The sequence below is a fragment of the Streptococcus plurextorum DSM 22810 genome, from assembly GCF_000423745.1.
In the GTDB taxonomy this organism is placed as follows: Bacteria; Bacillota; Bacilli; order Lactobacillales; family Streptococcaceae; genus Streptococcus; species Streptococcus plurextorum.
Window position 1 is genome coordinate 1 of sequence record NZ_AUIO01000010.1, and the last position, 55,669, is coordinate 55,669.

The window sequence follows — 55,669 nt, forward strand, 5'->3', positions numbered from 1 at the left end:
CTCAGCGTTCTACTTGCATGTATTAGGCACGCCGCCAGCGTTCGTCCTGAGCCAGGATCAAACTCTCATTAATATAAGTGTTTGTCCGGCTAAGCACTCTGGCTTATCCGTTTTTCTTTATTCTTGACAGGTTATTTGCATAACCCGCACTTGGTTCGTCTTGTTCAGTTTTCAATGGTCTTCTCCTAAGAGACAACTCCTATATTCTAGCAAATCTTTTGACTACTGTCAACTACTTTACTCGAACTTTTTTTCGTCCCTTTCTCAAAAGACAACTTACTCATCTTATCAAACTTCTTTACTACTGTCAACTACTTTTTGCGACTTTGGCGAAAAAATTATTCGAGAAGGTGGAAATCTTCTCCATTCTATCTATATTTTCATGGTTTAGCAAGCTATTGCCTATATTTTAAGTTTGAGAAGCTTATTTTTTAGGTATGTTAAGTAGATTTATATTTATTCACTACGCTACATAGCATTAGCGGAAGCGTTATCTTTGCATTTTGAAAATCAATCTTAAAGTGCACCTTTAAGAATTCCAGCTCTATATCTTCCACATTTTCATACGCGATTCCTCTTCCAGTTTCAAGAAAAACGGGCAACTGAATGCTTTGAACTCATTGAAGACCATTTGAAGCTAGTAAATCAGCCATTTTTGACCGTCTTCAAGACCTTTCTCAAATACAAAGCTTACATCACAAATGCTCTTAACCTACCTTATTTTAACGCTAAACTGGAGGCAACCAACAAGCTTATCAAGGACATCAAACGCAAAGCTTTTGGCTTTCGAAACTTCAAAAACTTTAAAACTAAAATGCTTATCGCTTTGAACATGCAAAGAGAGAGAACCAATCTAATTCTCTCTCGTGCTTAGTTACAAGTCACCCACTGCAGTTGACAAAGAGCCGAAATAAGATACAGAATTCTTTTATGTTCGATAAAAACGCCTGCTTATGAATTATCACCATGTAACTTTGGAAATAATTCATAAACAAGCGTTAACTCATTTATATATGATGAGTGTTCCCGCTGGGCTTAACCCAGCGGTAGACCAGAGCTAGACTAAGAATCTCTTGGGATTCCATCATCATAACACTCAACAAAATTGATGATTTTATACTAATTCAATGATTGCCATTGGAGCAGCGTCACCACGACGTGGTTCGGTTTTAAGAATACGAGTGTATCCACCATTACGTTCTGCATAACGCGGAGCAATTTCAGCGAAAAGTTTTTGAAGAGCTGTTGTTGATGTATACTTATCAGTTGCTTCATCATAACTTTCTGTTGCAATTTCATTACGAACAAACGCTGCTGCTTGACGACGAGCGTGTAAATCACCACGTTTACCAAGAGTAATCATTTTTTCAACGGTTTTACGAATTTCTTTAGCACGAGCTTCAGTTGTTACGATTGATTCATTAATCAAAAGATCAGTTGTCAAATCGCGCAACATTGCTTTACGCTGTGAGCTAGTGCGTCCAAGTTTACGGTAAGCCATGTGTTCCTCCTCTATTATTTATCATTTTTGAGTCCAAGGCCAAGGTCATATAATTTGATCTTAACTTCTTCAAGACTCTTGCGTCCAAGGTTACGGACTTTCATCATTTCAGGCTCAGTTTTTTCTGTTAAATCCAGGACAGTATTAATTCCTGCACGTTTTAAGCAGTTATAAGAGCGCACAGACAAATCAAGTTCTTCAATGGTACGATCAAGTACTTTGTCATCAGACACTTTCTCTGTTTCCTTCATCACATCAGTCGCTTTTGCCACTTCTGTTAAATCCGTAAATAGGTTTAAGTGTTCGATTAAGACACGTGCTGAAAGTCCCAAGGCATCCTCAGGGATGATTGTACCGTTTGTCATAATTTCAATCGTCAATTTATCAAAACCATCATTGCTACCTACGCGAGCAGGTTCTACCTGATAATTGACTTTCTTCACTGGTGTATAAATTGAATCTACAGCCAATGTTCCAACCGGTAAATCTTCACGTTTATTTGCTTCAGCTGGAACGTAACCACGATTTTTAGCAACTGTCATAGTTGCCTTCATGCTAGCTCCCTCAGCAATAGTAAAGAGATAATGGTCAGGATTCACAATTTCAATGTCGCTATCCGTTAAAATATCTCCCGCTGTAACTTCAGCTGGACCTACTACATCAAGTTCAATTGTTTTTTCGTCTTCGACGTGTGATTTTACAGCAAGCCCTTTAATGTTAAGGATAATTTGCATAACATCTTCACGCACACCTTTAATCGTATCAAACTCATGGAGAACACCATCAATTTTGATTGACGTTACTGCTGCACCAGGCAAAGAGGACAGGAGTATGCGACGCAAAGAGTTACCCAAAGTTGTTCCATAACCACGTTCAAGTGGCTCGATAACAAACTTGCCGTAATGTTTATTTTCATCAATTTTTGTTATTATTGGTTTTTCAAACTCAATCATTTAGTTACTCCCTCGAAACGAATCTTGTGTAGGTTAATGAATATGATTACACACGACGACGTTTTGGAGGACGAGCACCATTGTGTGGCACAGGAGTCACATCGCGGATTGCAGTTACTTCAAGACCTGCAGCAGCAAGGGCACGAATAGCAGACTCACGACCTGAACCTGGACCCTTTACAGTAACTTCCACTGTTTTAAGACCGTGTTCTTGTGCAGATTTAGCAGCTGCTTCAGAAGCCATTTGAGCTGCAAATGGAGTAGATTTACGAGAACCTTTGAATCCAAGAGCACCAGCTGATGACCAAGCAAGAGCGTTACCATGCACATCTGTAATCATAACAATAGTGTTATTAAATGTAGCGTGAATATGAGCAATACCTGATTCGATATTCTTTTTCACACGACGTTTACGTGTTGGTTTAGCCAAGATTTTTACCTCCTATTTTATTTTGTATTATTTTTTCTTACCAGCAATCGCGACAGCTTTACCTTTACGAGTGCGAGCGTTGTTTTTAGTGTTTTGTCCACGGACAGGAAGTCCACGACGGTGACGGATACCACGGTATGAACCGATTTCCATCAAACGTTTAATATTCAAGTTAACTTCGCGACGAAGGTCACCTTCAACTTTGATTGAATCCACTTCACGACGGATAGCGTCTTCTTGATCTGATGTCAAATCTTTCACGCGGATATCTTCTGAAATTCCAGCAGCTGCCAAGATTTTCTTAGATGTCGCAAGACCGATACCATAGACATAAGTCAATGAAATCACTACACGTTTGTCGTTTGGAATATCAACTCCAGCAATACGAGCCATGTTTTCTCCTTTCTATAATTATCCTTGACGTTGCTTGTGTTTTGGATTTGTTGGACAAATCACCATAACACGACCGTTACGACGAATAACTTTACAGTATTCGCAAATTGGTTTAACCGATGGTCTTACCTTCATGTTTAATCCCTCCAATTATTTCGATTATTTAAAGCGGTATGTGATGCGTCCACGACTAAGGTCGTACGGGCTAAGTTCCACTGTCACACGGTCACCGACTAAAATACGAATGTAGTTTTTACGGATTTTTCCAGATACAGTTGCAAGAACTTGATGGCCGTTTTCGAGTTCAACCGTAAACATTGCATTTGGCATAGTCTCAACAACTTTGCCTTCAATTTCAATCACATCTTCTTTTGCCACGCAAAAGCACCCCCTAAATTTCGATTTGATGCCCTCTGAACACAGAGGTAACAATTATAAGTCAGACTAAGCTATTCTACCATGTTTGTCAATAAATTGCAAGCTAAATTCCTTGGTTTATTGCATTTTTGATAAAATCGCATCAATCGCTGCAAAGACCAACTCTATATCTTGGTCTCCCTCAATATCATGCACCAAACCTTTGGCACGATAGTGTTCAATAATTGGCTGACCTTGTGCAATATTGACCTCCAAACGGCGTTGAACAGATTCTGGCTTATCATCTTCACGTTGGTAAAACTCTTCTTCCTTATAGCCTGGTGCTGGTGGATTGAAGACCTTATGGAAGGTTTCACCTGTTTCTTTATGGATAATCCGGCCGCTCAGACGCTCTACCAATTTTGATGGATCAATCTCAATATTGATAACCCCTTGCAACTCAATTCCTAAGTCAGACAAGTTGGCATCCAAGGCATGAGCTTGTTCAATAGTACGAGGATAGCCATCTAACAAGAAACCTTTTTGCTTGATATCATCCTGCACCAAACGCTCTTTGACAATGCCATTGGTCACTTCGTCAGGAACCAGGTCACCCTTATCGATATAGGACTTAGCCAAAACGCCCATTTCTGTCTGGTTAGCCATCGCTGCACGGAACATATCGCCCGTTGAGATATGGGCAACATTAAACTTTTCAACAATCTTTGCAGCTTGCGTACCCTTGCCGGCACCTGGTAAACCCATGATCAAAAGATTCATGTTTATCTCCTTTTATATGGCTGAGTATAACTCAGTATTTTATTTTGTTTTCACATAAATTTGCCACAATTGACAAACTTATCCAAAAACAAAATAGAAGAATAGGGAAATCCCTATCCTCAATTTTGTTTACAAATCTTAGCTTTCAGTATTCATAAAGCCAACATATTTTCTCTTCAAGAGATAGCCTTCTAGTTGCTTCATTCCTTCAATAGCTGTCGAAATAAGAATCAAGAGACTAGTTCCTCCTAGTGCCAGTCCTGCTGACAGTCCAAATACTTGCTGTGCAAGAATCGGTGTCAAGGCAACAAAGGCAAGGAAGATTGCTCCTAATGTTGCTAATTTCTTAAGTAAACTTGTCAAGAAAGCTTCTGTTTCACGTCCAGGTCTTACCTTTGGAATGTAAGAAGCATTTTTCTGTAAGTTTTCCGCTGTTTTTTCCGGATTTACTTGTACAAACGTATAGAAAAACGAGAACACAACGATAAGCAGCGCATAAACAACCATTCCCACTGGAGTGCGATAATCCATAGAGTGTTGTAATGTTTCCAACCAAGACCAATTCAGGCCATAACTCTGCACAAACGGAATAACTGTACTTGGTAGAGCTGTAATTGAACTCGCAAAAATAACTGGAATAACTCCTGCTGGATTGACCTTCAATGGTAGGTATGAGCTTGTCGAAGCGCCTTTAGTCAGCTTTGTGTATTGAATCGGAATTTTATACTCTGCTTGTTGGACAAATATGGTGAAGAAGACCACAACCAATGTCGCAAGAATTAAGGCCCCTATGAAGATATAAGAACTTTGTATGTCGCTTGAACGAACATTGACAAAGTAATCCTCATAAATGGTCGAAATGGTACCTGGCAATGCAGAGATGATACCTGCAAAGATTATCATCGAAACACCATTACCAAATCCTCTATCCGTAATCTGTTCTCCAAGCCAAGTCACCACGACACTTCCTGTAGTCAATATAGCACCAATCAGAATGTATGTCTGTGGGTTAGGTGTTGGTACAAGAGCTACGCTAGATAGCGCATTAAATCCATAAGTAATACCAACAGATTGGAAAAAAGCCAAGAATAGAGAAATATAACGCGTCGCCTGATTGAGCTTACGCCGTCCCACCTCTCCTTGCTTACCCCACTCAACAAATTTTGGTAGAATATCCATTTGTAACAACTGCACTACAATCGATGCTGTAATATAGGGACTAACACCTAGTGAAAACACCGAAAAGTTGGTCATGGCATTTCCGGATACCAAATTGAGCATGTTTAAAAAGGGTAAATCACTTAGTTGATCAAGGCTCTTAACATTGACTCCAGGAACAGTAATATGTGTCCCTAATCGAAAGACAAAGAGAATGAAAATCGTAAATAGAATTTTTTTTCTAACGTTTTTCAGTTTTAGGGCATCTTTTAATAGTTTAAAGAACATCTGAGTTACCCCTCTTAGATGACTTCGATTGAACCACCTTTAGCAGTGATTGCTGCTTCAGCAGATTTTGAGAATTTAGCTGCCTTAACAGTCAATTTTTTAGTCAATTCACCATTACCAAGAATTTTAACACCTGATTTTTCAGCACGAACAATCCCAGCTTCTTTCAAAACAACTGGTGTTACTTCTGTACCATCTTCAAAGACGTTCAATTGATCAAGATTCACCAAAGCATACTCTTTAGCGTTAATGTTGGTAAATCCACGTTTTGGAAGACGACGGAACAATGGTGTTTGTCCACCTTCAAAACCTGGACGTACGCCACCACCGCTACGTGCTTTTTGACCTTTTTGACCACGACCAGACGTTTTACCGTTACCTGATGATGTACCACGACCTACACGGTTGCGGGTTTTACGTGAACCTTCTGCAGGTTTCAATTCATGAAGTTTCATTAATAGTTCTCCTTTATTTTGCAAAATGCTAGCGCCTCTGCCAGAGTGAAAAGGACGCTCTGGCAAGACTCGCCTATGCATGTGTTCTATTCAAGTTAAAGCCGTAGAAATATCTACGACTTAATCTATTTTTTATGCTTCTTCAACAGTTACCAAGTGAGAGATAGCGTTAACCATTCCAAGAACAGCTGGGTTATCTTCTTTAATAACTGAAGAGTTCAATTTACCAAGTCCAAGGGCAACAACTGTTTTACGTTGTTCTGGTTTGCGACCGATTGGAGACTTAGTCAAAGTAATTTTAATTTGAGCCATGAGTATCTCCTTTCTTATGCTAAATCAGAAACTGAAACACCACGAAGTGCAGCCACTTCTTCAGCACGTTTCAATTGTTTCAAACCTTCAACAGTTGCACGAACGATGTTGATTGGAGTGTTTGAGCCAAGTGACTTAGACGTGATATCATGGATACCAGCCAATTCAACTACGGCACGAACAGCACCAGCAGCAGCAACCCCAGCACCCTCTACAGCAGGTTTCAACAATACCTTTGCTCCACCAAATTCTGAACGAACTTCGTGAGGAATTGTTGTACCAACCATAGGTACTTCGATAAGGTTCTTCTTAGCGTCCTCAACAGCTTTACGGATTGCTTCTGGAACTTCTTGAGCTTTACCAGTACCAAATCCAACACGGCCGTTACGGTCACCAACAACTACAAGAGCAGCAAAGCGAAGACGACGTCCACCTTTTACAGTTTTTGATACGCGGTTGATACCAACCAAGCGCTCTTCAAGTTCTACTGCATTATCTTTAAATGCCATTATTAAGTGTCCTCCCTATTAGAATTTCAATCCGTTTTCACGAGCTGAGTCAGCCAAAGCTTTAACACGTCCGTGATAGAGATATCCACCGCGGTCGAACACGACTTCAGTGATGCCTTTAGCAGCAGCGCGTTCTGCAACAAGTTTACCGACAACAACGGCTTGTTCTGTTTTTGTTCCCTTAGAAACTTCTTTATCAAGAGTTGATGCACTTGCGAGCGTTACACCCGCTACGTCATCAATCACTTGAGCGTAGATGCCTGTATTAGAACGGAAAACGTTCAAACGTGGGCGTTCTGCAGTTCCAGAGAGTTTTCCGCGTACACGACGATGGCGTTTTTGGCGGAGTTTGTTTTTATCTGGTTTCGAAATCACAATTTTCACCTCTTAAATGTTAGTTTGTCATTATCTGACAGTTATCAAATACTAGCATATGGTTGATGGCGTAAGACAATCTTCGCCCTAGCAACCATAAACTATTATTTACCTGTTTTACCTTCTTTACGGCGAACAAATTCACCAACGTAGCGGATACCTTTACCTTTATATGGTTCTGGTGAACGAAGGCTACGGATATAAGCAGCTGTTTGACCAACAACTTCTTTGTTGATTCCTTCAACAACGATAGAAGTTGGGTTAGCTACTGTGAAAGTGATTCCTTCTGGAGCTTCCACTTCATCCTGGTGAGATTTACCAACTGAAAGTACAAGTGTTGTCCCTTGAAGTTGGGCACGGTAACCAACCCCGCGCATTTCAAGTTCTTTTTTGAACCCTTCAGAAACACCAACAACCATGTTGTTCAAGTTTGCACGTGACGTTCCGTGGATTGTTTTCATTTCTTTAGAGTCGTTTGGACGGTGAAGAGTTACTTCTGTACCTTCAACACGAATTTCGATATTTGTGTTGAATTCACGAGTCAATTCCCCTTTAGGTCCTTTAACTGTTACCACGCCGTTGTTTTGAATGATTTCAACACCAGCTGGCAAGTTGATAATTTTATTACCAATACGTGACATGTTTTTATTTCTCCTGTTAGATTGTCAAGCCGCTGAGCGACTAGTTTTCACGGGATTTGTTAAAAGGCAAAGCCTTAAATCAAATTACCAAACGTAAGCAATAACTTCTCCACCAACGTTCTTTTGACGTGCTTCTTTATCTGTCAAAAGGCCTTCTGATGTTGAAATAATTGCGATACCAAGTCCGTTAAGAACTTTTGGCATATCTTCACGTTTTGTGTAAACACGAAGACCTGGTTTAGAAACACGTTTCAAGTTTGTGATAACGCGCTCACCATTCTGTCCGTATTTCAAGAATACACGGATGATGCCTTGTTTATCATCTTCGATGATTTCAATGTTTTTAACAAAACCTTCGCGTTTAAGGATTTCAGCAATCCCTTTTTTGATGTTTGATGCAGGTACTTCAAGAACTTCGTGACGTGCTTGGTTAGCATTACGAATACGTGTCAAAAAGTCTGCAATTGGGTCAGTCATAACCATTTTATAGTTTCTCCTCTTACTAGTAGTTTGCAAGTTGCACTTGCTAGTTAATTCATGATACAAAGGACGCTAAAAGCCAACGAGAAAATAGAAAACTTAACGAAGAAACCTTCGTTTCTAGGGAAGCTTTTCTTTTTTCACACAGGGTTTCGCCAGTGTTCAAATTGACACGCAAACTTTGTATCGGTTTTATTTAGACAATTGAGTTCGAGCTATAACCTTAGCAAAGAAGATAGATTTCCCCAGAAGTAAACTTCTTCGTTAAATCTCCTATCTTTGCCTTGGTCGCTCAACGCTCTCACATCTTATTTTTACCAAGATGCTTTAGTAACACCTGGAATTTGACCTTTGTATGCTAACTCACGGAAGCAAACACGGCAAAGTTTGAATTTGCGGTAAACTGAGTGTGGACGACCACATTTTTCGCAACGTGTATAAGCTTGCGTAGAGAACTTCGCTGGGCGTTTGTTCTTAGCAATCATAGATTTTTTAGCCATTAGATTTACCTCCTATATTATTTAGCAAAAGGCATTCCAAGGCCTTTAAGAAGTTCGCGTCCTTCTTCGTCTGTGTTAGCAGTTGTAACGATTACGATATCAAGACCGCGTACTTTATCAACATCATCAAAGTTGATTTCAGGGAAGATCAATTGCTCTTTCACACCAAGCGTGTAGTTTCCGCGTCCATCAAATGATTTTGTTGGAACACCGTGGAAGTCACGAACACGTGGAAGTGAAACAGTAACCAATTTGTCCAAGAATTCGTACATACGCTCACCACGAAGGGTAACTTTTGCACCGATCGCAACACCTTCACGAAGACGGAAGCCGGCGATTGATTTCTTAGCTTTAGTGATAAGTGGTTTTTGACCTGAGATAAGTGCCAATTCAGCGGCAGCTTTTTCCAAAGTCTTAGCGTTTGATACAGCTTCACCAACACCCATGTTAAGAACGATCTTCTCAACTTTTGGCACAGCCATAACTGATGAGTAGTTGAATTTTTCTGTCAACGCAGGAACAACTTCTTTAGAATATTTTTCTTTTAAGCGATTTGCCATGTTACTTCTCCTTTCCTTCGTGATTAATCAAGCACTTCGCCTGATTTTTTGTTGTAACGAACTTTTTTGCCGTCAACAAACTTGTAACCAACACGACCAGCTACACCATTTTTATCAAGAACTTGAACGTTTGATACGTGGATTGCTGCTTCTTTTTCAACGATAGCACCTTGAGGGTGTTCGCTGTTTGGTTTTTGGTGTTTCTTAACAAGAGCTACACCTTCTACAACAACTTTGTTAACTTTTGGAAGTGCTTTAAGAACAACTGCTTCAGTGCCTTTGTCCTTACCTGCAATAACGCGAACTTTGTCGCCTTTTTTTACAAACATGATTTTCTCCTGTATATTTCTTACGCCCCTAAGGGCACCCTAGAATAATCTAGGGGACTCGTTTGTTTTTGATTAAAGAACTTCTGGTGCAAGTGACACGATCTTCATGAAACCACCGTCACGCAATTCACGTGCAACAGGGCCGAAGATACGTGTTCCGCGAGGGTTTTTATCTTCACGGATGATAACTGCAGCATTATCGTCAAATTTGATGTATGAACCGTCTGGACGGCGCGCACCAGTTTTTGTACGTACGACAACAGCTTTTACAACGTCACCTTTTTTAACTGCTCCACCAGGAGTAGCTTGTTTGACAGAAGCAACGATGATGTCACCGATGTTAGCGAATTTACGTCCTGAACCACCAAGTACTTTGATAGTAAGGATTTCACGGGCACCGCTATTATCAGCAACTTTCAAGCGAGTTTCTTGTTGAATCATTCCAATATTCTCCTTTTAGTGTGATTAGATAATAACAGCTTCTTCCACAACTTCTACAAGACGGAAACGTTTTGTAGCTGAAAGTGGACGAGTTTCCATGATACGAACGATATCGCCTTCTTTAGCAACGTTGTTTTCATCATGTGCTTTGTATTTTTTAGAATAGTTGATACGTTTACCATAGACTGGGTGGTTACGCTTTGTCTCAACTATAACAGTGATTGTTTTATCCATCTTGTCAGATACTACGCGTCCAACAAGTGTTTTACGTTGATTACGTTCCATATTTGAATTTCTCCTTTCCCAATCTATTATTTAAGTTCAGATTGCACTGTTTTAACACGTGCAATTTGTTTTTTCACTTCGTTCAAACGAGCTGTTTGGTCAAGTTGACCTGCAGCAGCTTGGAAACGAAGTTCAAAGAGTTCTTTTTTAAGTTCGTTTTCTTTTTTCGCAAGCTCTTCTTGAGACAAGCCACGAAGCTCTTCAACAAACTTTTTGATTTCTTCAAGTTTCATGTCTTCTCCTTATTCTGCTTCACGTTTTACGAATTTAACTTTAACTGGTAATTTGTGGCCAGCAAGGCGGAAAGCTTCACGTGCAATTTCTTCAGAAACGCCAGCAACTTCAAACATTACTTTACCACGTTTTACTGGTGCAACCCAACCTTCAGGTGCCCCTTTACCAGAACCCATACGTACCCCGATAGCTTTAGCGGTGTATGATTTGTGTGGGAAGATTTTAATCCAAACTTTACCACCACGTTTCATATAACGCGTCATAGCGATACGGGCAGCTTCGATTTGGCGGTTAGTGATCCATGAGCTAGTTGTCGCTTGAAGACCGTATTCACCGAAGTCTACTTGTTTTCCACCTTTTGCTTCACCGCGCATTTTTCCACGGAATTCACGACGGTGTTTTACACGTTTAGGTACTAACATGTGTTATTTACCTCCCTTAGTGTTTTTACGAGCTGGAAGAACTTCACCACGGTAAATCCAAACTTTAACACCGAGTTTACCATATGTAGTGTCTGCTTCTTCCCAAGCATAATCGATATCTGCACGAAGTGTGTGAAGTGGAACAGTTCCTTCTGAGTAGCCTTCTGCACGAGCGATATCTGCACCGTTCAAACGACCAGATACTTGAGTTTTGATTCCTTTAGCACCTGCACGCATTGTACGTTGGATAGCTTGTTTTTGAGCACGACGGAAAGCCACACGTGCTTCAAGTTGTTTAGCAATTGATTGACCAACAAGATGTGCATCAAGATCTGGTTGTTTGATTTCGATGATGTTGATGTGTACTTGCTTACCAGTCAATTTATTCAATTTAGCGCGCAATACGTCAACGTTAGCTCCACCTTTACCGATAACCATACCTGGTTTTGCAGTGTGAAGAGAAACGATTACTTTGTTTACTGCACGTTCGATTTCAATAGTTGAAACTGAAGCTTCAGCCAACTCTGTATTGATGAATTTGCGGATTGCAAGATCTTCATGAAGGTAATCCGCGTATTCTTTTTCAGCATACCATTTTGCATCCCAATCACGAATGATTCCGACGCGCATACCAATTGGATGTACTTTTTGACCCACGATTTTACCTCCTTATTTTTCTGACACAACCACTGTGATGTGTGTTGTGCGTTTGTTAATTGGCGAAGCTGAACCTTTCGCACGTGGACGGAAACGTTTCATCGTTGGTCCTTCGTTTGCGAATGTTTCAGATACTACCAAGTTTGCTTTTTCCAAACCAAAGTTATTTTCTGCGTTAGCGATTGCTGAGTTAAGAACTTTCTCAACTTCGCCAGCAGCTTTGTTTGGCATGAATTTCAATGTTGCGATTGCGTCAGCAACTTTCTTACCACGGATAAGATCAAGAACAAGACGTGTTTTACGAGGTGAAACACGCACTGTACGAGCCATTGCTTTAGCTGAAGTAATTTCTGCCATTGTGTTTTCCTCCTAAATTATTTACGACGAGTTTTCTTGTCGTCTGCTGCGTGACCTTTGTAAGTACGAGTTGGCGCAAATTCACCAAGCTTGTGACCTACCATGTCTTCTTGGATGTAAACAGGTACGTGTTTACGTCCATCATAAACTGCGATTGTGTAACCGATGAAACTTGGGAAAATCGTTGAACGACGTGACCAAGTTTTAATAACTTTTTTCTTTTCGTCGTTAGCTTGAGCTTCAACTTTTTTCATCAAATGCTCATCGACGAAAGGTCCTTTTTTAAGACTACGTCCCATTAGTAGTTTTTCTCCTTTAAAATGTTGTACCACAACGGCTTGCCAGCGAAGCTGGCTACCGAGTTGGCGGAATATTAAGCAGCTAAATTATTTTTGATTACGACGACGAACGATGAGTTTGTCTGATTTAGCTTTTTTATTGCGTGTTTTAAGACCAAGCGCAGGTTTACCCCATGGAGTAGATGGCGCTTTACGACCAACTGGTGCTTTACCTTCACCACCACCGTGCGGGTGATCGTTAGGGTTCATTACAGAACCGCGAACTGTTGGACGGATACCCTTCCAACGGCTACGACCTGCTTTACCAATGTTGACAAGAGATTGTTGTTCGTTACCAACTGTACCAACAGTTGCACGGCAAGTCCCAAGAATCATACGAACCTCGCCTGATTGAAGACGAACAAGAACATATTTACCTTCTTGGCCAAGAACCTGTGCAGATGCACCAGCAGCACGAACCAACTCACCACCGCGACCTGGTTTCAACTCAATGTTGTGAACCACAGTACCGACTGGAATGTTAGCAAGCGGAAGCGCGTTACCAACTTTGATATCAGCATCTGGACCTGAAACGATGCGTTGACCAACTTCAAGACCTTTTGGTGCGATGATGTACGCTTTAACACCGTCAGTGTAGTGTACAAGAGCAATGTTTGCTGTACGGTTTGGATCGTACTCAATCGTTTTAACAACCGCTTCAACACCGTCTTTGTTACGTTTGAAATCAATCAAACGATAGAAACGTTTGTGTCCACCACCATGATGACGAACAGTAATGCGACCATTGTTGTTACGACCAGCTTTTTTCTTCAAAGAAACAAGCAATGATTTCTCAGGCGTGCTTGTTGTTAGCTCTTCGAAATCCAAAGAAGTCATGTTACGACGGCCATTTGTCGTTGGTTTATAAACTTTAATACCCACGTTATTTCTCCTTTGTCTTATTCAGCTTCAGTTGCAAACAACTCGATTGCTTTAGAATCAGCTGTAAGAGTGATGATAGCTTTTTTAGTTTTTGAAGTGTAGCCCACATAACGACCAACACGTTTTTGTTTTGGTTTAGCTGTTACAGTGTTTACGCTTGCAACTTTAACGCCTTCAAACGCAGCTTCTACAGCTTGTTTGATAAGGAGTTTGTGCGCACGTGTGTCAACTTCAAAAGTGTATTTACCTGCTTCAAGAGCAACCATTGATTTCTCAGTGATAACAGGTTTTTTGATTACGTCGTACAAATTCATTATGCAAGAACCTCCTCGATTGTAGAGATTGCTTCTTTAGTAACAAGAAGTTTGTCTGCGTTTACGATATCAAGAACACTTGCAGTTGCTGCAGTTGCAACAGTTACGTTTGGAAGGTTACGTGCAGAAAGTGCTGCAAATTCGTTTCCTTCTTCAACAAGAACAAGTACTTTTGTATCGATGCTAAGTGCTGCAAGAACTTTTGCAAATTCAGCAGTTTTTGGTGCTGCAAATGAAAGAGCGTCAACAGCTACAAATTTATCCTCAGCAACTTTTGCTGAATAAACTGATTTCAAAGCAAGGCGACGAACTTTTTGTGGAAGTTTGTAGCCATATGAACGTGGAGTTGGCCCAAAGACAACACCACCACCACGCCATTGTGGTGAGCGGATAGAACCTTGACGAGCACGTCCAGTTCCTTTTTGGCGCCATGGTTTGCGACCACCACCTGATACCGCTGAACGGTTTTTAACCGCATGAGTACCTTGGCGAAGGCTAGCGCGTTGGCTGATGATCACATCAAAGACAACTGATTCGTTTGGTTCGATACCGAAGATAGCATCGTTCAACTCAACAGAGCTAACTTCTTTACCAGTTTGGTCAAATAGTTTTACGTTTGCCATGTTAACTGATTTCCCCTTTCCTTATTATTTAGCAGCTTTTACTGCTGATTTGATAGTGATAAGAGATTTCTTAGCACCTGGTACGTTACCTTTGATAAGGATAACGTTTTTCTCTGGAATAACTTGAACGATTTCAAGATTTTGAATCGTCACACGGTTGCCACCCATACGTCCAGCAAGGTTTTTCCCTTTAAATACACGGTTAGGTGCAACAGGTCCCATAGAACCTGGACGACGGTGGTAACGAGAACCGTGAGCCATTGGCCCGCGAGATTGTCCGTGGCGTTTGATAACACCTTGGAAACCTTTACCTTTAGTTGTTCCAGTAACATCAACGATATCGCCAGCCGCGAAAGTATCAACTGTGATTTCAGCGCCCACTTCCAAGCCTTCGATATTTTTGAATTCACGGATGAAGCGCTTAGGAGCAGTGTTCGCTTTTGCGACATGGCCTTTGGCAGGTTTGTTACTCAACACTTCACGTTTGTCATCAAAACCAACTTGAGTCGCAGCATAACCATCTGTCTCAACAGTTTTCACTTGCAACACAACGTTTGGAGTCGCTTCGATGACAGTTACAGGGATAAATTCACCGTTTTCAGTGAAGATTTGAGTCATTCCCACTTTTTTCCCTAAGATTCCTTTTGTCATGAGAAAATATTTCCTTTTCTGATTATTTTGTTTTTCAAAAAGTTTTTAATGAGCGTTTTTCATGCTCAAAAAAGTTTTTAAGGAGCGTTTTTTGTGCTCCGAAATCAATTAAAGTTTGATTTCGACGTTTACACCACTTGGCAAATCAAGTTTCATCAACGCATCAACGGTTTTTTGTGTTGGATTGATGATGTCGATAAGACGTTTGTGTGTACGCATTTCAAATTGCTCGCGAGAATCTTTATATTTGTGAGTCGCACGGATAATTGTGTAGAGGCTACGCTCAGTCGGAAGTGGAACTGGTCCAGCAACTGTTGCACCTGTACGAGTTGCAGATTCTACGATTTTTGCAGCAGCTGTGTCAAGTGTACGGTGCTCGTACGCTTTCAAGCGGATGCGGATTTTTTTGTTTGCCATCTTTTTCTCCTTTTCGTCTATTTAAAATAATAGGCTAGCTCTTCAAGAAAACCGACTCGCGTTGCGTGGCAATGCAACCGTGCGTGTCGCAACCTCTTGCGTCAAAGCTAAAGCTGTTTTTATACAGCACCGTAATAGTTTATCAAAAATCTCCTGCACTTGCAAGAGATTTGATAGCATTTTTTATATTTTTTAGAATTAATTTTGCATTCACTGCCCTAGCATGATTGGACTTTCTTTTTACTTATAGCAGCTAATTGTAAAAAAATCTGAGTGACAGATGTGATACTATTTAAGATTATAGCCAGCCAAATCTCTGCCAACCGCAGTTGACTGTTCCATTTCTTATTTTTATCTTTTGCCATAAAACAAAGCCAGAAACCCTGCCCGAAAGACATTGTCCAGCACTGTCCCAATCCAAATGGCCGCAAAGCCCACATCTGTAAAGGAAAGCAGGAGATAGGCAACTAAAATCCGCACGCACCACATACCGATACTCGTCGCATAAAAAGGCAGCTTAGCATTGCCCAATCCCTGCCAGAGAGCTGTATAAATCAGGGTCCCTGCCGTAAAAGGCACACCAAGCAAAGAAAAGGTCAAAACTAGCATACTGGCCTGACTAGCTACCGCATCCTGCGTATAGAGGCCAATCAAGTGTGGACCTAGCAGATAGACGGTCACCGCCACACCGTACATAAAAATCAGGCTCAGGACCAGACTGGCTTTGCGGATACTATCGATTTTTTCGCTCTGCCCTTGGGCCTTGGCCGTTAGAATGACCGTTGCCGTTGCCAGTCCCAGAGCCGGCATATAGTTGAACTGGGTCAGGGTTTCACCTATGGCATTGCCCGCCAAAACCGCCGTCCCCAAGCCTGTAATCAAGCCCACGACCACCACGTCTCCTGCCCGCATCATCAGCCGCTCGCCCGTCGCAGGCAGAGCCAAAGCCATGAGTTTGCGGTCCAAGTGAAGTGTTAGGGGCGGTAGGGAAATCCCCAAGGATCGCCAGAGGATGAGGCAAGCAATCAAGCGGGACAAAACGGTGCCGATTGCCACTCCTGCAATTCCCCAGTCCATGACAAATACCGCAAGAGCAGACAGGACAGCGTTGAGAAAATTAGACAGGAGGCTGATATACATAGGCAACTGTGTCCGACCAGTCGCCCGCAAAATAGCACCCAAGCTGGTCATGAGCCCGAGGAATAAAATGCCTCCACCGACTATAGCCAAGTAAAGCCCTCCTGCCTGTGCAACCGCAGGCTCTGTCCCCAGCAAACCAAGTAAGCTCTGGCCGAACACAATAGACAGCAGGCCCAAGATGCCACTCAGCAAGACTGTCAACTTCAAGGTTTCTCCAGTTGCTCTACTGATTCCCTCCTGGTCACCTTGACCAACAGCCTGGGCTAAAAGCGAGGCCACCGCAGCCGCCAAGGCAATGAAAATCGCCTGATAGATAGCCATGATATTGCTGGCAACTGACACACCCGACAAAGCGACCAAGCCCAGAAAGGCCACCAAGTAAGAATCCACCATGCCCATGACCATTTGAAGCATATTTTCCGCCATAGCTGGTAGGGCGATTTTTAATAAGTCTTTGTAGGTTTCTTTCATCTTTCTCCAATTCAAAAGGGGCTTCCGCCCCTCATTTCTATTAAACACCCAAGTATCGCTCTACTTCAGCCTGCATATCTGCAGCTGCAACAACGGTATTGTGGCGGACAGGTGCTGTTTCCAAGCCGTCCACAGCTGGTGGCAGGGCTACACCTGAAATTTCATGCAGTTTTGCTAGGGCTTCAAAGTCGGTCAAGCCTGACTGGCCTGTCACTGCTTCAACCGCAACCACTGGGAACTTGTATGGACTGGCTGTAGAAGCAATCACTGTCGGAGTCTGGTCCCCTGTTTGCTCCATATACTGTTTATAGACAGCTGAGGCAACAGCCGTGTGTGGATCTTCAATGTAGTCTGACTCGTCATAGACCCGCTTGATTTCCGCAGCGGTTTCTTCTTCTGTTGCAAAGGCGGCAGCAAAGAGAGATAAGATGTCCGCGTCAGCTCCTTGAATGTCATACTGACCAGCTGTGTTCAAGGCATCCATGAGCTCAGCTGTTTTTGCAGCGTCATTGCCAAAGAGGTGGAAAATCAACCGCTCCAAGTTAGAGGACACCAAGATGTCCATGGACGGACTAGTTGTCACGCGGAAGGTGCGGTTCTTATCGTAAACGCCTGTCGAGAAGAAGTCGGTTAGGACATTGTTGTCGTTGGACGCACAGATGAGCTTGCCCACTGGCAGACCGATCTGCTTAGCGTAGTAAGCCGCCAAGATGTTACCGAAGTTGCCTGTCGGAACAGTGAAGTTGACCTTGTCGCCCGCCGCAATCTCGCCAGTCTTGACTAGCTGAGCGTAGGCATAGACATAGTAAACAATCTGTGGCACCAAACGGCCGATATTCATGGAGTTGGCAGATGAAAACTGGAGTTTCTTAGCCGCCAACTTGGCACGAAGAGCCTCATCATTGAACATATGCTTGACATTTGTCTGAGCATCGTCAAAGTTTCCGTCAATAGCTACCACGTGCGTATTGGCACCTGTCTGCGTAGTCATCTGCAATTCCTGGACCTTAGACACCCCGTCGCGTGGGTAGAAAACGATGATTTGCGTACCAGGAACGTCCGCAAAGCCAGCCATAGCCGCCTTACCTGTATCGCCTGAAGTCGCGGTCAAGATGACAATCTCGTTTTCCAAACCGTGTTTTTTAGCAGCAGTCGTCATCAAGTAAGGCAGGATGGACAGAGCCATATCCTTGAAGGCAATGGTTGAGCCTCGGAAGAGCTCCAAGTTGTACTGACCCTTTAGCTTAACCACTGGGGCAATAACTGGCGTGTCAAACTTGCTGTCGTAGGCATTGTTGATACAGTAGTCCAGCTCATCTGCCGTGAAATCGTCCAAGAAAGCCGACAAAATCAGCTTGGCAACTTCTTGATAAGAAGCATCTTTGAGGACAGAAAAATCCAAGTCAACTACTGGAATAGCAATCGGTGTAAACAAACCACCGTCAGTCGCCAAGCCCTGTAAAATCGCCTGACTAGCCGATACCGTATTTTTTGCATCACGTGTTGATTGATAAACTAGTGTCATAATATTCCCCGTAAAAATCTATTTTTTCTATTCTACCATAAAACCCACCTAAATTGACAGAAAATTGGCAAGATAGACTAGAAAAGTCAGATTTTTAAAATAACCTTTGACTTATCCGCTCTTGCCATTTAAATATTTACACACAAAAACACCAACCTACTCACGTAAGCTGGTGTTTGAGAAAGTTTTGGAGGCTATTCCAATTGTTTATACAAGGATTGTTAAAAAACGCTTTTCTATACAATCCTAGATAGATTATTGTAATCATTCTAATCCTAAGTCGTTCTAGACAGATTGACGAAGGTAAATCCTAGCTCATCAAGGGATGATTTTCTAAATGAGGCGAGGCAAAGCGACGCAGGCATAACTGAAGTTAGGCAAGGAGCTTTAACGACGGATCATGACGAAAATCATTACTTGATGCGACCTGGACGTTCTTTGTAGCCATAATACGCATCCTCAATAATCTCTTGCATATGGTCAACCATTGCGAGACGAGGGTTAGCAGGTGTACATTGGTCTTCGTAGGCAAGGAGGGCCAATTCACGAGAGTGCTCTTTGAGTTCTTTTTCATCGACGCCTTGAGCTTTCAAGTTCATTTGGATACCGATGCGTTCACCAAGGTCATACACTGCTTTCGCGTAAGATGCTACACCTTCTTCTGGTGTTGAAGCTGGAAGTCCAAGCATTTTTGCGATGTCTTGGTACTTCTCATCTGCACGGTAGTAGTTGTACTTAGGCCATGTTGCTGTCTTAGCTGGACGAGTACCGTTGTAACGGATCACGTATGGAAGCAAGATAGCGTTGGTACGGCCGTGAACAGTGTGGAAACGTCCACCAAGTTTGTGGGCCATTGAGTGAGAAATACCCAGGAAGGCGTTGGCGAAGGCCATACCTGCCATTGTAGAGGCATTATGCATTTTCTCACGAGATTCCCAATCTGCTTCTTTGACAGATTTTTCAAGGTTTTCAAAGACTAACTTGATAGCTTGGAGTGCCAAACCGTCTGTGTAGTCGTTGGCAACTGTTGACACGTATGCTTCTGTCGCGTGGGTCAAGACGTCCATACCTGTATCTGCTGCTACAAAGTCTGGCACACTCATAACAAAGGCTGGGTCAACGATGGCAATAGTTGGTGTCAATGAGTAGTCAGCAAGTGGGTATTTACGGTTGTTTTTCTTATCAGAGATAACAGCAAATGGTGTCACTTCTGAACCTGTACCAGATGTGGTTGGAATACCAACATACTTAGCTTTTTCACCCAATTCTGGGAATTTGAAGGCACGTTTGCGGATGTCCATGAATTTTTGAACAAGGTCACGGAAGTCCACTTGTGGTTGCTCGTAGAAGAGCCACATGATTTTCGCAGCATCCATTACAGAACCACCACCGATTGCGATGATTGTGTCTGGTTTGAAGGCTTTCATTGCTTCTGCACCACGTTCAACTGTTGTGATGTCTGGATCTGGCTCAATATCTGAGAAGACGGTGTACATCACTTTGTTTGAACGAAGTTGCAATTGTTCAATCACGCGTTGAACAAATCCAAGTTTCACAACGACTTCGTCGGCTACGATCATGACTTTCTCAACATTTGCCATTACTTGCAAGTATTGAATGGAGTCACGTTCAAAGTAAATTTTTGATGGAACTTTAAACCACTGCATGTTATTTCTCCGTCTTCCTACTTTCTTGATGTTGAGCAAGTTAAGGGCACTTATGTTGTCACTCACTGAGTTGCGTCCATAAGAACCACATCCCAAAGTAAGAGATGGAAGGAAGGCATTGTAAACGTCGCCGATACCACCGAAGGTTGATGGTGAGTTCCAGATAACGCGGATAGCTTTGACGCGTGTACCGAATTCTTTAGCCAAGTCAGCATCTGCTGTGTGGATAGCTGCTGAGTGTCCAAGACCGTGGAATTCAACCATTTGACGAGCTGCTTCCAGACCTTCTTCACGGCCTTCTACTTTCAAGACTGCGATAACTGGTGATAGTTTTTCACGTGTCAACGGCTCTTTTTCACCGATTTCAGCTACTTCTGCTGCCAAAATGTTGGTACCTTCTGGTACCTTGAAGCCAGCTTGTTCCGCAATCCATGCTGCTGGTTTACCAACGATGTCTGCGTTCAATTTACCTTCTGCACAGTTTTTGCTGTTGGCTTTCACGCCGAAGCAGAATTCTTCCAAAAGGGCTTTTTCTTTCTTATTCACAAAATAAGTGTGGTATGACTTGAATTCTTCTACAAATTCATCATAGATGTCCTTGTCTACGATAACCGCTTGCTCAGATGCACAGACCATACCGTTGTCAAATGACTTAGACATAACGATATCATGAGCGGCTTGGCGGATATTTGCTGATTTCTCAACATAAGCTGGTACGTTACCTGCACCTACCCCAAGAGCTGGTTTACCGCAAGAGTAAGCTGCACGCACCATTGCGTTACCACCTGTCGCAAGAATTGTTGCGATACCATCGTGCTTCATCAACTCTGAAGTTGCTTCCATAGATGGTTTTGTAATCCATTGGATACAGTTTTCAGGTGCACCTGCTGCTACGGCTGCTTCATAGACAACACGGGCTGCGTGTGCAGATGATTCTTGTGCAGATGGGTGGAAGGCAAAGACGATTGGGTTACGTGTTTTTAATGCAATCAAGGATTTGAAGATTGCTGTTGAAGTTGGGTTGGTGGTTGGAGTCACCCCACAGATAACACCGACTGGCTCTGCAATCAAGGTCAAACCAGTTACTTCATCGTCTTCAATGACACCAACTGTTTTGACGCCACGCATGTTGTTGACAACGTGTTCGCAGGCGAAGAGGTTTTTAGTAGCCTTGTCTTCAAAGACACCGCGACCAGTTTCTTCATGCGCGTGCATAGCCAAGACACCATGTTGATCAAGTGCAGCAACAGATGCTTTCGCAACGATGTAGTCTACTTGTTCTTGATTCAAAAGACGGAATTCTTCAAGGGCAACAAGTCCTTTTTGGACCAACTCATCAACATGAGCACGAGCTTCTGCTAATTTTTCTTCTGGTGATACAACTTTTTTATCAGCCATGGGGATTCCTCCAAAATTTCTTTTGTTTTGTTAACATTTCTCTTGTTAACTTTTTCACAAGATATATTCTACAACATCTCAAGGGATTTGTAAATACTTTCACAAAGATTTTTTTCATTTTTTCTAAAGTAATCAAATTTTTTATTTACTGCCGATAACAGACATCGCGTTATAGCGCTAGTTTACAGCATCAAAACAGCGACCGTGTCGACTTTAAATCAAAAATCCCACAACAATCAAAAAACAAAACCTCTCCTCACAAAGTACTGCCGCTAACCGTCACAAGACCCGTTCAATTCATATCAACCAGGTAAGGGTAAGACGTAAAAAATTTTCTTAGGGATTGGCCAGTTGAACGGCTCTATAATAAAAAGAAGCTTTCGCTTCTTTAGTCTGTTTCCTTTCGCTTGTCAATCGAGTTCTTTCACCTTCATCATACGAATGATATTTGACCGTTCATTTTCTTCCAGCTTCATCTGGATATATGAGATGGTCTCTTGTAATTGTGGAATGATAAGATGCTCCAAAGCATTGACACGACGTCTGGTTTTTTCGATTTCATCTGCCAAGAGTTGACAAGTCTTCTCAATCTCAGTCAAGTCTAAAAGATCTTGACTGAGGGTCTGAAAGGTAGCAATGGCACTATCCATATCTGAGTTAGAATTGAGAAAGCCGTATTGAAACTGGCTCGCCTTTTCAGGTAATTGCACATGCAAACGTGGCACATTGACTGACATGATGTTTTCTTGCTCGATATGCAGGTCAACGGCTTGTGTCGGCAAAGCAAACGATTCTTCAATGAAACTTTCTGGCAAGGTCGACTTAGCAAGCACAAAGGCCTGCATGGCTTTAGTTAGCCTTTCTTCGACGGATTGGCGCAGTTGGTTATTTTGCTTAATCAGGTCAATAAAGCGACGCATGAGTTCGTCCTGTTTGTCTTTGAGCAACTTATGCCCTCTGGTAGATGTTTTCAAGCGTTTTTTCAAACGTGACAACTCCATACGAGTGGGTTTGACATTTAGTCTGGCCATAGGCTAGTCCTCCGATTTTGGAAGGTACTGATCCAACATCTCGTCTTTGATACGCTTGAGCTCTGTGCGTGGCAGGATAGAGAGCAATTCCCAACCCAACGTCAAGCTATCAATGATGCTACGGTTGGTGTAAAAGCCTTGATTGATGTATTCTTCCTCAAAGCGTGTCGTAAACTTAACATAAAGTTTGTCCGTCTCAGACAGCGCCGACTCACCGAGAACCACTGCCAATTCTTTGACTTGTTTTCCTTGAGCGTAGGCTGCAAAGAGCTGATTCATAGTTGCTGCGTGATCTGCGCGCGTCTTGCCGTCACCTGTCCCTTTATCCTTAAGGCGCGACAAAGATGGTAAAACATTTATCGGTGGCTTGTAGCCTGCATTGTACAAATCACGCGCCAAGATAATTTGACCTTCCGTGATATATCCTGTCAAGTCAGGGATTGGGTGGGTGATGTCATCCTCAGGCATGGTCAAAATCGGAATCTGAGTCACCGACCCTTTTTTGCCGACCAAGCGTCCCGCACGTTCATAAAGGGTTGATAAATTCGTGTAAAGATAGCCAGGATAGCCTCGACGTCCTGGTACCTCACGACGAGCAGCTGAAACTTCACGCAACGCTTCGCAATAGTTGGTCATATCTGTCATGATGACAAGGACGTGCATGTCTTTTTCATAGGCAAGGTACTCCGCCGTTGTCAAAGCCATCTTGGGTGTCGCGATACGCTCAATCGCAGGGTCATTGGCTAAGTTGATAAACATGACCGAACGTTCGATGGCTCCTGTCTTGCGGAAATCCTCCATGAAGTATTCTGCTTCTTCAAAGGTAATCCCCATAGCTGCAAAGACAACTGCAAACTTTTCATCCGAATTGAGAACTGTCGCTTGGCGAGCAATCTGCGCAGCTAATTCCTTGTGTGGCAGACCAGAACCTGAGAAAACTGGCAATTTCTGGCCACGGACAAGTGTATTAAGGTGGTCAATGGCCGAAATCCCTGTCTGGATAAACTCATCTGGATAGTCACGGCGAATCGGATTAATGGCCTGACCGTTGATGTCAAGACTTTGCTCAGCTAAAATCTGTGGCCCACCATCTTTGACTTGACCCATGCCATCAAAGACACGCCCAAGCATATCTTCAGAAACAGCTAGTTCTAAAGGTTTCCCGCGAAAACGAACCTTGGTGTCACGAAGATTGATTCCCGCTGCCGATTCAAAAAGCTGTACTACCGCCTTATCTTCCTGAACTTCCAAGACTTGCCCACGACGGATCGACCCGTCCTGAATTTGGATGTCTACCAACTCATCAAACTTGATTCCCTCGACACCCTCAACCATCATCAGAGGGCCGACAACTTCGCTGACGGTTTTGTATTCCTTAATCATGCGTCATTCCTCCTTTTGCGACGATAGCTTTTAGCTCTTCTGGGATGGACACTAAAAGAGCAGACAGTTTATCCAAATCCTTTTCTGCCACATATTTGGCACGCGCGATACGGTCGCGAAGCTCTACTGTCCCTTCAAAAATTTCATGGTAATAAGCACCCAACTTCAAGGCCTTACGCGCTTCTTTTTCAAAAGTGATGATTAAATCTAACATCAGTGATTGCTTGTCGTATGAGGTAAAGGTATCAACGTCATCAAAGGCATTCTGCTGAAGGTAATCCTCACGGATCATACGTGCAATCTGCATGGTGATTTTATCCTTATCAGACAAGGAGTCTAGCCCGACCAAACGAACAATTTCTTCCAACTCAGACTCTTCTTGCAAGGTTTTCATGGCATGAGTCACTTTTTCAGACCAATTGGTGCCAAGCTTTTCATCCAAGAAGTCACCAATCTCATCCGAGTAGAGAGAATAGGAGCTAAGCCAGTTCATAGACGGAAAATGGCGTTTCTGAGCTAGTGTAGCATCAAGACCCAAAAAAACGCATACGATACGCAAGGTGTTTTGTGTGACAGGCTCAGAAATGTCTCCTCCAGGGGGCGACACTGCACCGATAGCCGTCACAGACCCCTCACGACCTTGACTGCCTAGAGAAATCACCTTTCCTGCCCGCTCATAGTACTCAGCAATACGGCTACCGAGATAGGCTGGATAACCCTCATCTCCAGGCATTTCCTCCAGACGCCCTGACATTTCACGAAGCGCCTCGGCCCAACGTGACGTCGAATCCGCCATAATCGCCACATTGTAACCCATGTCACGGAAATATTCTGCAATGGTGATACCGGTATAGATAGACGCCTCACGCGCCGCTACAGGCATATTTGAGGTGTTGGCAATCAAAATGGTACGGTTCATCAGTGACTGGCCTGTATTTGGGTCGATGAGTTCTGGAAATTCGTTCAGAACATCCGTCATTTCATTTCCACGCTCGCCACAACCAACATAGACCACGATGTCCACGTCAGACCATTTCGCCACTTGGTGTTGTACCACCGTTTTCCCAGCACCAAATGGTCCCGGAACAGCTGCACCACCACCTTTTGCCACAGGGAAAAAAGTATCAATAACACGCTGACCTGTCAGCATAGGTTCACGAGGGTTGAGTTTCTTAGCAAAGGGACGGCCACGACGTACTGGCCATTTTTGCATCAAGGTGAGGCTTTCTTCTCCCTTATCCGTCTCAAGCAGGTAAACCGTGTCTTCAAGGGTATAATCACCTGGAGCAATCGCCTTAATCACACCGCTCTTGCCAAAAGGAACCATGATACGATGCTCAATGACTGACGTTTCTTGGACAGTTCCTACAATATCACCAGCAACTACCCTATCCCCAACGCTAACGGTCGGTGTAAATGCCCATTTTTTATCTCGACTTAACGGTTTCACCTCAACACCACGTAACAAAAAATCACTTTGCGTTGCTTCATGGTAGGTGTCTAGCGGGCGTTGAATCCCATCAAACATCTGTGACAGGATACCTGGCCCTAACTCTACAGACAAAGCTTCGCCCGTTGTTACAACAGGCTCTCCAGGACCAATACCTGATGTCTCTTCGTAGACCTGAATGGAGGCTACGTCCTTTCGCATTTCAATAATTTCACCAATAAGGCCGACATTTCCGACCTTACAGATATCTTGTATATTGGCCTCTTCCATACCGCTCGCCATCACGAGTGGTCCAGAGACCTTAATAATTGTTCCAGTTTTCACATATGCTCCTTTCTCAACAGACTGAGAGCCTTGTTTTCTCGTTTGTCTTTTGGTTCAGTTGTCCTATAAGTGCGACTGATTCTCTCATCAGGCCGCCCAAACAGTCGGACAACCCTCACAAAATATTCTGCCCGATTGCTTTTTCCACATTGTCTTGAATATTTTTCATACCAATACCCAGACTTCCCTTATAGTTTGGTATCAAGATAAGCGACGGCACTGCCTGCTCTCGATAACGGGCAATGGTATCTGGAATGTCTCCTGCGACAGCCTCTGTCACATAGATGACCCCGTAATCCTGAGTTGCCAAACGATCAATGATGTGTCGTGCAGCTTGTCCTGACTTGGCATCAAAAATCTCAAATCCAATCATTTTAAAAGGCAAAATAGAGTCCTTATCACCCACAACAGCAATCTTATAAGTCATAGATTGGTCTCATCCTTTCTTTTAAAACGCTCTGTTCAAAGCCATTGACCTTTCCTGTCAAAATCAAACGAAGATTTTTAACTTCCATTTCCTTATAGTATTGGTAGGCAAGGAGGGGCAAATAGCCAAAGGCTTCAAAGCGTGCCTCGCTAAGGTAAGCGTGCGAGACCTGATCTCTGGCTAATTCAAGCGACAGGCTACACTGACCATCTGAATCAAGCAAACCAGTCAAATGGTTGGCATATGCCGTCTCATTGACAAGGATTAATAGCTCATCAAAGCGATTTGCTACTGCTAGTCGGATCAATTCTTTCAAATTAATCTGCCCTTCGTCTGACAAAATCGTCTTCAAAAACGCCTGAGACAGCTTTGTTTCCCGCAATCGGAAAATGCAATTAAGGTTGTAAAGATCTGCCCAAGCCTGCACCATGTCTAAAATAACAGGGTCATCAAGCTCTTTAGCCACAGCTACCAAATGTTTAAAATAACCGCGGTCTAAGAGAACATCAATCCCTTCTAAACGACCATACTCACGGTAATCTTGACAGGTGTCTTGCACTGCTTCGACCAAAACATCTGGCAAAAACTCTGACTGCTCTGTCTTAACCAAATGCTGCAAGGCCTCAAGCGAGTAAGCACCTATAGGCAACAAAAACTCTTCCAACTCAAGACCAGCCAAATGATGCTTCAACAGCACTTTGAGGTTGTGATAAGTGTAAACGAGAGAAAAAATCTGCGCAACAGCCTTTCCTCCCACTTGCTCACTGACAAAATCAGATGTCTTTGCCAACTCCGCCATTAAAATAGGCTCAAAATCCTCGGTCACCTCGTGATAGATAGTTGGTTTTAATATCTGCTGCGCTTGCACAAAATCCTTAGCTTTTAAGAGACTATCGAAGGTCTCCTTCGTGAGCAAATCCATCTCACGAATGCGAACCGCCGTATTGATACTTGCATAATCAATGTCCTGCATGGTAACCTCCTAGCTATCCAACTGCTTTGACAGCCTACCGATCACGTCAGGGACCACATCGTTTAAAAGAGCACGAAATAAGTAGTTGTATCGAATGCCATCTGCTTCAAGGACAAAGCCTGCTTCATCTGCAATAGGCTCTGAAAGCAGGGTGATGTTCTCTGGCAAGTCCAGTGCGTGTTGTGTTTTTTGACCCAGTTGTAGGCTATAGTCCTTTTGGGAATCTAATTGCCCAATCACTCGATTAAAAAACTGAGCAAAGCTTTCCCTATCCCAAGCCGCCATCTGCTCATAAGCTTTGTCAAATAAGCTGTGCAGTTGCTCTTGACGATGGGCTAAAATGCTATTACGACTCTTATTGTCAATGGCCTGACTAGCAGTCGCAAACTCCAAAGCAAATTGCTTATCCAGCTGTGCTTTTTCAGCTTCTTCTTTCTCTAAGATAGCCGCAAGCCCTGCTTCACGTCGCGCTTGCTCAGAAGCTTCTGCTTTTTCCCATAAAAGCGATAACTCCTCTTCTTTACGAGCTAAAATCCCAGCCGTAAATGTTTGTAAATCTGTCATAGGCTCACCCTTAGATAATCATCATCATCGCGATAACCAAGCCAAGAATGGCGTACATTTCAACCATCCCTGCGTAAATAGCGCCTTTCATGAAGTGTTCTTCATTTTTGGCCAAAATTTGAATACCTGCTGTTGCCACACGCCCTTGAGCTACAGCAGATGTCAAACCTGTAAAGCCCATCGTAAAGCCAGCAGCTAAAAGCTTCATGCCAAGACCGACATCAATAGTGCCACCCATTTTCCCAAAAATCATCAAGGCAATAATCATGCCATAGAAACCTTGTGTCCCTGGCAAGAGCTGTAGCACCAAAGATTTACCAAATTTTTCTGGTTGTTCTTTGGACATAGCTGCCGCTGCTTCACCTGTCATACCAACACCTTTGGCTGAGCCTGTCCCTGCTAAAATCATGGACAAGGCCATACCTGCTGCAGCTAGCATCATGCCGCCATTTTCTGATGATAAAAATTCAATTAGTGCTTTCATCTTATTTCTCCCATTTTCTCGTTTTTAAATCTGTGTATTTTTCATAAGTTTTTAAAGGTTTAAAGGCACGTCCACCGCCTTCGTAGAATTTGCCAAAGAATTCAACAAATTGCAAACGAATAGCGTGCACGTAGGCTCCCAGAAGGGACATGCCCAGGTTTAAAAGCTGTAGAGCAAGAATCAAAGGAATTCCTACTGTGAACCTTGCCAAAGGTGGCAATAGCCCTACAACCATATTAAAGGAGGCCGCAATAGAGGCTCCCGACACACACAGTGCCATCAAGCGTGTGTAGCTAGCAATATCTCCGATATAAGAGGTTGCCCCGTAAAGTTTATAAAGCCCAGAACCGATGCCAAGTAGTTTATTTCGACTGCCTGCAGCTGTTCCAAGCACTATGGCAACCACATTGACAATAAGTAGCCACTTAGCAATGTCACCAAGTACAGCCATATTTATCACATTTTGAACCGCTAGTAAAATCACACCAATCAAAAGTCCAATCCAGCCCAAACCATCTGACACAGCGGAAGGGTAATTTTTCTCCTTAAGTTGTAGATGGGTGTTGACCCCGAGACCAAAGAGTAATTGGATAAAACCAAAAACCACGGATAGGATTAAAATAGCAATCACATCATCGGTCGTTGAGAGGATGTAAAAGGGTAACTGGATGCCAAATAAGGAACCAAAGAACAGCCCCCATAAAATCGTTGAATAAGACAAGATATGAAAGAGCTTGTAATTTTTTCTGGCTGTCTTACTGGCTTTTGTCTTATGAAGTAGGTACCAAGTGCCTAACCATAGCAATAAACCATAGCCCACATCTGCTACCATCATACCGAAGAAAACAGTATAAAAAGGTGCCAAAAGTGGTGTCGGATCAACTTCAGAATACCTAGGCAAACTATACATCTCCGTCAAGACTTCAAACGGTTCAACTAAAGGATGATTGTCCAACTGTGTCGGAATCTCCTTCTCATCCACCTGCTCATCATCGGATAAGACCACATAAGTCCCCTCTTGTAGCGTTTCTGCTAAGACGCTTCTAAGGTGTGCAAGCTTAGACACCTCAACCCATCCAGACAAAGCCACTAGTTCCTGACCCGCCCCCAACAACTGCTCTGCTTTTAAGCGTTGAATCTGATTATACAGGTCTTCTTCTAAGAGCATCAAATCCGTGTAGTGCTGGCTCAATGCTCGTAGGCTTTGAGCATCCGTTTTTTGCTGTTCAAGTAGCATCGCACGCTCTGCTTTAAAGTCCTCCAGCTGATCCACCGGTAACTTCCCAAAAGGAAAATCAAACTGGTTAAAATGGAGACCATCTAGAAATGCTTTCAGTTCATGTTTGGCTGATCGGTCAGTGTAGACAAGAAGACCGACCTCCAAGTCATTTTGGAAGAGTCGTTCTACGTAATAATCCTCGTGAGCCAAGAGTTGATTGAGCTTATCCTGACTAGGATCCTCCGGCAAAGTCCCTGCAATAGCATAAATCGATTTAAGGTTGCGACGATCCCTTTTTAAAAATGGCAGGGCTTGCCATTTCATTGCCAGATGGATATCCTCATCCAATTCCTTGAGTTGTCGATTTCTGACATCTTCTCTATTTTGAAGTTCTAAAACTTGATGCCAAACGTCACGCTCTTTCAGCTCTGCTATTTTTTTATCGAAAGAAGGCGCGGTTAAATCAAAACGCTCTGACCACAGTTTCTTTGGTGTGACCGCCTTAAGGTAGGTCTGATCTTGTAGTAGCCTAGATAGCTCTTGCTCCAAATCCTGAATCTGCCTTGCCAGATGGGATCGTTTTTCCTCTCCTAGCGAGACTGTCTCCACAGCAAGCGGTTCAAAAACTTGGCATTCCTGAACGGATTTTAACAACAACTCCCTTGTCGGATAGTCTGTCAAAATCAGGAGCTTTTGCATTTTAGATACCGCCATAAAACTCTTGGACCTCCTCTAAAATGCTAGCCACTAACACTGGCTCTTTCTGAACAATACTGGTGCTAAGCTCTGCTATTTTTTCTGAAATACGGGCATTAGCTTGCGCTTCTTTATCCGCAATTGTCGCCGCTAACTCCCTTTGCCTAGCTTCTTTATGTGCTAAAAGTGCCTGTCGACTCGCTTTTTCTGCCTCAGCCAACTGACTATCGACCTGCTGTCCCAAAAGAGCAATCGCTTCTTCGTGCTCTTTTAAACGATTAGCAACTTGACCTTCAATTTCTAAGATAGCTTCTGATGCAAGACTCATAGTCCACCTCCTTATGTTATATCATAACACTTTTTTTTAAAATGTCACGCTTTCATTTCAAAAAATATTGCCTCAATCCCTTGATAGACAAGGTTTTTTGACACTTTCTTCCTATTTATAAAGTAGCTTCAAATTGTTATATAAAAAATATTTTTGAGACCTAAAAAAATTTTATGTTATACTAGAATTACAATAATATGAAAGGGCTTTCTTTTTATGAACTCCCTAACCACCAAAATGTCCGTTTATCTATCTGAAATGACCAGTCTCGAACGTAGCATTGCAGATTACTTTATTTCCCAAAAGCTATCTGAAGAGGATCTAGCAAGCCAGCAAATCACCCAAAGACTCCACATCTCACAGGCAACCCTGACACGTTTTGCTAAGAAATGTGGCTTTAAGGGGTATCGAGAGTTTGTTTTTGAATACCTCAAAAGTCAAAAATCAGACCAGCAAGACTTTGCCAAATTTCATCGAGATTTGACTAAACGGGTCATGATTGATTACCACGATTTAATCCAACAATCTCACGATTTAGTCGATGAGGAACAATTGCAAAAGCTAGCTGAGCTGATTGAAAATACCGAACGCGTTTATTTTTATGGCAAAGGAAGCTCTGCCCTAGTGGCACAAGAATTAAAACTCCGTCTCATGAGGCTAGGAGTAGTTTGTGATGCCCTCTCAAGCACTGAAGGGATGATTTGGAGCGCAAACAGCCTATCCCAAAACTGTCTCGTCATTGGCTTTTCCCTATCTGGAACAACCCCTTCTGTATTGACAGGACTGGAGCAAGCAAAAGCAAAAGGAGCAGAGACTGTCCTCATCACCGCCACACCTATCGAAAAACACGACTTCTTAACGCAAATTATCCGTGTGGCAAGCACGCACCACATCAACTATGGCAATCGGATCTCACCACAATTTCCTATGCTTGTCATGGTCGATATCCTCTACGCCTACTTTTTAGAAATTAATAAAGAAAAAAAAGAAGCCATTTTTAAAGAAACCATTATTGAGTAACTCAAAAACTCTGTATCAATGTAAAAAACGGAGACATTATCAACTCAAAAAACGAACACAAGAGGATTCTAAGTGATAGAAAACTTCCTGTGTTCGTTTTTAATTTTGACATTTTGTCACGAATGAGTGTAAAAGGCCACCTGAACTGATAGACCTCTAACTCCATTGACCAATGGCTTTTGCTCTAATTATTTGATTTGTCCGCGAGCATATGAATTATTGTAAACAGTGTAACGATCATCATGTAAGACAGCTGCTGCATCAGCTAGCCAATTGGGATTTCTAATGAGCCCTCTTCCTACCTGAATAAGGTCTGCTTGGCCATTTTGCAACAGATACTCACAAAGCTCTGGGCTGTTTAAAAGACCAACCGCAGTAACTGGAATAGAGACGGCTTCTTTAATCACGGCTGTAAAAACAGCTTGATAGCCACCGTAGATGGGAATATTTGGCACGATTGGCAAAAGACCGCCAGTAGAAACATCCAGACAAGCCACACCTAGATCTTCTAGCCACTTGGCTATCTGCTGGTAGTCTGCTAGGCTATTTTGCTGGCCTGATTCGTTGTAGGCAGTCACCGATAGACGAACCCAAATAGGGATTTTGACAACTTTTCTAATATCCTGGACGATTTCCTTTAGAAAGCGAAAGCGATTTTCCAATGACCCACCATAGGCATCTTGTCGTTGATTACTTGCAGGCTCTAAAAATTGATTGATTAAATAGCCATGAGCACCATGAAGTTCAATCATATCATAGCCTGCTCTTTCAGCTCGAATAGCAGCTGCAACAAAAGCAGCTTTTACCCGATCAATAGCCTCTATAGTCATCTCAACTGGCTGATGATAACTATCATCATAGGGAATAGGGCTTGGAGCCAGAGGTTGTCGCGCATCTCTAGCTTTTCTACCTCCGTGGCCAAGCTGTATCCCTACCTTGGCACCAAAGCCCTGTAATTGCTTCACTAAAGAAGCCAAGGCCTCAGCCTGAGCATCATTCCAAATGCCTAAATCATGCTTAGATAGGCGACCTTCTGGCTCAATAGCTGTAGCCTCTTGGATAATAAGACCAACGCCTCCAATAGCACGAGCACCATAGTGTGCCTCATGAAAAGCTGTAGGCAACCCATCTTCAGCCTTCACTTCATACATACACATCGGTGGCATGACAACACGATTTTTCAAGGATAAGCCAGCAATTTCTACAGCGGATAACAATAATGATTCCATATTTTTCTCCTTTTGAGACTTATTCTATCAAAAAAATAACCCTCTGTCCGAAGCTAAAAAGATAGACTCCGTCAGATGGAGTCTATCTTGAATAAAAATACAAGGTTATCTTTCCAAAATCCTGCTTTCTAGTAGAAAATCATAGACCAAATCGTTTACTTTGACATTGAGACTATCGTGCCCATAATCTGGCAACAGACGGTGTGTTTTTGGGGACTTAAGGCGATTGTAAATGGCAAATTGAGTAGAAGGTGGACACACCTCATCCTCAAGCCCCGTCACAAAAAGCACTGGACAGGAAATCCTGTGAGCAAAATTTTTCACATCGATATAAGATAGGGTTTCTAGCACCGCTTTTTCCGTTTCATGAAAAGGATCCGAGTACTTGAAATAGCGAAAGAGCTCGTCATAAGCCTCGCTGTTATTGCCCAACTCTAAGACCCGCTTGAAGTCAGATAAAAAAGGATAAATGGTCGCTACTTTTTTGATTTTCGTGGAGAGCGCACCAGCCACTAGAGCCAAGGCGCCACCTTGAGAAGCACCGTAACTGTATAAGCGACTGTCATCGACCCAATCAAAACTTGCTACAATGTCAACTAAATCAACAATCCCTCGATAAACATCTGTGTAGAAAAGTTGGGCTGGTCCATCTAGCATCCCTCTGAGAACCTGACCTTTCACCATAATCCCCGTATAATCTCCGCGTTCAGTGGATCTTCCAGCTTGCCCAGGGAGGTCCAGAAAGACAATTCCTAGACCTTCTGCCGTGTATTTTAACCCTTCTGCCCAATCAGGGCTCTGCCCTTGATAGCCATGGAAAGAGAAGAGCACTGGGCAAGATTGTGTGTGTTTTGGGAAAAGACACTTGGCAAAAAGAGTCGAGCCTTTTGGTGATGAAAAGCGCAATTCATAGCAAGAAACCGAACTTAGCCCAAATTCTTTTTCTACAAGATCGTATGAAGGTGATGACCTGTCTGACAGAAAGCCTTCCCAGAAAGAGTCGAAATCTTCTGGGACAGCTTCTCGTCCCAAATAACTTCTCATATCTTGCAAACTCATGGTATCTTTCATGTCATTTCGTCTCCTGCATCTTTCGGAAATGGTAATAAGCACCTAACATGCCCGCATCATTTTGATGGTGCGCAAAAGCCAGCTTCGTTTTTTCGGCCAGGATAGGAACAAGAATCTCTTTGAGCTCTTGCTGCAAAAGTGGCTCCAGATAGGCTTTCTGAGCCATGATGCCTCCCCCCAATACCACAATCTCAGGATTGACCACATAGCAAATGCTAGCAATCCCTAAGGCTAGATGATGAGTCATTTGAGCAATAGCGGAACGACATTTCTCGTTACCAGCCTTAGCTTCCTCAAAAATGCGACGACCATCCCAATTGGCCATATCATCACCGTGTGCCTTAGACACAGCTTTTACAAGAGCGGTCGTTGAGGCCATATCTTGAAAGGCCCCGCCAGGAAGCGGAAGGTAACCGACCTCACAGGCAGAATAACTTGAACCATGGAAAATTGTCCCTTCCTGTACCAAGCAGCCTCCGATACCAGTCCCTATAGTTAGACAAAGAGACAATTGACTTCCCTGGCTTGCCCCTGATATACTTTCCGCAAGACCTGCGCAATTAACATCATTCTCAATTTCACAAGGAAGTCCGTAGCGTTCTTCGATGGTAGCCTTAAACTGCGTTCCTGCATAATTCGGAATCTGAGGTCCTGAATAGAAAATTTCCCCTTTTAAAGGGTCAACCATCCCAGCGGAAGACAGAGCAACTCCTTTTAGCTCTGCAATTTCTCGGTATTCTTCAACTAGCCGACAAACCGTCTCCAAAATATGTGCCCCCCCTAAATGGGCTTGGGTCGGCCATTCTTGACGTTCTAGAATCCGACCAGACTCATCAACCAAACCATGCTTAATCGCTGTACCACCAATATCAATCGCTAAATAAAGACTCATATGCTCCTCCTAGCAAAATTTGTCCTTGGCTTCTCGAATCATCCGTGCTGCTTCTTGTACGATATCGCCATCTTTTTCTCCCAAAGGGCTAAGCGGCAAGCGCACCGAACCGATATCAAGACCATCATTGAGGGCAATGACCCCTTTGATGACTGCATACATGTGTCCACTTGCAGAGCAAAGCTTTGTAATGATGGCATTGATGCTGTACTGTAACTCTTTGGCTGTCTCTAAATCTTTTTGAGCGATCAAGCGATTGAGGCATAAAAAGAGTTCTGGCATCGCACCGTATGTGCCTCCAATACCTCCCAAAGCTCCCATCAGACGACCACCTAAGAACTGCTCATCTGGACCATTGAACACGATATAGCCATCTCCGCCAATGCTAGAGAAGGTCTCAATGTCCTGTACTGGCATTGACGAATTTTTCACCCCGATAACACGTGGATTTTTCAACATGTCTCGGTAAAGGTTAGGTGTCAGAGCAATTCCAGCTAACTGCGGGATATTGTAAATGACAAAATCGGTATTTGGAGCTGCCGCTGAAATGTCGTTCCAGTATTTAGCAACGGATGGCTCAGGCAAGCGAAAATAAATTGGTGGGATAGCTGCAATAGCATCTACACCCAAGTGTTCGGCATGACGCGCCAGCTCCTCACTGTCTTTGGTATTGTTACAAGCCACATGGGCGATAATGGTTAATTTCCCTTTCGCTACTGCCATCACTTCTTCCAGGATTAGCTTACGTTCTGCTACGCTTAAATAAATACATTCCCCCGAAGAACCATTCACATAGAGTCCCTTAACCCCTTTATCAATAAAGTATTGGGTCAGCGCACGAACTCTCTGTGGACTCACTTGCCCCTCTTCATCATAGCAAGCGTAAAAAGCTGGGATAACACCTTGATATTTTTGCAAATCGTTCATTTTTTAGTTTCCTTTTTTTGTAAAAATTGTCAGCAGATAGAGATGACCATAAACAAGCCCTGCATAGCCCCCAAGCATAAGCAGAGACATTCCAGCTAAAAAGGTTATTCCTGATAGTGTCAGTAGAAAAGCCACTAAAACCAAAACCGTCATCGCAATAATAGTCACTGGTAATTGTAGGCCCGATTGGACAACACCTCTTTTAAATACTTCTTTTAAGGTCAACTCTGAAGTAGGCCCCATAGCATAAATTGTTAGAAAAACCATCGCTGTAAAAAATAGGACACTCAAGCTGACCAGCTTGATTGCTTGAGCCCAAAATGTCGTTTGCTCCCAAATCAGCCATAAATCAAATAGAGCAAACCCTATTATTAAAAGCTCACCTATGCCTAAAACTAAGCCTCGCGTAAAAACAGTTTTAACACTCATCAAATAGACTCTAACAATAGAAATCTCTGAATTTTCTCGTCTGCTAGTTATAGCTTGATAGAGGCTAACCTTGGCAACTCCAATTGTTACTAGCGGGAGACAGGTAAGTACAAAGAGCAAGTTAACAAGCATTAGATCATAAATGAGAGCACAAGCTCTAACAAATGCATTATCTAGACCAAAAATCGTTTTCAACAGGTCTACTGAGGCTTTCCTCATCTTTGTTCTCCTAAAAACTAATCTATCCTCACTTTACCAACACACTTTTTAACAGCTTTGAGATTCTGTTTAAAGAGGTTAGGTCGGTGGGCTTCGCCTGGGAAGAAAATCGCTACATAACCGTCAACTAAGTCAAAATCATAACTTTTCTGACACCCGATAAATCCTATGTCCGAATCTTCGTTGAAGCTCGCTATTTCTTTGCGCTCCCCGCAACCATATCGAATCCGTTCTTCACCTTCTAAAATCAGGTGACAATCTAAATAATGCTTATGATATTCGAAACGATCTTCATCGCTATCATCTAGATTATTTTCCTGAATTAAGAGAAAAACCTTTTCGTCATCAACCTGACAAGTTCCTAGAGACAATTGGCTAAGATCTTCAGTCGCAAGGTAGTCTAATAATGTATCCAGATTAGGATGAAGCCCTTTGTACAGTCCGAGATTTGTGATGTGATCATAAATCATAAATATCCCCCTTATCCTTTAACAGCTCCCATAGTAATTCCTTGAGTAAAGGATTTTTGGAAAGCAAGAAAGACTGTTACAATAGGTACCGCTGCCAAAGCTGCTCCTGCCATAATAAGACCATAGTTTGTAGCCATCTCAGCCTGCATGGTTGCTACACCTAGAGAAACAGTCAGATTTTCTCTGGAGGTTAACATAACCAGTTGCATAAAATAGTCATTCCAAGTATTAATAAAGGTAAAAATCGCTAGTGCTGCAAAACCTGGTTTCACAATCGGAAATGCAACACTAAAGAAAGTCCTAATTTCACCACAACCATCAATCTTAGCAGACTCTAAAAGCTCGCTTGGTATGTTTTCAGAAAATTGTTTCATGAGAAACACTCCAAAAGGCCAACCAACTAAAGGAAGGATAACAGCTGCTAAAGTATCATGAATACCCATGAAATTGACAATACGTACCAAAGGCACTAGAACGACTTGTTTGGGTAAAGCCATCGCACAGATGAATATTGTAAACAACAAACGCTGCCCATAGAAACGTTTTTTAGCTAACACATAACCTGCTAAGGATGACGTCATGCAAACCAAAAGCATCGTCGTCAGAGAGATAAAGACGCTGTTCCAAAGCCATTTAAGGGATGGGTTTTGCACTATTAAAGCAGAGAAGTTTTCTAAAGTTGGATGGCTTGGCCACCATTGCGGGGGGATAACAATCGTATCCGGTTGCGCTTTAAAAGCTCCTGTCATAATCCAGTAAAAAGGAAAGACAAAAATGATAGTCAACAATAAGAGAATGAGAGACGAACCGATGTTAAATAGGCTAAAAGATTTCTTTTTCATAGCTTGCCTCCTAGTATTCTACATCATTGCCCAGAATTTTAAATTGGGCAAAACTGATGATGGCAATCATGATAGCTAAGAACACTCCCATGGTGTTAGCGTAACCATATTCCGATAATTTAAAAGCTTTTTCGTAAAGGTAATACATAAGTGTTGATGTTGCATAGTTCGGACCACCGGAAGTTAAAAGCTGGATTAAAGCAAAACACTGGAAGGAATTAATAGTGGTAATAACAGCAATATAGAGAGTCGTTGGCAAGAGGCTTGGCCATTTAATATTCCAAAAGACTTGAAATTCATTGGCACCATCCACACGCGCAGCCTCACAAAGAGAATTGTCAATATTACCCATAGCTGCAATGTAGAGGATGATGGGCTGACCCACAGAAGTTGTCAATAGGATGATAATGATGGCAAGTAGTGCCCAGTTTTTATCACCCAACCACATGATATTCTGTTCAATAGCTCCTCCTGTTTTCAAAATGTAGTTTAAAATCCCTGACATTGGATCATAAATCCATTTCCACACTACTGTTACAGCAACAGAACCGGTAACAACCGGCAGAAAGAAGACACAGCGGTAAAATGACCTAGCTACCACATGCTTCTCATACGTCTGAGCCGCTACAAAAAGAGAGAAAAGGACAACAACCGGTACAGAACCGATAACAATAATTAAGGTATTGACTAGAGATTTCATGAAAATTGGGTCATTGAACATTCTTGTATAATTATCCAATCCCACGAAGGTGAAATCTGTCATGGTGTAATTGAAAAAACTTGTGACCAGCCCCATAATCATGGGAGCCAACACAAAAACGGTAAAAAAGATTAAAACTGGTGCTAAAAAGGCGTAGGAAACTATGGTCTCTCGCATTTTTAATTTATTGACCTGCATGTAACACCTCTTTCAATATTACTTCAAATAGGGATCGTTGGGATATTTTCCATACGATCATGAACTCTATGCTTAGTCGCTTAGTTCGTTTCTTGTTCAAACTAGTCCAGCCTCCAATTAAACGACTAAACAAAATCACTCCTTTTCTAGTGATCATTCAGAAAAGGAGTGAGCGTATCTTACTTTATTTCTTAGCTTTAGAAATTGTTTCGTTAGCTTTTGTTGTGAAATCCTTAAGAGCGGCTTCTGGTTGCTCATCTCCATTTGAAACAGCTTGTACCATCGGGAACCAAAGTGTTCTCATTTCAGCAAAGCCATCAATGGTGTTGTAGTATGGGGCATAATACTGAGTCCAAGTTGAAATAGTTTCCATGCGCTCAGTGTCATAAAGTTTTCCAAATGATGTGCGAACTGGGAAGGCACCTGTACGAACAACGTTCTTAGGTCCCCACTCTTTATCGTCAGCAATAAACTGGATAAATTTCTTAGATGCTGCAATACGTTTATCATCACCGTTATTGAAGACCGCAAAGCCATTCACGAGATACTCAAGAGCTGGTTTGCCATCTTCTGATGGATAAGGTACTTCAATGTAATCTACCTTACTTGCTTCCAAGAGTTTTGCCTGAGTACCTGGCATAGCAGGTGACCAGAGAATGGTGAAAGCAGTTTGGCCATTAGCAAAGTTTTGAATATCCGCAGAACCATCGTACTGTGAACCATTCATGAGAAGACCGTCTTTAATCCAGCTTTGAATTTTTTCCATAGCTTTAACAGACTCAGGTGTGTCAGTTGTGTAAGCAGTCACCTCAGGGTTGGTAATGCTTGAACTATAAAGGTTCGCAAAGAAGGCACGTGGGCCTTGGTCACCACCTTGACCATTAGCAAAGAATGAACCTGGATTGTATCCTTTATCTTTGAGTGCTTTCAAAACAGTTTCAAAATCATCTGTTGTCCAACCTTCTTTAACAAGATCAAGAACACCTGCATCTTCTAGCATAGCCTTGTTAAGAGCCATGAAGAATGGTGCTGAACTGATTGGATACATGTAAGCCGTGTCGCCTGCCTTAGAAGCTTGAATAATTTGGTCATTATTGACATCTTTAATAAACTCATCTGTAAAGATATCGTTTAATTCAGCCAACTTACCATTTTTTCCATATGTAATGATACGACCTGGTGCATCAAAAAGCACATCAGGTGCTGTGCCCGCTTCAATAGCTGTCGTAATTTTTTCTGGACCTGAGGTAAAATCAATGGTTTCCAATTTTACTTTGATGTCTGGATTAGCTTTTTCAAAAGCCTCAATGATTTTCTTCTCGTAGGTTCCCACACCATCCTCAGCTTTTTCCTGAGTAAAGGTTGGGAAAGCCCACCAAGTAATGGTTGTCTGCGCTGCCGATTCTGAGGTCGTTTCAGCTGATTTTTCAGTCGTGCCACCGCCACCACAGGCTGCTAACGACAAGACTGCTGCTCCCGTAAAGAGAGACATGAGGGTTTTCCGTAATTTCATTATCCTACTCCTTTTTAGTATGATATTTTATAACCTAGTAAATTAGTCCTCAGACAAAGCTCTAATAAAGCGCTCTGCTATTTCCTTAGGACGTGTAATAGCTCCTCCAATGACGATGCCTGCTGGCTTTTGAGCCTTAATCAACTTAGCGTCTTGAGGGGAATGAATCTTCCCTTCTGCGATAACATCAAGACCTTCATCTACTAAGCGTTTGACCAATTCAACATCTGGTCCTGGGTCTTGACGACTGTAGGAGGTGTAACCCGACAAGGTTGTCCCGACAAAATCAACACCTGCCTCTGCTGCTAAGACACCTTCTTCAAAAGTGGAAATATCAGCCATTAACAACTGGTTAGGGTACTTGGCCTTCACCTGGTCGATAAACTCAGCAATTGTCAAGCCATCATGTCTTGGTCTTTGGGTACAATCAAGAGCGATAACGGCAATATCCAGTGCCGCCAATTGATCGACCTCTGCCATGGTAGGCGTGATAAAAGGTTCTTCTGGAGGGTAATCTTTTTTGATAATGCCAATAATTGGCAAATCCGTAATGCCTTGAATCTCCTTGATGTCACGAATAGAGTTTGCTCTAATACCAACTGCCCCAGCCTGTTCTGCCGCCAGAGCTAAAAGAGGAATCACCCCACCAGCCTCACTGTAAAGCGGCTCTCCTGGCAAAGCTTGACAAGAAACAATGATCCCATCTCGCACCATCTTGAGAAAATCTTCTTTTGAAATATGTTTTGGCATAGAAGACTCCTTCTATGGATAGATTTGTAGTTGACGTCATTTACATATATTATTATAAAGTTAAAAATTTCGATTTCAAGACCTTCGCTAGATTTAGAATGTTGATTCAGCCAATTGCTGCTATTCTGAAAGAGCATTCAAAAAGAGCGATACCTACCATCGCTCTTTGGTTTAAGTTTCCTGATAAGGGTAGCCTAGATGATGATAGGCTTTAGCTGTGGCTACACGACCTGTACGAGTTCTTACGATAAATCCCTTTTGAATGAGGTAAGGCTCATACATGTCTTCAACAGTTTCGCGCTCTTCTGCGATATTGACCGAAAGCGTTCCTAAGCCAACTGGCCCTCCACCGTAAGTCTCAATCATGGTTCGTAAGATTTTCTGATCAACATAATCCAAACCTTCATGATCCACATCCAGCATGTTAAGAGCCTCATCGGCAATCTTATCCGTAATGACGCCATCCCCTTTAATCTGCGCAAAATCCCGCACTCGTTTCAGCAGACGGTTGGCAATACGTGGCGTTCCACGACTACGACGAGCCAGCTCAATAGCAGCCTCATGGGTAATTTCAGCCTCAAAAATCTCCGCTGTCCGCTCGACAATCTCAGTCAAATCAGCCAGCTCGTAGTACTCCATATGACCACTAATACCAAAGCGGGCGCGTAGCGGATTTGACAACATGCCTGCACGTGTCGTTGCCCCAATCAGGGTGAATGGTGGCAACTCCAAATGCACACTACGACTCGTCTCTCCTGAACCTATCATAATGTCAATGTAAAAGTCCTCCATAGCACTGTAAAGAACTTCCTCAACCGCCATAGGCATACGGTGAATCTCATCGATAAAGAGAACATCCCCAGGTTCCAAATCATTCAAAATCGCTACTAAATCCCCTGCTTTTTCTATAATAGGTCCAGAGGTCTGCTTAAGATTGACGCCTAATTCATTGGCAATGACAAAGGCCATGGTCGTTTTACCAAGACCAGGAGGCCCAAAAAGCAGGACGTGATCTAAAGCCTCATCACGTAACTTGGCTGCTTCTATAAAGATAGACAGTTGGTCCTTGACCTTATCCTGACCAATATACTCTCTAAAATATTGAGGACGTAAGGTACGCTCTGTGTACTCCTCATCTCCCATTGTTTCTGCATCTAAAAATCTAGTCATAGCAATATTTTATCACGGACGAGAGCAAAAAGAAAGCAGAGCATCTAATCATCCCCTGCACACATCCTATTATCCATTTTTCTTAACCAAATATATCCTAAAATTCTTAGACATGCGCCTCTTATCTCTAGCTCCCAAGTCGTAAGCCTGACTCCTATCCCAGACACTCACACCCGTTGATAAAGACTCCTTTTCCACGCAAAAGATCTCACGCGACTTTAAAATAATTATCTCCTCTCTTAAATCATCTGGCAACGAAAGCCAAACCAACTGCGGAACAAAAGTTTTATTTTCAATGATTAATTGCATAGTTATCTCCTTTATTTAAATTGATTTATTTAGTAGGGTAAGTCATTTTATAAATACTCCCACCAATTAAAATCTCCTGATCTTTGAGTCAAACGAACAAGAATTGGTAAAGCTAGTAGTAAAAAATATTGGATTTTTTTCATTGGTAAAATCTCCTTTAAGTAATTAATTTATTTACATTTATTATTCTAGTGTATGATAGAAAAAAACAACATGACAAAAATGTCATGTTGGCAAATAATAAAAATCTTACTCATCTCGTGTGTTCATTTCCCATTCCTCATCTAATCTTTTAGCTAGATAACTATCTTGTGTCATTTCCGCAAACATGGTAGCTTGGTGGTAATAGCTTTCAGCCTCTGATTTATCTTTCAAGTGATACAAACAATATTTCCAACGATACATGTAATATAAAGGCATTCTTTGGAAATCTTGACTTTTTATGATAAATGGGTGTAAATGAGTTAACAAAGCATCCAAGTCTACAAACTTATTCTGTCTTAAAAAAACTGAAGCAAGCATAAAATAAATTTTATTTAGAAAAAATAAATCCTCAGTGGGTAAATAATCCCCTTGTTTTAGCAACTTCTCTACAAAATAAGCATACGTCTCTTCACTATAAAGTATACCCTCTTGAGACTCTTTCCCACTAAACATGGTAGCAATCATACAAGTTAGATATAAATCAATCAGTGCTAAATCATTGATGGCATAGAACTTCTTCTTTTTAACTTGTTCAAAATAGTCATTCAGCACACCTAGACCAAAATTAACATCTCCGCTATTTACAACCTCAAACCGCGACTGTAGGATGTCGACCATGACTTGCTCTACTTCGGGTAGATGGTCATAATAGACGTTGAGAATTTCGTCAAATTGTTCTTCGCGCAGTTGTAGACGTTCCTCATCTGCATAGGTTGGAAGTCTTAAAATTTGATACTTCAGTTCTTTATAGCGTTTAGGCAACTCGAGATTCTCGCCATCTGTCAGACTCCCCACTGAAACCCCTAGCTTTTCTGAGATGTACTGTACCTTAGCTAGCGTCGGGAGGGACTGGCCACTTTCAATGCGCGCCAACTGACGAACCGAGAGTTCAATCTCATCACCACACAATTCTTCTCGAGTCAACCCTTTTTCTTGGCGTAGCCGCTGTACCTTTTCCCCAAACTCTTTTTTCATGAATTCCCCTTTTTAAAAATAGAGGATAATTATACTATTTTTAGTGTTTTCAGTCAAACAAGTAGAATTAAACACACGTCATCTCTAGGATGAATCCCACTTCCTAATCGTGCTGGGTCAGAACATTAAAATTCTATTTTTTATTTTTATACTTGTTGATATACCAAACAACCCCTCCTCGATTCTTCAAGAAGGGGACACCATTATTTAATGCCTAAAAATGTTTCAACGAAATACTGGAAGTAACTTTGCTTACCTGTGACAGCAACAAATTTCCCTTCCGTCCCATAGCGCAAGGCCAAGGTTTGCTCTTGAGATAAGCTTGTCTCTGCTTCAACCTTAAAAAAGCTTCCTGATTCTGTCTGTGTCGCAGAGCTTGCTATGCTTGTCACTTTAGAAGTTAGCATCACTTGCTCCTCACCACTCTGTGCTGAAAAGTGAATCTTATCTCCCTTAGATAGTCTTGAAATATCTTTGGACGAGACATAGGCTCGGATCTTGACTTTTCGAATCTGAGACAAATCTGGATAAACTTGGGCGATTACTGTCCCTTGAGGAATCATTGTTGCTCCCTCAACCTCATCATTTAGATGGACAATTCCTGTTTGCTGAGCATAGATCCTGGTCTTAGCAGTCAAATCTTCTTGCAAGGCCAAGGTTCCTTCCAAATCAGTTATTTGAGTCATTAAATTGGTCATTTCTTGACCAACACGAGTGAGATACTGAGCTTTTAGAGCTTCTGATTGGCTATCAAGAGTGTTGGTATAGGCTTGCCGAACTCCTGAACTAGCATACTGAACACGATTGGCTGCCAGCTGACCTTCAATCTGTGAGATGTGACGATCAATCTGCGATAAGGTTTCTTGCTTAAGCACTGACACGTCTATCCCGTTGTTTATCTGAGACTGGTAGTTTTCATAAATCGCGTAACCAGCGTTGCTATCAGCTACTCTTGTTCCAGACTGAATAGCCGTTTTCAGTGATTTGAAATCTGAAAGGGTTATTTCTGCCTCTTTAATCAAATGGTCAATTTCCGCCTGCGATTGGCTAGCCGCAGCATTTTGTGAAGCAATGGTGGCATTTTGCTGTTCAATTCCACCTTTTAACGTTTCCAATTGCTGGCGATACTCTGTAAACATCTGTGAATAGCCATATTGATCATCTTGAGCAAACTGATTGTGATTCGTCTCTAGACTAGTCTTCAAAAGCTCAAGCTGAGCTAATTGTGTTTTCAACTCTAACACTTTCTTCTCGGTTGTTGCTTTCTGAACTTGCTCACTATTAGATTGGTATTCAACTAAGATATCCCCTTGTGAAATCTTCTGATTTTCTGACAAATGATTTCCTAAAATAGGATTATTGCTAGTTGATTGGATTTGGGCTAGTACTTGCACAGGTTCAACCGTTGCTCTGGTTGAAATGGTGATTTCTCGCTGTCCAAAACAGGAAAAAGCAATGCAAAAGACCATTAAAAGAAGGACTGGCACGACAACTCTACTGGCTGCATTATGATAGCGCCTGTGGTAAAATTCTGCACTTTCCAAGAGATGGTGTTCCATATATTCTCCTAACTATTGACTAACTGGGCATAAAAACCTTGCTTCTCTAGCAAGTCACGATGACTGCCTTGTTCCACAATTTTTCCTTTATCCAAGACAACAACCTCTTCTGTCCGCTCTGCAATGGTGAGACGATGAGCAATAAAAATCAATGTTTTATCCAAAGTCATTAGGTGATCAATGATTTTTTTCTCCGTTAAAATGTCCAAACTGCTCGTTGCTTCATCTAAGATCATCACGGGGGCATCCGTTAGAAGGGCGCGTGCCAAGGCGATGCGCTGGCGCTGACCACCAGAAATACCTGAACCATCCGAAGTTAGCTCGGTTTGATAATTAAGAGGCATTTTCTCAATATCTTCTCTAATGCAGGCAATCTCGACCGCCCGCAAAACGTCTTCCTGGGTCGTGCCTTCTTTAGCGCCTAACAAGAGGTTGTCAAGAATAGTGCCGTTAAACACATAAGGCTGCTGTGGTAAGTAATTGATGTGTTGACGTAAAGCCTGCTTATCCATTTGAGTAATATCAACATTATTCAGGCTAATGTTGCCTTTGTAAGCATCAAAAAAGTTGACCAGCATTTTTGCCAAGGTTGTCTTCCCAGAGCCTGAGAGACCAACGAAAGATACTTTTGATCCCTTTTTGATGGTCAAGTTAATATCCGACAAAACATCCGCACCATAGCCATATCTGTAGCTAACCCCTTTAACATCAATGTCTCCTGAAACAAGAGATAAATCAGTAACAACCTTATTATCTGTAAATTCTGACTCGACGAGATACACTTCATTGAGTCGGTTATTGGCGACTTGAGCTGTTTGCCATTTGGTTTGGAGATTAATCATATTCTCTAACGGATTGGTAAAGTAAACTAACAAGGTGTTAAAGGTAATCAACTGCCCTAGCGTCATTTTATTATCCATGACAAGGTTTGCACCCAACCATAAAATGACGACATTTAACACTAATTGTGCCAAGCGCTTCAAAACTTTCTGCTGACTCTCCGCCCTATGATAAGCAAAAGATGTTTTCAGGTAATTGACAAATTCTTTATCGATTTTCTGATACCGTTGCTTTTCGCTCGTCAGTGATTTAATGGTTTCAATGCCATTGATATCTTCAATAATTGATGACGACAAGGTGGCATTGGTTTCCATCACGTCTTGATTTAAACGTTCAAAGGGTTTCATATAAGCCAAAATGATAACAGAGTAAATCGGTAAAGCCAGTAAAGCGATGGCAAATAAATAAAGATTTTGGCTAAACAAAACAACGGAAATAACCAACACAACAGATAAGTCTAAGAAAATCGAGAGAATGGTGCTTGCTAAGGCATCGATAATAGCATTAGCATCTGTAAAACGAGATACGATTTCCCCTGTACGTCGTGTGGCAAAAAAGGACATAGGCAATTGAAAAATATGCCTTATATAAGATAAAATCACATCAATAGACAAGCGCTGTCCAAGAATAAGCAACAGATACTCTTGAGCGTAGGATAAAACTTGCTGCAAGGTGTAAACGACAACTAAACCAATAGAAATGACCCCTAATGTTGTCTTCATCTGATGAGGAACATAAGTATCAATGATAGACTGTAGATAATAGGACCCCACAATATTAATCAGAGTCACTAAGAGAGTTGCCATGATGATATTGGCAATCAGCCCCTTTTGCTTGAGGAGCAAGGGGATAAATGACAACAGGCTCTGCTTCTTATCATTATGAGGCTTATAAGAAGGAGTAGGCGCCATAAAGAGCGCCACTCCTGTCCATTCCGCTTCAAACCGTTCACGCGACAGTTTCGTTCGGTTAACCTTTGGATCTGGATCAGCAATAGAGATGGATTCCTTATCTGCCCCAGTTACTACATAGTAATGTAAAAGCTTGCCTTCCTTCAGCACATGGGCGATAAATGGATAAGTCACATCAGCCAAGTCAAATAGCGTCATATCTGCTCGAATAGCACGTGTTTCTAGCCCTAATCCCTCAGCAACCTTGACCAATCCAAAAGCCGTTGTCCCTTCCGCTGTTGTCTTTGCCAGTTCACGAAGACTTGCTAAAGAATGGTGTGAACCATGATACTCTAACATCATTGCCAAAGCAGCAACACCACAATCTCTTGTGTCCACCTGAGCTCTATAATGCCGTTTTCCAAATGTCATAATCGTTCCCTTTTCCACCCGTTAAATTCTGAGAAAAAACCTCTCATCTAACTATTCGTAAAACTTGTCAAGATTAGTAAAAAACACATCATTTTTATCACTGATGTGCTTAATCCATATCAATAACTCTTGTTAGCAACAACAAAATCCATGCAAAATGATTGCTCACGACCTCTCACAGTCGCTCCCTGTCTTGGTAATATCATCTGTAGAGTAGGGCATCGTTTAATTTCCTATCGGTAGTGGAATCAAGTAGTTTCCCCTCATTCTATTGCAAACATCACGAGAAGACCACCTGTATGTCATGCCAGCATCATGCTTCACTATCATCTCAACCATCGCCTCTCTAAATCTTCAAGCATTACTTTTTACGACTACAACTGCTAATAAGTAAAGAGGCTCCTCCTGCAATAAGAACGGCTACGATAGGAGCAATTCCACCTCTGACCTCTATCAGTTCTGCCACAGTTAATGTCTTATCATTGACCTTCACATTTTTCATATCCATTCTCCTATTCTTCACAAAATCACTAAAACCATTAAGGCTAATACGACCAACTTTAATCGGTTCTTCATCTCTTTTTCCTTGTTATCTCCATTTTCTACCGCTACTGTCTTTGACTAGGTGTTGTAGCAGTTCATCACACTTTGAAGAGCCTAGTTAGTGGGTTATGCGATCAACTGATTCACTAGCATAATCGCCGATGAGACCAGACTAATTCCCGTAATCATGCCTAGAAAACATTTCACAAGTATTGACGATTTGGCATAAGATTCTGGAAAATAGACCAAAAACAAGATAATGCCACCAAACATCAACAGCAAACTCAAACTTAGCATATGTGTACCTACCATGTTAATTTTGCAACCTTATTCAAAGTGAAAATAGCACCTGAAGTCCCTGCAATACCAGATCCCACTCCCATAAAGAAGAAAATCACAGGCGCTACACCACCATCAACTTCCGACAGTTCAGCAATATCTAACACTTCAAACTGATCAATATACTTCATTATTTATCTCCTTTTACTTTTTAAACAGTGACCAAACTGCTGCTCCAACTGTCAGTACACCCCCAACCAGCAGACCTGCTGTAAAGGGGTCTACACCACCTTCAACAACCTTTAGTTCTTCACACGTTAAATCCGTAACATTTTCAATCTGTTTCATAATCATCCTCATTCCTTTAATATCATGGCTATGTTAGCCAATTTTAAGTTTTTAACAACATTTATCATTGAATCTCTAAAAAGCAATGATATACTTCAACAACTTCCAAAAAATCATGATTGTCTCCTTTCCTTCACCTACAGCCATCAAACAAACTACAGACCTACTGAAGTTTGTGATGCCTTCACCTATTTATTCGTAAGTAAACAAAAAAATTCTCTGGAAAATCCAAAGAATTTTGATTTTTTTATAATCCAAGTCGTTCAAAGATGTCATCAACCCGCTTAGCATAGTAGTCTGGGTTGAAGAGTTCGTCGATTTCTTCCTGGCTGAGCCTGGCTGTCACACGCTCATCCGCTTCGAGAAGGGGCTTGAAGTCCACTTGATTATCCCATGACTGTGCAGTTTTTGGTTGCACCAAATCATAGGCTTCCTCACGGGTCATGCCTTTTTCAATCAAACTGAGCATGACACGCTGGCTGTAAATCAAGCCAAAGGTTGACTCCATATTGCGTTTCATATTTTCAGGGAAGACCGTCAAGTTCTTGACGATATTCCCAAAACGATTGAGCATATAGTTGATGAGGATAGTCGTATCCGGCGTGATAATCCGCTCCGCTGACGAGTGGGAAATATCACGTTCGTGCCAGAGAGCCACATTCTCAAAAGCCGTCACCAAGTGACCACGCACCACGCGAGCCAGACCGGTCATATTTTCAGAGCCGATAGGGTTACGTTTATGGGGCATAGCAGAGCTGCCTTTTTGGCCTTTGGCGAAATACTCTTCGACTTCACGTTGTTCAGATTTTTGTAGCCCACGGATTTCTGTCGCCATACGCTCGATAGACGTTGCAATCAAGGCTAGGGCTGAGAAATATTCTGCGTGGAGGTCACGAGGAAGGACCTGGGTCGAAATTTCCTGCGGACGAATGCCCAATTTACCACAAACATACTCTTCCACAAATGGAGGAATGTTAGCAAAGTTTCCAACCGCTCCTGAAATTTTACCAGCCTCGACACCCTTGGCCGCTACATCGAAACGCTCCATGTTGCGTTTCATTTCGCTATACCAAGTCGCCAATTTCAGACCGAAGGTCGTTGGCTCCGCATGGACACCGTGGGTCCGCCCCATCATAATGGTGTACTTGTGTTCACGCGCCTTGTCGGCGATGATAGTGGTAAAGTTTTCAAGGTCGCGACGGATGATGTCGTTGGCCTGCTTGTAGAGGTAGCCGTAAGCCGTATCTACCACATCGGTCGAAGTCAGACCATAGTGGACCCACTTGCGTTCCTCACCAAGACTTTCCGAAACCGCACGCGTGAAGGCCACCACATCGTGACGGGTTTCCTCTTCAATCTCTAAAATGCGGTCGATGTCAAAAGTCGCCTTCTCACGAATCAAGGCCACATCTTCTTTGGGAATCTCACCCAACTCAGCCCAAGCCTCATCTGCGAGGATTTCCACCTCCAACCAAGCCTTGTACTTGTTCTCTTCACTCCAAATAGCCGCCATCTCAGGACGGGAATAACGTGGTATCATGGTTGCTTTCCTTTCACATCACGAATTTTTAAATAACTATCCCACATTTTTATAAAAACAAATGCAGTTCCCCATACTTCATACCCAAATTTCAAATTAGAGTCAACATATCTTCCAAACAATAAAAAGAATGCGAGATAAGCACTTTCAGCTATAAAATACCAATTTGCCGCAACAATCTTATTATTACAAGATAAATATATATATGGGGCGATTAAGAAAATGACCAACAATATCGCTGCCAATAAATCATTATCGTCAAGATTTAAATATTTGGTAAAAATCGCAGTGATGCAAATAATAACAATTGGATAAAGACCGTTAAACCAAATCCATAAAGCTGTCTTAAATTCTTTCATTTCTGTTTCCTTTCAAATTGAACATTTCTTTGTATTAACGATAAAAGTATGTGGAGTTTTGAGCAGACTCAATTTCCCCCTCCTTTGAATCTTTCGAAAATCCTAATTTGTTAAATCTTCACTCCTCCCCCAACACCGTCACATGCCCCATCTTGCGATTGTGCTTTGCTTCTAGTTTACCATAAAGGTGGAGGTGTGCGCTAGGGTTTTCTTGGACAAATGCTTGCGCGGCTGCCAGATCTTGTCCCAGAACGTTGAGCATGACTGCTGGAGATAACAGGCGGATAGGTGGCAGGGGCCGACCGAGAATGCCTAAAATGTGGGTATCAAACTGGGAAAAATCACAAGCTTCGATGGAATAATGTCCCGAATTATGCGGCCGAGGGGCGATTTCGTTGACCAGAATGTCCTGACCCGCCACAAACATTTCTACGCAGAGGGTGCCTGCCAAGTGGAGCTTGTCTGCGATTTGCAGAGCCATGGTTTTGGCTTTTTCAGCTAGTTCATCTGAAATACGGGCAGGCACGATAGTTTTGTAAAGAATATTATTGCGGTGGATATTTTCCTGCACAGGAAAGACGGTGTAGTCGGAGCCATTACCAGACACAAGGACGGAGATTTCCAGGTCGAAATTCACAAATTCTTCCAAAACACACTCGGCAGTATTTGCTAGCTGACTAGCCTCTACCAAGTCCGCCTCTTCTCGAATAACCTTCTGGCCATGTCCATCATAGCCCCCAGTGGCTGTCTTCAAAACGTAGTTTTTGCTGAGGTCCAGTCCTTCTAGGTCTAGGCTAGAGGTGACGACTTTGTAGGGGGCGACTTGCACGCCAGCTTTTTTTGCCAAAAAATCCTTCTCAAAAATGCGGTTCTGGGAAATGCGAAGGAGGTCTGTTCCCTGAGGGAGCTGGCCGTCTTTGATGACCGCGTCCAGTCCGTCGGCATCGACATTTTCAAACTCGTAGGTCAGGACATGGCACCGCTCCGCCAGCTGTTTGAGGGCCGCCACATCGTGATAGGGAGCGACGATGACCTCGCTAACCTTGGAGGCTGGGCAATCCGCCGCGGGATCCAGCGTGATCACCTTATGGCCCATGTAAATAGCCGAAATAGCCATCATCTGCCCCAGCTGACCGCCGCCGATAATTCCGATTGTCTTAGATGAGGTCATCTGTCATCGCCTCCGCAATTTTTTCCTGTTCCTTGGCAAAGTCTGCCAGCTGAGCCGCAATGGTTTGGTCTTCAATGGAGAGAATGCGGAGAGCTGTCAGGGCTGCGTTGGTGGCACCTGCTTCACCGATTGCCATAGTCGCAACAGGCACACCGCCTGGCATCTGCACGATAGAATAAAGGGAATCCAATCCGCTGAGAGCACGGGATTGGACTGGAACACCGATGACAGGCAGGGTTGTCTTAGCTGCCACCATACCCGGCAAATGAGCCGCACCACCTGCTCCTGCGATAATAACCTTGATACCACGGCCACGCGCTTCCTCGGCGTGACGGAACATGAGGTCTGGTGTGCGGTGGGCAGAGACTACTTTCTTTTCATAGGCTACGCCAAATTTGTCCAGCACATCGGCTGCTTTTTTCATGGTTTTCCAGTCGGAACTAGAGCCCATGATGATAGAAATTGGAATGTTCATACTTGTCTTTCCTTTTCTTTATCCCTTATTTTACGGCCTTGCTTCCAATATCTGTCCGATAAAAGAGGCCTGTCGTATCTTGATTTTTCAGCTCCGCGTAAATTTTTTCCTGGGCTTCTTGGACAGTGTCTGCTGTGGTGACTAGCATATAAACTCGACCGCCGTGAGATAGCAGTGCTCTGCTATTGTCCGCAAAACGAGCCCCTGCATAGTAGGTCGTGATGTCGCCCTTTGTCTTTTCTGGCAAGGTCACGCCTTTTTCGTAGTCCAGAGGGTAGCCGTTTGATGCCACGACTACGCCCAGCGTCACGCCACTATCCAGCCAAGTCAGCTGTGTCGGGCGTTTGTGGAGGATGTCGTCAATGTTCTGAGCAAAGTCAGAGGTCAGGCGAGGCAGGATAATCTGGGTTTCTGGGTCGCCAAAACGGGCGTTGAACTCGATGACCTTGGGACCTTGGTCGGTCAGAATCAAGCCAGCATAGAGCACACCTAGATAAGACCGTCCTTCCGCAATCATGCCGTCCAGAATGGGCTTGACAATGGTGTCAACCGCTGTATCCACCACGTTTTGAGGCAGGTGGGGAACAGGAGCGTAAGCCCCCATACCGCCCGTGTTGGGACCTTGGTCACCGTCAAAGGCACGCTTGTGGTCCTGAGCTGTCGGCAGAATGTAAAACTGGTCGCCATTGACCAGGGCAAAGAGGGAAAACTCCTCGCCCGCCAAGAACTCCTCGATGACCACGCGGGCACCCGAGTCACCGAACTTGTTGTCCAAGAGCATCTCCCGTGCCGCTTCGACCGCCTGCTCGACGGTTTCCGCCACGACCACACCCTTGCCCAGTGCCAATCCGTCCGCCTTGACCACGATTGGTGCACCCTGCTCTTCAATGTAGGCCTTGGCTTCTTCGAAGTTGGAAAATGTGCCAAAGGCTGCTGTTGGAATGCCGTATTTAACCATGATTTGTTTGGCAAAGTCTTTTGACCACTCCAGCTCCGCGGCTAAGCGACTGGGACCAAAAGCTTTTAGCCCCGCCTGTTCAAAATCATCAACGATTCCTGCTGCCAGAGCATCGTCAGGGCCAACAAATGTCCAGGCAATGTCATTTTCCTTAGCAAAGTTGATTAGAGCAGAATGTTCGGAAATCCCGATATTGACTAACTTGATACCATCTAAAGTCATTCCATCATTTCCAGGAGCAACAAAGACCTGTTCCACCTGTTCAGACTCTAACAATTTCTTTGCGATAGCATGTTCACGACCACCAGAACCAACGACCAAAAGTTTCATTTTTCACACCTCAAAAACGGATTTTCTATAAACAGTATATCAAAAACAGACGGATTTTGATAGAACGAATAGAAGAATGTTCGGGAATAAAAAGGCTCGTATCAAAATGATACAAGCTTTCTCATATGAATTTAAGAATACTGCGACGTCGTTAAATGACATCATTCAAGAAGCAATTTCTCTGTTTTTGGTTTTTACTTCTTCTACGGGAACAATAATAGAATCAGAATCAAACACCTCATTAATCTATATCATCAAAAAGCAAGACTTTACATCGCCTTTCAATAAATATCCTTCCGATGCCCAATCGCAAAAATTTCAATCACAATTTCTTCATCGTAGATATGGGCAAGAATACGGTAATTCCCTACTCTATAACGCCATTCTCCTGAGCGGTTTGCGGTCAACCCTTTACCATGTCGTCTGGGATCTGTTGTCTGATAAAGATTCTTTTTAATCCAAGACAAAATAGACTTTCTTGTAAACGCATCAAGTTTTCGAAGTTGTTTATCCGCTCTTGATGTCAGTACAACCTTGTACATCACATCCCGAATTCCTCAAATAAATCTTGGACCGGAATACGAGTACCATCATCTTCTGCCATAGCTTGTCGCAAGAGTGCTAAGTCATACTCATCTTCTATCTTTTCGAGCATGGATTGGCGTGCAAACTCTGAAATCGTTAAACCATGTAGAGCAATATACTTTTTAATTAATTCTCCATCTTGATCATCAATACGAAGTGTCATTGTAGCCATTCTATTTCTCCTTGAATACATTGTATTTCTTTTTATTATACACCTACTCCCCCTGCTTTGTCAAAGTCAAATCAACCTCTTTAATTGAGTTGTTGACTGTCTATTTATGAATACTTACCAAAGAATTTTTATCCAATTTTTTCTTTCCACTCCCTTTTCCCGAATAGGTTGTGTAGGAGGATTTATATGAAAAAATATTCGACACTTTTATTTTCAACCCTTGTCTTAGCTACAAGTGTAGCGACGCCTGTATCAGCCAATGAGCAGTCGGAACCTGTCACAAATGCTATTGAAATAACTACTGCCCAGACTGAACAGGCAGTTCTATCGCAAGGCGTGACCACGCAGCAAAATGGAGCAACCTTATCCATTTACTACAACCGCTCCGCCGACCAGCAGCAAAATCGCATCCAATACGCTATCTGGTCCAACGAAAACGGGCAGGATGATGTCCAATGGTTTACTGCAGGGCAAAGTCAAACGGACATTCCCACATCCCAACTTGGAAAATCCGGTCTTTATACTATTCATGCCTATATCGTTATCGATAACAAGCTGGTCTTTCTTGAAGAAACCAGTGTCACCCTAGCTCCTGTCAAGCCTAGCATCGTCAGCAGTATTTCGACACCGGGCTACCTGGATGTGCAGATTGACAATCTACCTAGCAGTGTTACCGAGGTCAGACTCCCAGTCTGGTCCCATACCAATGGGCAAGATGACATCATTTGGTACACCGCTACTGCTGTGGGAAATGGTCGTTACTCTTTGCGAGTGCCACTTAAGCACCACCAGTTCAACACCGGCTCCTACTCCATTCATCTCTATGCAAAAGAAAATGGCGCCAGTCAGGCAAGTATCACCGCATCGGCTGAGTTTGTCGTCCAAGCACAGCACATTCCTACATCAGCTGCTCCTGCCATTTCCATACAAAATCTCAACCAATTAAAAGGGAACTATCAGATTAAGGTACAGGAAACCGCTACTAGCAAAGCAATTAAGTCGGTTGAGATTGCCACCTGGTCCACCAGCAATCAAAGCAATATCAAATGGCGAACCGCTGCTTATAGCAAGGGAACTTATCTGAGCGATATCAGCTTTACTGAACACGCAAACCATACCGGTCATTACCAAAACCATGTCTATGTGACCTATACAGATGGCAGTCGCGTGGGCTATATTGCCCAAACCGTTGATTTGACAACCGCTCGACTACCGATTGCGACAACGATTGCCTTTCAAAAGACAGGGCTGTTCCAAGTAACTGCCCAAAATATCTACGATAGCGAAACGGTCACCTATGCCGTCTGGTCTGAAGAAAACGGACAAGACGACCTGGTTTGGTACACCGCTTCTAAATCCGCCTTACGCACCATCACAGGAAGCATTCCCTTGACCAACCACACAGGAACTGGCAAGTACAACCTCCATCTCTACCAAAACGGGAAAGGACTTGGAGCTTATAGTTTCCAAGTCACCACCAACCAACGTTATGTGGAAAATAATACCTATCCTATAGGACAATGTACTTGGGGTGCTAAAGAAGTTGCC

The 55,669-nt window shown here is 42.8% G+C and carries 69 protein-coding genes, 1 rRNA gene and 1 pseudogene (1 of these 71 cut by a window edge); 3 read left to right on the forward strand and 68 right to left on the reverse strand.

The window, feature by feature from the left end:
• A 16S ribosomal RNA gene (locus G575_RS0107580) occupies positions 1-73 on the reverse strand; the annotation flags it as partial.
• A gap of 501 nt (positions 74-574) precedes the next feature.
• Here G575_RS0107580 and G575_RS11325 point away from each other — a divergent pair.
• Positions 575-874 (forward strand): annotated as a pseudogene (locus G575_RS11325) (transposase); the annotation flags it as partial.
• 240 nt (positions 875-1,114) lie between these two features.
• On the opposite strand, the gene rplQ reads toward G575_RS11325, so the two are convergent.
• The 41 genes from rplQ to G575_RS0107785 all read right to left on the reverse strand — a co-directional run bounded on the left by rplQ (position 1,115) and on the right by G575_RS0107785 (position 30,722).
• Positions 1,115-1,501, reverse strand: coding sequence for a 50S ribosomal protein L17 (rplQ, locus tag G575_RS0107590; RefSeq protein ID WP_027972205.1), 387 nt, complete (start codon positions 1,499-1,501; stop codon positions 1,115-1,117).
• Between the two features lie 14 nt (positions 1,502-1,515).
• Entirely contained in the window at positions 1,516-2,454 is a 939-nt protein-coding gene (locus G575_RS0107595; protein ID WP_027972206.1) for a DNA-directed RNA polymerase subunit alpha, read from the reverse strand.
• Between the two features lie 46 nt (positions 2,455-2,500).
• Positions 2,501-2,884 carry a 30S ribosomal protein S11 gene (gene rpsK / locus G575_RS0107600; protein WP_018166218.1) on the reverse strand — a complete coding sequence of 128 codons (384 nt, stop codon included), beginning with the start codon at positions 2,882-2,884 and terminating at the stop codon, positions 2,501-2,503.
• 27 nt (positions 2,885-2,911) lie between these two features.
• Positions 2,912-3,277: a 30S ribosomal protein S13 gene (gene rpsM, locus G575_RS0107605; RefSeq protein WP_027972207.1), complete on the reverse strand. Its 366-nt coding sequence runs from the start codon at positions 3,275-3,277 to the stop codon at positions 2,912-2,914.
• A gap of 18 nt (positions 3,278-3,295) precedes the next feature.
• Positions 3,296-3,412 (reverse strand): 50S ribosomal protein L36, encoded by a 117-nt coding sequence (gene rpmJ, locus G575_RS11950; protein WP_000868345.1) that lies wholly within the window; start codon positions 3,410-3,412, stop codon positions 3,296-3,298.
• A gap of 24 nt (positions 3,413-3,436) precedes the next feature.
• Positions 3,437-3,655 (reverse strand): translation initiation factor IF-1, encoded by a 219-nt coding sequence (gene infA, locus G575_RS0107610; protein WP_027972208.1) that lies wholly within the window; start codon positions 3,653-3,655, stop codon positions 3,437-3,439.
• Positions 3,656-3,772: 117 nt separating this feature from the next.
• Positions 3,773-4,414 (reverse strand): adenylate kinase, encoded by a 642-nt coding sequence (locus tag G575_RS0107615; protein WP_027972209.1) that lies wholly within the window; start codon positions 4,412-4,414, stop codon positions 3,773-3,775.
• 138 nt (positions 4,415-4,552) lie between these two features.
• On the reverse strand, positions 4,553-5,860 hold the full coding sequence (gene secY / locus G575_RS0107620) for a preprotein translocase subunit SecY (RefSeq protein ID WP_027972210.1): 1,308 nt from the start codon (positions 5,858-5,860) through the stop codon (positions 4,553-4,555).
• Positions 5,861-5,874: 14 nt separating this feature from the next.
• Positions 5,875-6,315: a 50S ribosomal protein L15 gene (gene rplO / locus G575_RS0107625; protein ID WP_027972211.1), complete on the reverse strand. Its 441-nt coding sequence runs from the start codon at positions 6,313-6,315 to the stop codon at positions 5,875-5,877.
• Positions 6,316-6,447: 132 nt separating this feature from the next.
• Complete coding sequence (gene rpmD / locus G575_RS0107630; RefSeq protein WP_027972212.1) at positions 6,448-6,627, reverse strand: 50S ribosomal protein L30; 180 nt, start codon at positions 6,625-6,627, stop codon at positions 6,448-6,450.
• A 14-nt stretch (positions 6,628-6,641) separates the two neighbouring features.
• Positions 6,642-7,136 (reverse strand): 30S ribosomal protein S5, encoded by a 495-nt coding sequence (gene rpsE, locus G575_RS0107635; protein ID WP_027972213.1) that lies wholly within the window; start codon positions 7,134-7,136, stop codon positions 6,642-6,644.
• A gap of 18 nt (positions 7,137-7,154) precedes the next feature.
• Positions 7,155-7,511: a 50S ribosomal protein L18 gene (gene rplR, locus G575_RS0107640; protein ID WP_027972214.1), complete on the reverse strand. Its 357-nt coding sequence runs from the start codon at positions 7,509-7,511 to the stop codon at positions 7,155-7,157.
• A gap of 104 nt (positions 7,512-7,615) precedes the next feature.
• Positions 7,616-8,152, reverse strand: coding sequence for a 50S ribosomal protein L6 (gene rplF / locus G575_RS0107645; RefSeq protein ID WP_027972215.1), 537 nt, complete (start codon positions 8,150-8,152; stop codon positions 7,616-7,618).
• An 84-nt stretch (positions 8,153-8,236) separates the two neighbouring features.
• A complete protein-coding gene (rpsH, locus tag G575_RS0107650) occupies positions 8,237-8,635 on the reverse strand; it encodes a 30S ribosomal protein S8 (RefSeq protein WP_027972216.1) in 399 nt (132 codons plus the stop codon).
• Positions 8,636-8,946: 311 nt separating this feature from the next.
• The gene (locus G575_RS0107655) at positions 8,947-9,132 is read right to left on the reverse strand and encodes a type Z 30S ribosomal protein S14 (protein ID WP_001085697.1); all 186 of its coding nucleotides are present in this window, start codon (positions 9,130-9,132) and stop codon (positions 8,947-8,949) included.
• 17 nt (positions 9,133-9,149) lie between these two features.
• On the reverse strand, positions 9,150-9,692 hold the full coding sequence (gene rplE / locus G575_RS0107660) for a 50S ribosomal protein L5 (protein ID WP_027972217.1): 543 nt from the start codon (positions 9,690-9,692) through the stop codon (positions 9,150-9,152).
• Positions 9,693-9,715: 23 nt separating this feature from the next.
• Positions 9,716-10,021 carry a 50S ribosomal protein L24 gene (gene rplX, locus G575_RS0107665; protein ID WP_027972218.1) on the reverse strand — a complete coding sequence of 102 codons (306 nt, stop codon included), beginning with the start codon at positions 10,019-10,021 and terminating at the stop codon, positions 9,716-9,718.
• Between the two features lie 72 nt (positions 10,022-10,093).
• A complete protein-coding gene (gene rplN, locus G575_RS0107670) occupies positions 10,094-10,462 on the reverse strand; it encodes a 50S ribosomal protein L14 (protein ID WP_027972219.1) in 369 nt (122 codons plus the stop codon).
• 24 nt (positions 10,463-10,486) lie between these two features.
• Positions 10,487-10,747, reverse strand: coding sequence for a 30S ribosomal protein S17 (gene rpsQ, locus G575_RS0107675; RefSeq protein ID WP_027972220.1), 261 nt, complete (start codon positions 10,745-10,747; stop codon positions 10,487-10,489).
• Between the two features lie 26 nt (positions 10,748-10,773).
• Entirely contained in the window at positions 10,774-10,980 is a 207-nt protein-coding gene (rpmC, locus tag G575_RS0107680; protein WP_027972221.1) for a 50S ribosomal protein L29, read from the reverse strand.
• 9 nt (positions 10,981-10,989) lie between these two features.
• Positions 10,990-11,403, reverse strand: coding sequence for a 50S ribosomal protein L16 (rplP, locus tag G575_RS0107685; protein ID WP_024532333.1), 414 nt, complete (start codon positions 11,401-11,403; stop codon positions 10,990-10,992).
• Between the two features lie 3 nt (positions 11,404-11,406).
• Positions 11,407-12,060 (reverse strand): 30S ribosomal protein S3, encoded by a 654-nt coding sequence (gene rpsC / locus G575_RS0107690; RefSeq protein ID WP_027972222.1) that lies wholly within the window; start codon positions 12,058-12,060, stop codon positions 11,407-11,409.
• A 12-nt stretch (positions 12,061-12,072) separates the two neighbouring features.
• Positions 12,073-12,417 (reverse strand): 50S ribosomal protein L22, encoded by a 345-nt coding sequence (gene rplV / locus G575_RS0107695; RefSeq protein WP_027972223.1) that lies wholly within the window; start codon positions 12,415-12,417, stop codon positions 12,073-12,075.
• A 17-nt stretch (positions 12,418-12,434) separates the two neighbouring features.
• Positions 12,435-12,716, reverse strand: a complete 282-nt coding sequence (gene rpsS, locus G575_RS0107700) for a 30S ribosomal protein S19 (protein ID WP_000533766.1) — start codon at positions 12,714-12,716, stop codon at positions 12,435-12,437.
• Positions 12,717-12,803: 87 nt separating this feature from the next.
• A complete protein-coding gene (gene rplB / locus G575_RS0107705; protein ID WP_027972224.1) occupies positions 12,804-13,637 on the reverse strand; it encodes a 50S ribosomal protein L2 in 834 nt (277 codons plus the stop codon).
• Between the two features lie 17 nt (positions 13,638-13,654).
• Positions 13,655-13,951, reverse strand: coding sequence for a 50S ribosomal protein L23 (locus tag G575_RS0107710; protein WP_027972225.1), 297 nt, complete (start codon positions 13,949-13,951; stop codon positions 13,655-13,657).
• The gene (gene rplD, locus G575_RS0107715) at positions 13,951-14,574 is read right to left on the reverse strand and encodes a 50S ribosomal protein L4 (RefSeq protein WP_027972226.1); all 624 of its coding nucleotides are present in this window, start codon (positions 14,572-14,574) and stop codon (positions 13,951-13,953) included. Before rplD ends, G575_RS0107710 begins: the two co-directional genes overlap by 1 nt.
• 24 nt (positions 14,575-14,598) lie before the next feature.
• Positions 14,599-15,225: a 50S ribosomal protein L3 gene (gene rplC / locus G575_RS0107720; protein ID WP_027972227.1), complete on the reverse strand. Its 627-nt coding sequence runs from the start codon at positions 15,223-15,225 to the stop codon at positions 14,599-14,601.
• A 108-nt stretch (positions 15,226-15,333) separates the two neighbouring features.
• Positions 15,334-15,642 carry a 30S ribosomal protein S10 gene (gene rpsJ / locus G575_RS0107725; protein ID WP_018368193.1) on the reverse strand — a complete coding sequence of 103 codons (309 nt, stop codon included), beginning with the start codon at positions 15,640-15,642 and terminating at the stop codon, positions 15,334-15,336.
• A gap of 351 nt (positions 15,643-15,993) precedes the next feature.
• Positions 15,994-17,301: an MATE family efflux transporter gene (locus tag G575_RS0107730; RefSeq protein ID WP_281168254.1), complete on the reverse strand. Its 1,308-nt coding sequence runs from the start codon at positions 17,299-17,301 to the stop codon at positions 15,994-15,996.
• The gene (thrC, locus tag G575_RS0107735) at positions 17,294-18,778 is read right to left on the reverse strand and encodes a threonine synthase (protein ID WP_027972229.1); all 1,485 of its coding nucleotides are present in this window, start codon (positions 18,776-18,778) and stop codon (positions 17,294-17,296) included. Before thrC ends, G575_RS0107730 begins: the two co-directional genes overlap by 8 nt.
• Positions 18,779-19,191: 413 nt before the next feature.
• Positions 19,192-21,843 carry a bifunctional acetaldehyde-CoA/alcohol dehydrogenase gene (gene adhE, locus G575_RS0107740; RefSeq protein WP_027972230.1) on the reverse strand — a complete coding sequence of 884 codons (2,652 nt, stop codon included), beginning with the start codon at positions 21,841-21,843 and terminating at the stop codon, positions 19,192-19,194.
• Positions 21,844-22,253: 410 nt separating this feature from the next.
• Entirely contained in the window at positions 22,254-22,874 is a 621-nt protein-coding gene (locus tag G575_RS0107745; RefSeq protein ID WP_027972231.1) for a V-type ATP synthase subunit D, read from the reverse strand.
• Between the two features lie 3 nt (positions 22,875-22,877).
• The gene (locus tag G575_RS0107750; protein ID WP_027972232.1) at positions 22,878-24,257 is read right to left on the reverse strand and encodes a V-type ATP synthase subunit B; all 1,380 of its coding nucleotides are present in this window, start codon (positions 24,255-24,257) and stop codon (positions 22,878-22,880) included.
• Positions 24,250-26,031 (reverse strand): V-type ATP synthase subunit A, encoded by a 1,782-nt coding sequence (locus G575_RS0107755; protein WP_027972233.1) that lies wholly within the window; start codon positions 26,029-26,031, stop codon positions 24,250-24,252. The genes G575_RS0107750 and G575_RS0107755 overlap by 8 nt, the downstream gene beginning before the upstream one ends.
• A 115-nt stretch (positions 26,032-26,146) precedes the next feature.
• Positions 26,147-26,458 carry a V-type ATP synthase subunit F gene (locus G575_RS0107760; RefSeq protein ID WP_027972234.1) on the reverse strand — a complete coding sequence of 104 codons (312 nt, stop codon included), beginning with the start codon at positions 26,456-26,458 and terminating at the stop codon, positions 26,147-26,149.
• Entirely contained in the window at positions 26,448-27,431 is a 984-nt protein-coding gene (locus G575_RS0107765) for a V-type ATPase subunit (protein WP_027972235.1), read from the reverse strand. The genes G575_RS0107760 and G575_RS0107765 overlap by 11 nt, the downstream gene beginning before the upstream one ends.
• Positions 27,432-27,440: 9 nt before the next feature.
• The gene (locus G575_RS11675; RefSeq protein WP_051177000.1) at positions 27,441-27,995 is read right to left on the reverse strand and encodes a hypothetical protein; all 555 of its coding nucleotides are present in this window, start codon (positions 27,993-27,995) and stop codon (positions 27,441-27,443) included.
• 10 nt (positions 27,996-28,005) lie between these two features.
• Positions 28,006-28,479 carry a V-type ATP synthase subunit K gene (locus tag G575_RS0107775; RefSeq protein WP_027972236.1) on the reverse strand — a complete coding sequence of 158 codons (474 nt, stop codon included), beginning with the start codon at positions 28,477-28,479 and terminating at the stop codon, positions 28,006-28,008.
• Position 28,480: 1 nt separating this feature from the next.
• A complete protein-coding gene (locus G575_RS11335; RefSeq protein WP_083958885.1) occupies positions 28,481-30,412 on the reverse strand; it encodes a V-type ATP synthase subunit I in 1,932 nt (643 codons plus the stop codon).
• Complete coding sequence (locus tag G575_RS0107785; RefSeq protein WP_027972237.1) at positions 30,399-30,722, reverse strand: hypothetical protein; 324 nt, start codon at positions 30,720-30,722, stop codon at positions 30,399-30,401. Before G575_RS0107785 ends, G575_RS11335 begins: the two co-directional genes overlap by 14 nt.
• A 216-nt stretch (positions 30,723-30,938) precedes the next feature.
• Here G575_RS0107785 and G575_RS0107790 point away from each other — a divergent pair, with 216 nt between their 5' ends.
• Entirely contained in the window at positions 30,939-31,742 is an 804-nt protein-coding gene (locus G575_RS0107790; protein WP_027972238.1) for a MurR/RpiR family transcriptional regulator, read from the forward strand.
• 188 nt (positions 31,743-31,930) lie between these two features.
• On the opposite strand, the gene G575_RS0107795 is transcribed toward G575_RS0107790, so the two are convergent.
• From G575_RS0107795 to relB, 26 genes are all read right to left on the reverse strand, one after another.
• The gene (locus G575_RS0107795) at positions 31,931-32,971 is read right to left on the reverse strand and encodes an oxidoreductase (protein WP_027972239.1); all 1,041 of its coding nucleotides are present in this window, start codon (positions 32,969-32,971) and stop codon (positions 31,931-31,933) included.
• Positions 32,972-33,076: 105 nt separating this feature from the next.
• A complete protein-coding gene (locus tag G575_RS0107800) occupies positions 33,077-34,042 on the reverse strand; it encodes an acetylxylan esterase (RefSeq protein WP_027972240.1) in 966 nt (321 codons plus the stop codon).
• 1 nt (position 34,043) lies between these two features.
• Positions 34,044-34,934, reverse strand: coding sequence for an ROK family protein (locus tag G575_RS0107805; RefSeq protein ID WP_027972241.1), 891 nt, complete (start codon positions 34,932-34,934; stop codon positions 34,044-34,046).
• A gap of 9 nt (positions 34,935-34,943) precedes the next feature.
• On the reverse strand, positions 34,944-35,861 hold the full coding sequence (locus tag G575_RS0107810; protein WP_027972242.1) for a dihydrodipicolinate synthase family protein: 918 nt from the start codon (positions 35,859-35,861) through the stop codon (positions 34,944-34,946).
• Positions 35,862-35,864: 3 nt separating this feature from the next.
• On the reverse strand, positions 35,865-36,509 hold the full coding sequence (locus G575_RS0107815; protein ID WP_027972243.1) for a DUF624 domain-containing protein: 645 nt from the start codon (positions 36,507-36,509) through the stop codon (positions 35,865-35,867).
• 17 nt (positions 36,510-36,526) lie between these two features.
• Positions 36,527-36,979, reverse strand: coding sequence for a NanQ anomerase/TabA/YiaL family protein (locus tag G575_RS0107820; protein ID WP_027972244.1), 453 nt, complete (start codon positions 36,977-36,979; stop codon positions 36,527-36,529).
• Positions 36,980-36,990: 11 nt separating this feature from the next.
• The gene (locus G575_RS0107825; protein WP_027972245.1) at positions 36,991-37,821 is read right to left on the reverse strand and encodes a carbohydrate ABC transporter permease; all 831 of its coding nucleotides are present in this window, start codon (positions 37,819-37,821) and stop codon (positions 36,991-36,993) included.
• A 10-nt stretch (positions 37,822-37,831) separates the two neighbouring features.
• Complete coding sequence (locus G575_RS0107830) at positions 37,832-38,719, reverse strand: carbohydrate ABC transporter permease (RefSeq protein ID WP_027972246.1); 888 nt, start codon at positions 38,717-38,719, stop codon at positions 37,832-37,834.
• 184 nt (positions 38,720-38,903) lie between these two features.
• Positions 38,904-40,232, reverse strand: a complete 1,329-nt coding sequence (locus G575_RS0107840) for an ABC transporter substrate-binding protein (protein WP_027972247.1) — start codon at positions 40,230-40,232, stop codon at positions 38,904-38,906.
• Positions 40,233-40,274: 42 nt separating this feature from the next.
• Positions 40,275-40,982, reverse strand: a complete 708-nt coding sequence (locus tag G575_RS0107845; RefSeq protein WP_027972248.1) for an N-acetylmannosamine-6-phosphate 2-epimerase — start codon at positions 40,980-40,982, stop codon at positions 40,275-40,277.
• Positions 40,983-41,153: 171 nt separating this feature from the next.
• Entirely contained in the window at positions 41,154-42,152 is a 999-nt protein-coding gene (gene ruvB / locus G575_RS0107850) for a Holliday junction branch migration DNA helicase RuvB (RefSeq protein ID WP_027972249.1), read from the reverse strand.
• A 69-nt stretch (positions 42,153-42,221) separates the two neighbouring features.
• Positions 42,222-42,461 carry a hypothetical protein gene (locus G575_RS0107855; protein ID WP_027972250.1) on the reverse strand — a complete coding sequence of 80 codons (240 nt, stop codon included), beginning with the start codon at positions 42,459-42,461 and terminating at the stop codon, positions 42,222-42,224.
• A 249-nt stretch (positions 42,462-42,710) separates the two neighbouring features.
• Positions 42,711-43,640, reverse strand: coding sequence for a helix-turn-helix domain-containing protein (locus G575_RS0107865; RefSeq protein WP_027972251.1), 930 nt, complete (start codon positions 43,638-43,640; stop codon positions 42,711-42,713).
• A 203-nt stretch (positions 43,641-43,843) separates the two neighbouring features.
• A complete protein-coding gene (locus tag G575_RS0107870; RefSeq protein ID WP_027972252.1) occupies positions 43,844-45,199 on the reverse strand; it encodes a bacteriocin secretion accessory protein in 1,356 nt (451 codons plus the stop codon).
• A gap of 8 nt (positions 45,200-45,207) precedes the next feature.
• A complete protein-coding gene (gene comA, locus G575_RS0107875) occupies positions 45,208-47,361 on the reverse strand; it encodes a peptide cleavage/export ABC transporter ComA (RefSeq protein ID WP_027972253.1) in 2,154 nt (717 codons plus the stop codon).
• Between the two features lie 361 nt (positions 47,362-47,722).
• Entirely contained in the window at positions 47,723-47,863 is a 141-nt protein-coding gene (locus G575_RS12190) for a class IIb bacteriocin, lactobin A/cerein 7B family (protein WP_169365909.1), read from the reverse strand.
• Between the two features lie 167 nt (positions 47,864-48,030).
• Positions 48,031-48,201: a hypothetical protein gene (locus G575_RS12195; RefSeq protein WP_156874737.1), complete on the reverse strand. Its 171-nt coding sequence runs from the start codon at positions 48,199-48,201 to the stop codon at positions 48,031-48,033.
• An 8-nt stretch (positions 48,202-48,209) separates the two neighbouring features.
• Entirely contained in the window at positions 48,210-48,374 is a 165-nt protein-coding gene (locus G575_RS11955) for a class IIb bacteriocin, lactobin A/cerein 7B family (protein WP_083958887.1), read from the reverse strand.
• 13 nt (positions 48,375-48,387) lie between these two features.
• Complete coding sequence (locus tag G575_RS12200) at positions 48,388-48,537, reverse strand: hypothetical protein (protein ID WP_156874738.1); 150 nt, start codon at positions 48,535-48,537, stop codon at positions 48,388-48,390.
• Positions 48,538-48,778: 241 nt separating this feature from the next.
• Complete coding sequence (gene purB / locus G575_RS0107895; protein ID WP_027972254.1) at positions 48,779-50,071, reverse strand: adenylosuccinate lyase; 1,293 nt, start codon at positions 50,069-50,071, stop codon at positions 48,779-48,781.
• Positions 50,068-50,430 (reverse strand): hypothetical protein, encoded by a 363-nt coding sequence (locus G575_RS0107900; RefSeq protein ID WP_027972255.1) that lies wholly within the window; start codon positions 50,428-50,430, stop codon positions 50,068-50,070. The genes purB and G575_RS0107900 overlap by 4 nt, the downstream gene beginning before the upstream one ends.
• A gap of 118 nt (positions 50,431-50,548) precedes the next feature.
• Positions 50,549-51,601, reverse strand: coding sequence for a 5-(carboxyamino)imidazole ribonucleotide synthase (gene purK, locus G575_RS0107905; protein ID WP_027972256.1), 1,053 nt, complete (start codon positions 51,599-51,601; stop codon positions 50,549-50,551).
• Positions 51,588-52,076 (reverse strand): 5-(carboxyamino)imidazole ribonucleotide mutase, encoded by a 489-nt coding sequence (purE, locus tag G575_RS0107910; RefSeq protein ID WP_027972257.1) that lies wholly within the window; start codon positions 52,074-52,076, stop codon positions 51,588-51,590. Before purE ends, purK begins: the two co-directional genes overlap by 14 nt.
• 25 nt (positions 52,077-52,101) lie before the next feature.
• A complete protein-coding gene (gene purD, locus G575_RS0107915; protein ID WP_027972258.1) occupies positions 52,102-53,364 on the reverse strand; it encodes a phosphoribosylamine--glycine ligase in 1,263 nt (420 codons plus the stop codon).
• A gap of 281 nt (positions 53,365-53,645) precedes the next feature.
• Positions 53,646-53,909 (reverse strand): type II toxin-antitoxin system RelE family toxin, encoded by a 264-nt coding sequence (locus G575_RS0107920; protein WP_027972259.1) that lies wholly within the window; start codon positions 53,907-53,909, stop codon positions 53,646-53,648.
• Entirely contained in the window at positions 53,906-54,121 is a 216-nt protein-coding gene (gene relB / locus G575_RS0107925) for a type II toxin-antitoxin system RelB family antitoxin (RefSeq protein WP_027972260.1), read from the reverse strand. The genes G575_RS0107920 and relB overlap by 4 nt, the downstream gene beginning before the upstream one ends.
• 186 nt (positions 54,122-54,307) lie before the next feature.
• On the opposite strand from relB, the gene G575_RS0107930 reads away from it, so the two are divergent.
• Positions 54,308-55,669: the 5' portion of a GBS Bsp-like repeat-containing protein gene (locus tag G575_RS0107930; protein WP_027972261.1), read on the forward strand. It continues 273 nt past the right edge of the window; the window shows 1,362 of its 1,635 coding nt (coding positions 1-1,362); its start codon is at positions 54,308-54,310; the stop codon falls past the right edge of the window.

What these genes read in the sequence shown, in the direction of transcription:
- rpsM (WP_027972207.1), bottom strand. Translation starts at nt 3,277, where the DNA reads ATGGCTCGTATTGCTGGAGTTGATATTCCAAACGACAAACGTGTAGTG.
- rpsS (WP_000533766.1), bottom strand. Translation starts at nt 12,716, where the DNA reads ATGGGACGTAGTCTTAAAAAAGGACCTTTCGTCGATGAGCATTTGATG.
- G575_RS0107810 (WP_027972242.1), bottom strand. Translation starts at nt 35,861, where the DNA reads ATGAACGATTTGCAAAAATATCAAGGTGTTATCCCAGCTTTTTACGCT.
- G575_RS12190 (WP_169365909.1), bottom strand. Translation starts at nt 47,863, where the DNA reads ATGAAAAATGTGAAGGTCAATGATAAGACATTAACTGTGGCAGAACTG.
- G575_RS0107760 (WP_027972234.1), bottom strand. Translation starts at nt 26,458, where the DNA reads ATGACTTATAAGATTGCTGTTGTGGGTGATAAGGACTCTATTTTGCCT.
- rplD (WP_027972226.1), bottom strand. Translation starts at nt 14,574, where the DNA reads ATGGCAAACGTAAAACTATTTGACCAAACTGGTAAAGAAGTTAGCTCT.
- G575_RS0107840 (WP_027972247.1), bottom strand. Translation starts at nt 40,232, where the DNA reads ATGAAATTACGGAAAACCCTCATGTCTCTCTTTACGGGAGCAGCAGTC.
- rplV (WP_027972223.1), bottom strand. Translation starts at nt 12,417, where the DNA reads ATGGCAGAAATTACTTCAGCTAAAGCAATGGCTCGTACAGTGCGTGTT.
- rplO (WP_027972211.1), bottom strand. Translation starts at nt 6,315, where the DNA reads ATGAAACTTCATGAATTGAAACCTGCAGAAGGTTCACGTAAAACCCGC.
- G575_RS0107745 (WP_027972231.1), bottom strand. Translation starts at nt 22,874, where the DNA reads ATGGCCAGACTAAATGTCAAACCCACTCGTATGGAGTTGTCACGTTTG.
- rplN (WP_027972219.1), bottom strand. Translation starts at nt 10,462, where the DNA reads ATGATTCAACAAGAAACTCGCTTGAAAGTTGCTGATAATAGCGGTGCC.
- G575_RS11675 (WP_051177000.1), bottom strand. Translation starts at nt 27,995, where the DNA reads ATGACAGATTTACAAACATTTACGGCTGGGATTTTAGCTCGTAAAGAA.
- G575_RS0107615 (WP_027972209.1), bottom strand. Translation starts at nt 4,414, where the DNA reads ATGAATCTTTTGATCATGGGTTTACCAGGTGCCGGCAAGGGTACGCAA.
- purD (WP_027972258.1), bottom strand. Translation starts at nt 53,364, where the DNA reads ATGAAACTTTTGGTCGTTGGTTCTGGTGGTCGTGAACATGCTATCGCA.
- rplX (WP_027972218.1), bottom strand. Translation starts at nt 10,021, where the DNA reads ATGTTTGTAAAAAAAGGCGACAAAGTTCGCGTTATTGCAGGTAAGGAC.
- G575_RS0107790 (WP_027972238.1), top strand. Translation starts at nt 30,939, where the DNA reads ATGAACTCCCTAACCACCAAAATGTCCGTTTATCTATCTGAAATGACC.
- secY (WP_027972210.1), bottom strand. Translation starts at nt 5,860, where the DNA reads ATGTTCTTTAAACTATTAAAAGATGCCCTAAAACTGAAAAACGTTAGA.
- G575_RS0107855 (WP_027972250.1), bottom strand. Translation starts at nt 42,461, where the DNA reads ATGCAATTAATCATTGAAAATAAAACTTTTGTTCCGCAGTTGGTTTGG.
- G575_RS11955 (WP_083958887.1), bottom strand. Translation starts at nt 48,374, where the DNA reads ATGAAGTATATTGATCAGTTTGAAGTGTTAGATATTGCTGAACTGTCG.
- G575_RS0107795 (WP_027972239.1), bottom strand. Translation starts at nt 32,971, where the DNA reads ATGGAATCATTATTGTTATCCGCTGTAGAAATTGCTGGCTTATCCTTG.
- G575_RS0107710 (WP_027972225.1), bottom strand. Translation starts at nt 13,951, where the DNA reads ATGAATTTGTACGACGTAATCAAAAAACCTGTTATCACTGAGAAATCA.
- G575_RS0107830 (WP_027972246.1), bottom strand. Translation starts at nt 38,719, where the DNA reads ATGCAGGTCAATAAATTAAAAATGCGAGAGACCATAGTTTCCTACGCC.
- G575_RS12195 (WP_156874737.1), bottom strand. Translation starts at nt 48,201, where the DNA reads ATGCTAAGTTTGAGTTTGCTGTTGATGTTTGGTGGCATTATCTTGTTT.
- rplP (WP_024532333.1), bottom strand. Translation starts at nt 11,403, where the DNA reads ATGTTAGTACCTAAACGTGTAAAACACCGTCGTGAATTCCGTGGAAAA.
- rpmD (WP_027972212.1), bottom strand. Translation starts at nt 6,627, where the DNA reads ATGGCTCAAATTAAAATTACTTTGACTAAGTCTCCAATCGGTCGCAAA.
- purB (WP_027972254.1), bottom strand. Translation starts at nt 50,071, where the DNA reads ATGATACCACGTTATTCCCGTCCTGAGATGGCGGCTATTTGGAGTGAA.
- G575_RS0107815 (WP_027972243.1), bottom strand. Translation starts at nt 36,509, where the DNA reads ATGAGGAAAGCCTCAGTAGACCTGTTGAAAACGATTTTTGGTCTAGAT.
- G575_RS0107655 (WP_001085697.1), bottom strand. Translation starts at nt 9,132, where the DNA reads ATGGCTAAAAAATCTATGATTGCTAAGAACAAACGCCCAGCGAAGTTC.
- rpmC (WP_027972221.1), bottom strand. Translation starts at nt 10,980, where the DNA reads ATGAAACTTGAAGAAATCAAAAAGTTTGTTGAAGAGCTTCGTGGCTTG.
- G575_RS11335 (WP_083958885.1), bottom strand. Translation starts at nt 30,412, where the DNA reads ATGGCGGTATCTAAAATGCAAAAGCTCCTGATTTTGACAGACTATCCG.
- rplE (WP_027972217.1), bottom strand. Translation starts at nt 9,692, where the DNA reads ATGGCAAATCGCTTAAAAGAAAAATATTCTAAAGAAGTTGTTCCTGCG.
- rpsE (WP_027972213.1), bottom strand. Translation starts at nt 7,136, where the DNA reads ATGGCATTTAAAGATAATGCAGTAGAACTTGAAGAGCGCTTGGTTGGT.
- G575_RS0107900 (WP_027972255.1), bottom strand. Translation starts at nt 50,430, where the DNA reads ATGAAAGAATTTAAGACAGCTTTATGGATTTGGTTTAACGGTCTTTAT.
- G575_RS0107820 (WP_027972244.1), bottom strand. Translation starts at nt 36,979, where the DNA reads ATGATTTATGATCACATCACAAATCTCGGACTGTACAAAGGGCTTCAT.
- ruvB (WP_027972249.1), bottom strand. Translation starts at nt 42,152, where the DNA reads ATGACTAGATTTTTAGATGCAGAAACAATGGGAGATGAGGAGTACACA.
- relB (WP_027972260.1), bottom strand. Translation starts at nt 54,121, where the DNA reads ATGGCTACAATGACACTTCGTATTGATGATCAAGATGGAGAATTAATT.
- rplF (WP_027972215.1), bottom strand. Translation starts at nt 8,152, where the DNA reads ATGTCACGTATTGGTAATAAAATTATCAACTTGCCAGCTGGTGTTGAA.
- G575_RS0107870 (WP_027972252.1), bottom strand. Translation starts at nt 45,199, where the DNA reads ATGGAACACCATCTCTTGGAAAGTGCAGAATTTTACCACAGGCGCTAT.
- purE (WP_027972257.1), bottom strand. Translation starts at nt 52,076, where the DNA reads ATGAACATTCCAATTTCTATCATCATGGGCTCTAGTTCCGACTGGAAA.
- adhE (WP_027972230.1), bottom strand. Translation starts at nt 21,843, where the DNA reads ATGGCTGATAAAAAAGTTGTATCACCAGAAGAAAAATTAGCAGAAGCT.
- G575_RS0107825 (WP_027972245.1), bottom strand. Translation starts at nt 37,821, where the DNA reads ATGAAAAAGAAATCTTTTAGCCTATTTAACATCGGTTCGTCTCTCATT.
- rpsH (WP_027972216.1), bottom strand. Translation starts at nt 8,635, where the DNA reads ATGGTTATGACTGACCCAATTGCAGACTTTTTGACACGTATTCGTAAT.
- purK (WP_027972256.1), bottom strand. Translation starts at nt 51,601, where the DNA reads ATGACCTCATCTAAGACAATCGGAATTATCGGCGGCGGTCAGCTGGGG.
- G575_RS0107785 (WP_027972237.1), bottom strand. Translation starts at nt 30,722, where the DNA reads ATGAGTCTTGCATCAGAAGCTATCTTAGAAATTGAAGGTCAAGTTGCT.
- G575_RS0107765 (WP_027972235.1), bottom strand. Translation starts at nt 27,431, where the DNA reads ATGCAGGACATTGATTATGCAAGTATCAATACGGCGGTTCGCATTCGT.
- G575_RS0107845 (WP_027972248.1), bottom strand. Translation starts at nt 40,982, where the DNA reads ATGCCAAAACATATTTCAAAAGAAGATTTTCTCAAGATGGTGCGAGAT.
- rplC (WP_027972227.1), bottom strand. Translation starts at nt 15,225, where the DNA reads ATGACAAAAGGAATCTTAGGGAAAAAAGTGGGAATGACTCAAATCTTC.
- rplQ (WP_027972205.1), bottom strand. Translation starts at nt 1,501, where the DNA reads ATGGCTTACCGTAAACTTGGACGCACTAGCTCACAGCGTAAAGCAATG.
- comA (WP_027972253.1), bottom strand. Translation starts at nt 47,361, where the DNA reads ATGACATTTGGAAAACGGCATTATAGAGCTCAGGTGGACACAAGAGAT.
- rpsQ (WP_027972220.1), bottom strand. Translation starts at nt 10,747, where the DNA reads ATGGAACGTAATCAACGTAAAACACTTGTTGGACGCGTAGTATCTGAC.
- G575_RS0107800 (WP_027972240.1), bottom strand. Translation starts at nt 34,042, where the DNA reads ATGAAAGATACCATGAGTTTGCAAGATATGAGAAGTTATTTGGGACGA.
- G575_RS0107865 (WP_027972251.1), bottom strand. Translation starts at nt 43,640, where the DNA reads ATGAAAAAAGAGTTTGGGGAAAAGGTACAGCGGCTACGCCAAGAAAAA.
- G575_RS0107595 (WP_027972206.1), bottom strand. Translation starts at nt 2,454, where the DNA reads ATGATTGAGTTTGAAAAACCAATAATAACAAAAATTGATGAAAATAAA.
- G575_RS0107805 (WP_027972241.1), bottom strand. Translation starts at nt 34,934, where the DNA reads ATGAGTCTTTATTTAGCGATTGATATTGGTGGTACAGCGATTAAGCAT.
- rpsJ (WP_018368193.1), bottom strand. Translation starts at nt 15,642, where the DNA reads ATGGCAAACAAAAAAATCCGCATCCGCTTGAAAGCGTACGAGCACCGT.
- rpmJ (WP_000868345.1), bottom strand. Translation starts at nt 3,412, where the DNA reads ATGAAGGTAAGACCATCGGTTAAACCAATTTGCGAATACTGTAAAGTT.
- G575_RS12200 (WP_156874738.1), bottom strand. Translation starts at nt 48,537, where the DNA reads ATGATTATGAAACAGATTGAAAATGTTACGGATTTAACGTGTGAAGAA.
- thrC (WP_027972229.1), bottom strand. Translation starts at nt 18,778, where the DNA reads ATGACACTAGTTTATCAATCAACACGTGATGCAAAAAATACGGTATCG.
- G575_RS0107775 (WP_027972236.1), bottom strand. Translation starts at nt 28,479, where the DNA reads ATGAAAGCACTAATTGAATTTTTATCATCAGAAAATGGCGGCATGATG.
- G575_RS0107750 (WP_027972232.1), bottom strand. Translation starts at nt 24,257, where the DNA reads ATGATTAAGGAATACAAAACCGTCAGCGAAGTTGTCGGCCCTCTGATG.